This window comes from Roseovarius bejariae, assembly GCF_009669325.1.
Classification (GTDB): domain Bacteria; phylum Pseudomonadota; class Alphaproteobacteria; order Rhodobacterales; family Rhodobacteraceae; genus Roseovarius; species Roseovarius bejariae.
On sequence record NZ_SZWE01000001.1, the window covers coordinates 1241670 to 1297117 of the forward strand.

Genomic DNA, 55448 nt, shown 5'->3' on the forward strand with positions numbered 1-55448 from the left:
TAATGACCCTATTTCGCGAAAGCTTATGGCCGCGCTGGATTCGACGGAAACAAGACTAGCCTATTATGATGGTGGAGTGATAAATGCTCTTAGCAAACATCCGCTTGGTGCCGGTCGCGACTTGATCAAAGAGGTTCTTCGCGATTTGCGAAACCGTTAAACAGCGTCTCAGTGGTACATGATGGGCATAACCAATCGAGTTGACCTGCTCCCATTTTAGCCCGAGTTAATACGTTCGCCCTGTTTAAATTTTGGTCCTTTATAAAACATTGACGATACAGCCGCAGGGAGAGCACGTCGAGGCGCGAACGCGAGCGGTGGTGATTGTAGACGTCGCGACATGCCGTAATTATGCGGCAGGCAGGGCGCAGGGACTGGTGTTCTTTCCTGCAATCCGATCGCATCCGTCCTCTGGAGCTTTCGACCAAGCCATTCTGCACGGGTTTTCCTGGTGCGCCATAGTACCAGGCGGCTTTCCGGTCATTCTACCACTTGAGCATGCCAATTAAGGTCAATTCCGTGTCGTTTTCGCTAACCGCAATGCACGGATAACCACGCGATTCCGCGATGCGGTCCAACTCGGGGGAGCCTCGCGCGCCGCCGGTACATGTGTCTACGAGGGCGGTCAGGCATTCGCGGTTGAAGTCGTCGGTCACGTTCAGCGCCCAGAACCGACGCCTATTCTCAAGCGCATCATACATGAAGTCGAGCGAACAACTCTGGTTGCCCCTGTGGGGTCGCAACCAGCGTTCTGTTGGCCACTGCGCGCTTGCGTCCGCCACCTTTACGAACAGTTAATCCTTCTCTAACCAACATCTGAAACTGCGCACCAAGCACATCCGGCAAAGGTGCTAACATGATTCATTTTCCCGAAAAGGATGAACCAGAAGTCATGGGAACCCCTCTTGATTCAGATTTTCAGCCAGGCGATTTACTGCTTAAAAAGCAACGTTTACTTTCCGCTCCAAAGCGATAGAAGAACCTGATGGCACATTTCCCTCATGATACCCTTAACGTGAATACTCTTCCAGACGAAGATATTCGCTACAGCTTTTGCACACTCGTCACCAAGCCAGAGCAATATGCCGAAATGGTCGATAGCTTCCGTAGTCGAGGTTTTGACGGTGACTCCGTCGAGTTCCTTTACGCCGATAATACTCAGGGCAATAGTCACGACGGGTATTCGGGCCTCGGCAAGATGATCCACAAGTCGCGGGGAAAGTATGTTGTTCTAGTCCACCAAGATGTCCTTGCCATAGACAACCGCACGCAACTGGATACTGCGCTGGAGGAATTGACATCGCTCGACCCGACTTGGGCCTTAGCTGGTAATGCGGGTTCTACGATTGAGGGCAAGCCTGCCCGTCGATTAACCTCCGTTATTGGTTATAATGAATATATAGGAAAATTGCCCGCCAAGGTCGAAACTCTTGATGAGGATATTCTGATTCTGCGTCGCGATGCCACCTTGGCCCCTTCATGCGATCTTTCCGGATTCCATTTATACGGCACGGACCTTGTGCAACAGGCGATATTTCGTGGCAGGAGCGCCTATGTCATCGACTTCCATGTGGAGCATCTTGGACTTTCTGAAATCGATGAGGCTTTTATTACCGCGATAGACGCCTTTCGCGATAAATACCGTTGGGCTACACGGCCCAAACTTCTATCTACGCCCGTCACGCATGTAGGGTTTGGTCGCGAGTTTCTAAAATCTTTCCGACACCGCCGAAGGATAATGCATGAGGCTGCTGGTACAAAGCCAATCTTTGATCTCCCGGCGTTACGTCGAAAGTTGAGCGATGCGAAATACCTTATGCGGGATGATGCCCGCGGTGCGCGGTACGATCTGGACGGTACCACCTTTCAACTGCCAAAGCATTCTCCAGTCGCCGCAATCCGCGCCATCCTAGCCGGTAACTATGAAAAGCCCGAACGGGACCTCTCCCGCAAGTGGCTGCCCAAAGATCTGCCAGTGGTCGAACTGGGAGGGGCCTATGGGATCGTGAGCAATTTGCTCCGTAATCATTTAAACCCCGGAACACAACTGATCGTGGTTGAGGCTAACCCCGATCTGATCGACATCTGCAACCGCAATATTGGCGATGTAGACAACGAACACACCACAGTACTAAATGCCGCGCTAGCTTATGACTCAGACGTCGTGCGATTTACCATCACGAACGGGCTGCACACGTCACATGTCGCCACAGAGTGTCGTGCTGACGAGGGCCACGAGATCGAAGTGCCTGCCACATCACTTGTCGATTTATTGAAATCGCAAAAGATTGAAGAGCAATACTGCCTCGTATGCGATATCGAAGGAGAGGAATTCGAGCTTTTCCTGAAGGACAAAGAGGCACTAAAGCACTGCGCCGTCGCAATCGTAGAATTCCATCCTGACCCATTTGTGCGTCGTGGAGTCAGCACCTCAGCTTTCTTCGACCATGTGCGCTCTGTAGGGTTCGAAATCGTGGAAACGCGGGCCAACGTGCTTGTAGCCAAGCGAGCAAATTAAATTATTGACCAATGCGACGACGGCGAGGCGAAGGGACCATTGGCAGTTCAGAGTTTGAGGTCCAATAAAAGGTTCGAATTAGGGGCTTTGGACAATCGGGATCCCCATTGGCTATGCTTTCTGATTCAGACTTCCCAAATGAAGGTTTAAATGAACGGGCAGCGTTTTGTGATTACGGTTCATTTATGGCAGCAGCTTGAGCCGCATTTCCTGGAAAAGGCCAGCGACGCGGGGCCACGTCAAAGGATAATCGCCTGTTTCTGGAAGCAGTTTTCTGGGGATTCGGACCTGCTCACCATGGCGGAACCTGGCAACTGGAACAGCCAGTTTCGACGTTTCCGCAGATGGGTCAAGGCGGGCGTATTCGAGAGTCTTTTCAATGCCATGTGCAGTGACCCCGACCTCGAATACGCGCTTATTGACGCCACCATCGTTCGGGTTCACCAGAAGGCTCCTGGCCCAAAAGAGGACTCAAGCTCAGGCCATCGGGCGCTCGCGCGGCGGCTTGATGGCTAAGATCGTGGCACTGGTCGATGCGCTTGGAAATCTGGTCCGCTTTCTGCTTATGGCCGGCCAGGTTCATGAAATAAAATCTTCGCGCCGCTGATCCGGGATATTTCTTTCGGCGCGCTCATGGCGGGTAAAGCCTTCAATGCGAATTGGCTCCTGGAAGAGCTGGACGCGCGTTGCACAACCGCTGTGATCTCGCCGAGAACCAACCGCTGCATCAGCGTGACCATGACGCCGACGCCTATAAGCGGCGGCATCTGGTCCAGAACTACTCCGCTAAGATCAAGGGTTCATAGGCATAGCGAAACTTTAATACAAAACCGATTGCACCCATACAGCCAATTGGAACCTTGTCGCTGCCTTGATTGCATCAAGATGAATGTCCACACTCCCTAGTTATCAAATGAACCGATACCTATTCTCAGCCTCCAACAGCTTCCTTTTGGCTCGATCGGGGTCAGCCACAATCTCGGATTTGAGTACATGAGCCATTACATCAATTTCATTCCCCAATGCTTCTTGCGGAATGCCCCTTAGTGCCGCCAGTGTGATTGCGTTGCCCAATACTTGCGCTTGCAGAATGCGAATTTGCTCCTCACGATAGACGTCCTTTGCCGTTGGCGCGTCCATATAACTACGCAGTTCGGTCAGGTCGTCCAGTACCGCTTGATGCGCGAGCGCCCATATTGGCGCGACGGGCCAGCCGCTCCGGTTGGTATCAAAAACGTCTGGCTCTTTGTACTGCACCTTTTCAAAGGCTTCTGCCATTATATCGCCGAGCCGAGCATCGAAATCCGCCCATGTCCGAACCTGCCAACGATCTTTCAGCAGGGACTTTCCCGCCCGCACCTCTATACGCCACACACGGCTTTCAGCCGCGTCTGAGCGGTCCAACGGAGGCAACCCATCTCCTGCCAGATTAGCGGCCCAGATATCCCACCAGATTGGCTTGTCCTGAGCAATGATCTGCGCACGCTTATCGTAGATGATAACTTGCCGTCCGGGCATCTTGCCAACTGTTACGGAGGTATACCGACCGGATTTGCCATTGCTGCGCGTATCGGGTGTTCCAGCGTGGTGATCTGCTCGATTGGTTGGGCTTCGCATTGCAAAATTCTCAGGCTCCAGCTCGAAATCTGGAGCGAGGATGTCAACGCAGAAGTCGGCGCGTCCGATACTGACCTGGTCTGTCTTAAAGGGCATCCCCAAGGCGTCCATCGTATCTGCGATGTAAGCTCGCACTTCGCCCAGCCCCTGTGTCGCCAGAAATGTTGAACCGATAGCCACGCGAACGCCCCAAGGGTCTTTGGGGTTCGGCTTCTTGAAAGCCCATTGCGCCCCCAATGGGCCATCCTCAAGGAGGAAGCTGTACCCCTTGCCGCCATACGGTGCGAGGTTGAAATCCGTACCGTTAAAAGTCACTGCCACAGCCTCGCGTGTGCCTTCCGCTGCTTCCTTTTGTGCCGCCAGATATTCGAGCAAATCCGGCGGGATGCTTTTCTGGATGGATAGATGCAGGGTATCGAACCCGCGATGTACTACTCTCATTTCCGCTGTCCTACTGCCTCGTATTTCTGGAGGGGGGTGCTACTATCACCCCCCTCCTTGTGCCATTTCGCCCACTCCGAGCGCGCTTCGCGCGCGGGTCGGGCGCACAGCGCCCTCCCTGCCTCCGGCGGGGAAGCATTGGTTTTGGGGCCGGACGCGAGGCGTCCGGCGGGTAGGCTGGTAAACGTCACGCATCGCTCAACCGTGGGGGAATTGTGGTGACGTAAGGTTGATGACTGAGCACCGCAATTTGCCGTCCTCACCGTCGCGAAAAATGACCTGTAAATGCTGATTCTCATCCAATGCGAAGTGATGGAAAGTCTGCGCGGCGTGATAGACGGCGCATGTAGTCCGGTAATCGCTCTCGGGGTCCATTTGATGCAAATAGCAACCGCCATTGCGCAGTCGCGAACGTGTCTTTGTGCGCATGTGTTGGCGCGTGGTTTGCTCCAAGGGATCGATATTGCTTATCTGCATCGTCTTCGCCTCGACTGTTGCTAAATTTGACAAAGGGAGGGCGCGAGGTGACGACACCTCACGCCCCTTGTTGAAGCCATCCGGCCCCAAAATCCCGCACGGTGCTTCCAACCCCGCACAGGCAAAACTGGTTATCAAGATTACTCTGACGTGTGCGCTACGGTGCGCTCCTCAATCCAAGCCAGCAGGTCTTTGGATCGATAACGAACCGACCGCGCAGAGACCTTTACAAAGCGTGGCCCACCCCCGCGATGCCGCCAATTCTGGAGTGCCCGGACGGAATAGCAAAGCATGTCCGCCGCTTCGTGTTCAGTCATCAAACGGTCTGGCCGGCTCGAAAGGTTTTGGCTTGCCTGCTCATTCATCTGGTTTTGCCTCCCGCTGTTGCACGCCTTACAGCACTCAACATGCATCGGAACAAAACCCATAAAAACGACAATAAATCCCTTTGGAATTTATAGTTAATTGGACCTCTTCTTGGCGTCCTTGAACAGCGGTGAGATGGTCTTGCGAATGGCCTCGTCGCCGGGCATGCCCGGTTGAGTGATGACCTCCGGACGTACATTTTCAAGCCACTTTCGCACAAGCGGATAATGCGAGGTCATGGAGGTTGACAGGTCAATTTCTCCAGCCTTGAGCAATGCTCGAAACGCCTCCTCGATAAATGGCCCTATGGCTGGGCGACCGACTGGACGTGTCGGTTCTGAAGGCTCGGTTTCAGCTTGATTGGACGCTCGAACATCCGTGGCAGGAGGTACTACTGCACGGATTTCCTCTGCATACTGCGAAGGCAAAAAACGCAACTCGACCAGATGCAGCCCGGATACTTTTAAGGTGCCCGTTTCCCAATCCAGCGACTTGGCTGCGCAAATCACTTCCGCTGGGACTTCTGCGGGCAAGTCGGATAACTTGCGGGGTGCCTCGTAAGCCACGGCAACCACAGTCCCTTTACGCAGCCACGCCAGAATCCGAGCCTCGCCTTGCTTGTACAGTGCTTGGCGTGCTTCAACTACTATCGAGAGTTCCGATGCGGCCTCTTGAAAGGCTTCCACGCCCGAGCGAGCCTTGGATAATGACCTTTCAATGTCTGACATGAACGCTGATGCAGCATTCTGCGCAAGAAGGCGATCCAATTCCGTGCGCCCATCTTTGGACAAAGCCATGTAACGCGCCTGTCGCGCGGGAGTGGCCTGCTTCCAAATATTGTAGGCTGCCTCTTCGACCATCTCGGCGTTATCCTCTGTCCATTCGCAAACGCTCTATACAGAGCCGATCCTCTGTATGGCCAAATCCTACCCCCAATCCCTATATATAGCTATATAGAGAGGCAGCGGTTTGAGCTTTCCCTATATGGTATAGGTTAGCTGACCACACGAAGACCGGGTCGATCATCGCGTTTCTGCCGCCGCATCGCATCCGCCAAACGCGATGCCACCGACCCGGCGGCACGCTGTACGGCATCATCTGCCAGATGTGCGTAACGTAAGGTGGTCTGCAAATTCCGGTGCCCCATGATTTCTTTAAGCGTGAAGGGATCGATACCGTTCTGCATCGCAACCGATGCATAGGTGTGTCGCAGATCATGCAACCGCACGTCCGGCAACCCGGCGCGGCTTCGGATACGCCGCCAAGGCCGTTCCAAATCTGTAAGGTGTCCGTCTTCGGTCAGCCCTCGGATCACATAAGGGTTTCCATCCCCTCGCGGCAGGTTCATGAGAATTTCGTATGCCTCTCGCGGCAGGGGAATGCGCCTGCGGCCTGTCTTGCTGTCCGGCAGGTCCAAGTGCGTGTAATGCACATAGGTCCATTTCAGGGTGGTGATCTCATTGCGACGGCACCCGGTCAGCATCAAAAGCATGATGGCCGACACGGCAAAGACGGTTTCGCTTCCGTCTTCGAGACAATCATTCAAAACCCGGCCCAAGCGCATTTGTTCATCGTCGCTGAGATAGCGCTTCTTTTCTTCTTCGCGGTTCTTCTTGATCCGGCGCGCGGGGTTGGTGCCTTCGGCGCGCAACCCCCAGTCCTCCGCTGTATTGAACAGCTTAGACAGCAACGACAGAACCCGGTTGGCCTGATAGGGCGCGTCAGCACTCAGTTTCAGGTGCAAGGCCGCTACATCGGCGCGTGTGACGTCTTGGATCAGCATAGGGCCAAGCGCGGGCTTGATGTGCAGCCGGATCAGCATTTCGTAGGAACGATTTGTCGATGGCTTGCAATGGACCGCCGCGTAGTCTTGCAAGAACCGCTCACAGAGCGCCTTAACAGTCGGGGCCCGCCGTCGGTCCTGCCGGGTTGCCGAAGGGTCGTCTCCGCGCAGCACATCGCCCAGAAGGCGCTTTGCTTCGGCGCGGGCCTGATCGGCGGTCAGCACGCCATGCGATCCAATCGTGTAGCGCCGGGTGCGGCGTCCACTGCGGTATTGGACCAGATAGGCCTTCTTACCCGATGGATAGACCCGCACGCCGAACCCGGCCACGTCGCGGTCCCATTCGATGTAGTCTGTGCCCCGCAATTCGAGGGCTTCAACAGAGCGTTTTGTAAGCCGGAACATTTGTGAACATCTCCAAAGTCATGACTGCCTGCCGGAAGCAATACGGAAGCACCGTGCAGCAAAATCTGGAGTCGTTTGTGATAGATGGGCGCAACAAGCGTCAATCTAAATATCTGAAATCAAATGATTTTTCGCAGTGCGGCGAAATTTGGCGCGATACGGCGAAACCGCCTGACCGGGACTTCTAATCAGCAGGTTCGGGGTTCGAGTCCTCGCGGGATCGCCAAAATTTCAAACAGGTGGCTGACGTCTGGGAAAACCTCTGTTCCAACGCTGACCTGCGGCCAAAAAGCAGCTTGCCAATTCACGTTTTCGTGTAGACAACACCGGCCATGTGGTCACGACCGCTCATGATTGCCAGCCTAGACAGGTTTGTGGCCTTCGTCCTGTCCGTGTTGCTCGCGGTGCAGGTTGCGGTGGCGTTTCTGCCTGTTCCCAGCGCCGCGGTCGAGGATGATGGCGGTTTTAGCCTGATCCTGTGTACCGGCGATGGACCGCGCACGATCACTCTGCCCGCTGATAAGGCTGGCAATAGCCCACCTGCGTCCCCTTCCGATCTGAACGGGCATTGCCCGTTGTGCATCCTGTCTGCAGATATTCCCGCATGCGACTTTGATCCAGTCGTTGTGGCGCGCGTTGTCAAACGGCTAAATTACCGTGTTAACGCCACTTCTCAAACCCATGGACGTATCGCCGAGCGGCCCAATGCCATTCGCGCCCCACCTTTTGCCATCTGATTTCCTCTGACAATCGCGCTGACCGGCTTCGAGGGCATGACGCCCCGGGTTCTGGGTACGCGCAGTCTCAATTCCAAATATCAGACGGCAAAAACATGACTCTACAAAAACACGCGTGCCTTGGCACGACTGTCCTGCTGCTTTCCTCGACCTCTAATCTTGCCCTCGCGCAAGACGGTAACACAACCGCAATCGCCCTTGATCCTATTCTCGTTGAAAACGAGGTGATCGCCGATGGCCCCATGTCCACCGCTGTTGAGCCTGCCGACCTTGGCACGGCCCCGGCACAGGATGGCGCCGAAGCCTTGCGTTCGGTTCCCGGCGTGACCTCGGGGCGCATGGGTGGACATGGCCTTGAACTGGTCATTCGCGGTCAGCAGCAGAACCAGCTGAACGTGATCGACGCGGGCTCTTTCACCTATGGCGCCTGCCCCAACCGCATGGACCCGCCGACCGCCATGGCCTCGTTCAATCGCGCCGACCGGATCATCGTTGAAAAGGGATATGCCAGCGTGACACACGGGCCCGGTGGCTCGGGCGGCACTGTGATCCTTGAACGCGATGCGCCGACTCTCGATCCTGAATCGCCCTTCTCCGGGGAGTTCAGCACCGGACTGTCCAGCAACGGTGGCAATCTTGATCTGGGCGGTCGCTTTACCGTCGACCTCGGGCGCGGGTTCTACATGCAGGCCGCCGGGGAATTGAAATCGGCGGACAATTACAAGGACGGCTCGGGTCAGACCGTGCGCAGTTCCTTTGACCAGAAAAGCGCCGGGGTGACCCTTGGCTATGTGGGGCAAGGCGTGGACCTCGCCTTTGATGCCGAATACGACGTGGCCGAGGATTTGCTCTATCCCGGCGCGGGGATGGATAGCCCCTTTGACGAAACCATCACCTATCGTTTGCGGGGTGGCGTTGATGTTGACGCCGGTGCACTGACCCGGATCGAGGGCACGCTTTATCACACCGCTGTCGATCACGTGATGGATAACTACTCACTGCGGCCCCTGCCTCCAGGGATAACGCCAATGCGCACTCCCTCCACCTCGGACACCCTGGGTGGCAAGCTGGAAGCGCATCTGAGCTTTGGCGCGACCGAGGCGAAACTGGGTTTGGATTATCAGGCCAATACGCGTGATGCGACGGTATTCAGGGGGCCAATACCCAATATCGAGGCCGAAAACCCTGCAAATTCACTGTTTTTCATTTGGCCGGACGTGACGATTGCGCAGACCGGGCTTTATTTCGAAGCCGAAACCGAGATGAGCGAGGCGACGCGCCTGAAATACGGGTTGCGGTACGATTATGTCCGGGCCGATGCCGACAAGGCCGCCGTGACGCCCGCACTCGGGGCTGCGCCGAATACGCTATACAATGCGCAGTACGGCACCAACTTCAATGCCGCGCGGGAAGAGCATAACTTTGGCGGGTTGCTGCGCCTTGAGCATGAGCTGACCACCGATACGCTTCTTTTCGCCGGTCTGTCACGCTCGGTCCGGACAGCGGATGCGACAGAGCGGGCGATTGCGCGCATGGGCTGGGTCGGCAACCCCGACATCGACCCCGAAAAGCACCATCAACTTGACATCGGAATGCAGATGAACCGCGGTGCGTGGTACCTCAATGCCAATGCCTATGTGGACTACGTCGATGACTACATCCTGCGCGATCAATTCACCGTTGCAGGCACAACCACTTATCGCAACGTCAGCGCGCAACTGGCCGGGGTCGAAATCGCCGCCGGATGGGAGCGTGACGGTTGGGAAATCTGGGGTGATGCCACATATACATATGGCGAAAACACCACAGACGACCGGGCCTTGGCACAAATCCCGCCGCTTCAGGGACAGATCTCGATGGCCTATGGGCAAGACCTCTGGCGCGCAGGCGCACGGGTGAACTGGGCCACCGAGCAAGACAGGATCGACCCGTCACGCGACCCCGGCACCACCTCGGGCTTTGCCACGCTGGACCTTTTCGGCAGCTATGAGCTGAGCGAATATGCCACCCTGCGGGCAGGGGTGAACAACGTTACCGATGAAACCTATGCCAACCACCTGAGCCGCACGAACCTGTTCGATCCGGCACTGACACAGGTGAATGAACCGGGGAGGACGATCTATGTCTCGCTTGATGCGCGGTTCTGAGGCGGCTTTGGTCCGTATGATCCGGGTTCTGGCGATGTGTCTTGGCCTGACGGTTCTTCCGCTGGCCGGGGCCATGGCACAGGAGGAGGGCGCAATAGCGCCCTCCGACACCGCACAGGCCGGGTTCGCCGGAGCCGAGACTATCGTGGCCGAAACAGCCCCCGCACCTGTCCCTGCCACGGATGTCTCCCCCCTACAGCGCGGAATGCGTTTCGTGCGCTTGGGTGGTCCGGCGATCTGGGCGATTTCCGCGCTTTCGGTTGCCGCCCTTGCCCTGATCCTTTGGAAGGTCTGGCGGCTGGTCCTGCTGGGCGCCTGGAGCGGCGGGCGCCGTACGCGTGCTGCCGTGGACCTCTGGTGCGACGGGCAGGAGACCCCGGCGATCGCTCTACTTGAGGGACGGGGCAGTTGCCGGGCGCGCCTGATCCGGGCGGCGATGACGGCACGGCAAGACCCGACGCTGGATGACGCCGGGGCAGAGGCCGAGACCGAGCGCATGGCCCGCAACCTTCTGGCGCAGGCCCGTGGCGGGTTGCGCCCCTTGGAACTGATTGCGACGATTGCCCCCCTGCTGGGCCTTCTGGGTACGGTTCTGGGCATGATCGCCGCTTTTCAGGCACTTCAGCAGGCCGGCGCACGGGCCGATCCGGCCACCCTTGCCGGCGGCATCTGGGAGGCGCTTCTGACCACCGCGGCGGGCATGGGCGTAGCAATCCCGGCCTCAATGGCCCTGTCTTGGTTCGAAAGCGTCGTGGACCGCCTGCGCCTTGAAATGGAGGACGCCGCAACGCGAATTTTCCTGCGCCCCGTGGCCAGCCATGACACACCCGCACACCCCCAAGCTGCGGAATGACATGATCAGTTTCGGCACCCCACAACCCCGCAAACGGCCCAGCCTGACCCCGATGATCGACGTGGTGTTTTTGTTGCTGGTGTTCTTCATGCTGGCCTCGCGCTTTGGCGTCGAGGCGCATCTGCCTTTGCAGGTGGCGGGCACAGAGGGTGAGGCCCCCTATTCAGGGCCGCCGCGCCTTGTGGACATCCGGCCCGACACGCTCCACCTCAATGGGCAAGCGGTGGCGCAGGGTGCTTTGGCCGAGACCCTGACCGATTTGATGGACCACCCCGGCGATACCGTCATCTTGCGCGCACGGGACGGGGCCGTGCTGCAACGTGTGGTCGATGTCATGCAAAGCCTGCACGACGCCGGTTTCACCGCCCTTGTTCTGGTGGAGTGACCCATGCGCTTTACCGATCCCCCAAGACGCAAGCCCCCCGAAAGCATCGTGCCGATGATCAACGTGGTGTTCCTGTTGCTGGTCTTTTTCCTGATGACGGCACAGATCGCACCACCCGATCCTTTTGAGGTTTCGCCACCAAGAATGGCACAGGACGGCCCGCCGCCAGAGGGGGAATTCACCCTGCACCTCGGTCCGCAGGGCGAGTTGGCCTACAGCGGCGCAGTACTGGGCCAGAAGGCCGCTCTGGATGCGTTGCTCGCCGCCAAGGCCACGTATTGCGCGAAACAGGGATGTCACGAGGGCGCCACCCCGCCACCGCTTGTCCTGCGCGCTGACGCCTCTGTACCCGCGGCCCGTCTGGCGGCCCTCATGCCCCGGCTTGGCGCACTGGGCTTCACCGAGGTGCAACTGGTAACGGTGACGCGATGAGGCGGGCGCTTGAACTTATCCTGTTTCTGGCCATGGCGGGCGGGCTGCATCTGGCCGGGCTGGCCCAGCTTCCCACCCCCAAGGGCGCGGACTCTGCCGGGCAGGCGGGACAGGCCGTAGCCTCGGTGCAAGCGACCAGTCAAGCGGTCATTGAAATGGTCGAACGGTGGGAGCGCCCCCCCAAGGTCGCGCCACAGATCGACGCCCCCAAGGCGGTGCAGCCGCCCGATGCGCCGATGCAGCTGCCCGAACCCGTGATGTCGGAAACAGTCCGCCGCAGCCCTGCCCCGGGTCTTTCCATACCGCAGACCGATAGCGCGCCTGACGCCCGAGTGGCCAAGGCCCCGCCCCCGCCGCCCAAGCCCGAACCCAAGGTCCAACCAGCCAAGGAACGCCCCACACCTGCGCAGGCCAATCCAAAGCCCAAACCGAAACCGGCCCCCAAGGCTCCGCCACGCAAAGCCGCACAGGCCAGCGGCGCGGGCGGCGGGGCCGATGCCGGGAATGCCAAATCGTCCCGCGCCGCCACGCTCAGCAAGGGTCAAATTCAAAGCCTTGCGGCACAATGGGGCGCGCAAATACGGCGCAAGATCGAACGGCGCAAACGCTATCCTTCCGGGGCGCGCGGGGCCTCGGGGACGGTGACACTGCGTATCGCGGTCAGTCGCGCGGGTGCCCTGCGGGGTGTCTCCATCGCCCGTTCCTCGGGCAACAGCGCCCTGGACAAGGCCGCAATGCGCGCGGTCAGGGCCGCCCGTCGCTTTCCCACAGCCCCCAATGCCCTGACGAAATCGAGCTACAGCTTCACCCTCGCCATGCAGTTCAAACGGTAAGGGCCATCCTTACTCAGGTCCCCGAGATGTTGCGCCGCATCATGCGCTCATACAGTCCCGGCGAGACCCGCATCATTAGCGAGGCCAGCCACGCCACCCGCCCCACCGGGATAAAGTCGCGGCCCTTGTCAACGCCACGCAGGATGATCTTGGCCGCCTGTTCAGGGCTCATGTAGTCAATCCCATCCGTCGCTGCCCCCGGGCGGAGGATGCCATCCTCCCCGCAGTCCGCATTGTCGATATTCGTGGCGACAAAACTGGGCGCCGCGATCAGGCAACGCACCCCGAACGGGGCCTCTTCCCCGCGCAGCGAGGCGAAAAACCCCTGCAACGCATGTTTCGACGCGGCATAGGCCGTACGCCCATAGAGCGGCGCGAACCCCGCGACCGAGGAAATGGCCAGATGCGTGCCACCACTGTCGCGGACCGGCTGCTGGAAGGCCCGTGCCATCTCGATCGCCGCGAAATAGTTGATCTCGAAAACACGCCGATGACTCGCGGCATCGGCCTCTGCGAAGGGGGCGATCTGTGACACGCCCGCGTTATAGATAACCATATCGACCGAGGGGCGCGTGGCGATAATCTGCGCGGCGGCCTTTTCTAAAGCGGCAGTATCGGTCAGATCCACGCAAACCGGCGTGCGGGTCGGTGAAGGCTCCAACCCCGCGACATCAATATCCATCAAGACACAATGCCACCCTACGGCCTCAAGCCGCGCGGCCATCGCCCGGCCCAGCCCACCGTTTCCGCCCGATATGACCGCCGTTTTCATAAGCCCGCCTCGCGCTTCCACCGGTCGAACACCTCGGCCGAGGTCAACTCGGGCGTATAACCGAATTCGCGCTTCAACCGCTCATTGGACAAAACGGGCCGATATTGCAGGAACCGGACCTGCTCTGGCCCATATTGTGTCAGGCCAAGTGGATGCGCCAAGGCCAGCGCCCCCTTCAGCACCCAGGCCGGCAGGCGCAGCACCGGCTTGCCAAGGGTCTTGGCGATCTCATCCACCGAAAGCCAGCCATCCCCGGCCACGTTAAAAATTCCCGGTGGTCCATCGGTCGCCGCGCGTTTTACGATCCGGGCCAGATCATGGGTCCAGATGAAGACGAAAGGGCTGTCGCTGTTTCGGATGGCCAATAACCGCTTGCGATGGAACAGCGCCGTGATCTGGTTGTCGGTTCCCGCCCCCAGCACCGTACCGGCACGCAGGACCACCTGTTCGAGATGCGGAAAACCCTGCCGCGCCGCGGCCAGCATGTCTTCGACCTGCCTCTTGTGATCGGCATAGGCAAATTCGGCATTGCCCCGGCACGGGGCCTCCTCGGTCAAGGGGACCGGGGTATCGGGATGATAACCATAGGCGGCACCGGAACTGGTGACGACCAAGCGCCTGACCCCATGCGCCACACAAGCATCCAGCACCTTGCGCGTCCCAATCACATCCACTTCATAGGCCTGCTCTCGGCTCATGCCCGGCGGTGGCGTGACGATGGATGCAAGATGCACGACCACGTCGGGGCGTTCCTCGCCGATGACATCCTCGGGGTCATCGCCCGTTACATCCATACGCCGGAACCTTACATTCTCCGGCAGGTCTCCACGGGCAAGATCCGTCGTGATAACATCCTCGCGCGGCAAAGCCTCGGCCAAGGCCCGCCCGACCATGCCCGCGCCACCAGTGATCAGGATACGGGTCATTGCGCGGCCTCCGTCCGGGACATGATAGCGGCAAGGAACAGCCCGGAAATCGCGTGCCATATCCCCCAGAACGCGGCCACCACTGCCATACCGCCAAGTCCCCCGAAAAAGCCGAAGATCAGAACCAGACCAAGACCTGAATTCTGAATGCCGGTTTCGATCGTCACCGCCCGCCGGTCGAATGGCGACAGCTGCGCAAGGCTGGCCAGGGCGTACCCCCCGCCGAAGCCAAGCGCATTATGGACGATCACAAGCCCGGCAATACCCCCCGCAAAAGCAAGGAACAGGTCCCAGTTGGCGGCAAGAGCCAGAACGACGAAGCCCACGAAGATCGCCATCGACAGCCATTGCAGCGGCGCGCGCAAGCGAGCCGTCAGGCTTGGGCGCGTGGTGTTCAGCGTCACCCCCAAGACCAAGGGAAGAACCAACATGAACCCAACCGTGATCGCGATGCTGACCGGGTCTATCGCCGTGGCGCGCAGTATCGCGGCAGAAGGCTCATAAAGGCTTCCCCACAGGGCGATGTTTGCCGGGGTCAGCATGATGGCCCCGATGGTGGCGAACCCCGTCATCGACACCGAAAGCGCCGCATTGCCCCCCGCCCGGTGGGTGATGAAATTCGAAATGTTCCCCCCGGGACAGGCCGCCACAAGGATCAGCCCAAGCGCGACCGAGGCCTGCGGTCGGGTCACCATCACCAACAGGTAGGTCAGCACGGGCAACAACAGAAACTGCGACAGCAACCCGATCACCAAGGGCTTGGGCGCCTTCACCAGAACCCTGAAATCACTTGGCTTGAGATCGATGGCGATGGAAAACATCACCACCGCAAGGATCGCGTTGAGCAGCATCAACGATCCGGCAGAAAATTGGACAACCGCGTCGTCGATCATGGCTGGCCCCCGGCCAGTTTGCCGATCCACTGTGTCACCGCTTTACGATAGGTGGCCTTGTCCACGTAATAGGCCATGCGCGGCAGCTTGATGTAATTCATGCCGCCGGTCGCGCGCTCGAACCCTTGTGCCTTGGTTTTTTGCAAGGCGCGTGCTTCACCCGTGTCGTCCCGCAGCCCCTTGATATAGCGCACCACCATTTCGGCCTGTTCATGACGCCCCTGCCAACCAAGGCCAGAGGCCTCGACCATGCCCAGTACGAAAACATCGTCACGCTCGGGATGCATGCAATTGAGGTAGAGATGCGGCGCGTCGCCCTGCCAGTTGAGAAGCGTATCGTCAATGAAGGGATAGTCGAGCTTGTAGCCCGTCGCGGCAAGGATCATGTCGTACTCCGCACGGCTTCCATCCTTGAAATGCACGGTCTTGCCGTCGAACCGCTCGATATCGGGGCGAACGGTCAAATCCCCATGCCCCGCGTGGTACAGCACCAGCGAATTCACCACCGGATGACTTTCGTACAACTTGTAGTCCGGCTTGGGAAAACCATACTTCTGCGGATTGCCGACAAACCATTTCAGGATCATGCCATCGACCACCCGCTTGATCGCCATCGGCAATTTGATCGCCCCGCCCATCGTGTCGGCCGGTTTGCCAAAGACGTATTTCGGCACGAAGTAATACCCGCGCCGCATCGACAGGTCACACGAAACCCCGTGATGGATCGCATCCACGGCAATGTCACAGCCGGAGTTGCCCGCACCGATCACCAGAACACGCTTGCCGTCGAACTGGCTGGCATAACGGTACTGCGACGAATGGATCAACTCGCCACTGAAATGGCCCTTGAACTCGGGCATGTTGGGCGTGCTCAGCGTCCCGTTCGCGATCAGCACACCGGAAAACTCTTCGGTATGTTCGCCCTCGCCATCGCGCCACGTCACGCGCCAGCCTTCGCCCGGCCCGCCCAGCGGCTCGCATGACAGCACCTCCGCTCCAAACCGGAAGTGCCGGGCCAGATCAAAGTGTTCGGCGAACTCTTCGAAATACCGCTTCATTTCCCGATGCGACGGATATTCCGCAACCTCCTCGCACATCGGGAAATCGGTGAACTCGGTCATCGTTTTGGACGAAATCAGATGCGCGGTCTCGTACATGGTTGATCGTGGACCATCGATATCCCACAACCCACCGACCCCGGCGTTCAACTCGAACCCCTGAAACTCGATCTCCTGCTCGACCAAAAGCTTGGCCGTCGCCAAGCCCATCGGCCCCGCCCCGATCAGGGCGAGCCGTTCGCGCGCGTTATCCATCCTGTCCTCCCTTGTTCATTATTAGATTGAACAAATGTTCAAAATAAGACAAGATGAAAATATGACGGCCACACAACTGACTGAATCCAAACGAAAAAGGGCGCCCTCGAAACGCGCGCTTGCCACGAAAACCCGGGTACTGGATGCCGCGGAAAAGGTCTTCGCCGCCCGTGGATTCGATGGCGCAACGATCCGCGATATCGCCACCGAAGCGGGCGAACCCATCGGCACCATCCACCACCACGGCGGAGGCAAGGAGGCCCTGTTTCACCAAATCATCGCACGCCGCGCCGAAGCCCTGTCACAGGCCCGGCTGACCGCACTGTCCCAGATCCGCGCCCGGGGTGACCTGACGCTGGACACCGTGTTGTCGGCCTTCATCCGCCCGTTTTTCGACCTCACCCACGACGACCCCCGCTGGCGCCACTACGCCCGCCTTGTGGCCTTTGTTTCCGTCGATGACCGCTGGCAGGATATCTCGGCGCAGTTCTTCGATCCAACCGCAGCGGTTTTCATGGAAGAACTTCTTGCGCTTGTCCCCCACGCGTCCCGCCCGCAACTTGCCGAAGGCTTCGTCTTTTCTGTCTCGGCCATGCTGGCCCTGCTGACCTCCCAAGACCGTATTGGCACCCTGAGTGGCGGCCAATCCGAACAAGATGCCCAAATTGATCATCTCGTGCGATTTTGCGCTGCGGGAATTGCCGCGTAACACTCCCGGCCTGACGCTCAGAGGTTCGCGAAAACAAGCACCCAAATGGAAAGTATGCAGGCCGTGATCAGGGCATAGCTTCCGTTCCACTTCAGGCCGACGTGACTGGCGCTGACCTTGCCGAATGATCCGATGAACAAGGTGGTCGCCGTGAAAGGCGAGGTTACCCCGCTCAGCGCCCAACCCGCCGTGATGGCCACGACAACCGCCGTCGGTTCAACGCCAAGGCTTTCGGCGGAGGGCACAAGCGGCGCGATCAGCGTCACCACCAAGATCGGGTTCATCCCGATCTGCCCGGCCAATGGGATGATCCAGACCAGCGCCACCAGCACCACAGGCGTCGGCACAAGCGACAAATCCACCCCGAGGCCCAGAAGCAGTGGCAAAAGCAGCGGGGCGCCAACGGTCCCGATATACCCCGCCATCATCAACAACAAGATTTCCCCACGAAACCCCGGTAACTCGACAAAGGCATAGTCCCCGACCCGGCGCCAAAATCCCGGGTCATCCGTGGCACCCCATGCCTGCATAACGGTCCAGATCACCGCGATCACCGGCACGATCAACAGGACAAGCCCGACCGTTCGAACGTCCGTCATGAAATGCAGAATGACGAGGCTGCTGACAAGAATCGCCAGCAAAGCGACCAACGGCAACATCAGCGTCCAAGTCCCCTCGGGCGGCACCGGTGCGGGCCTCGCCCGCGACAATCGCGGTTTGAAAATACTGTCCAACGCCCAGCCGGTCCCGGCCATCAAAACAGAGGTCACGACCCCCGGAATGACCACATCCACCCATTGCGCCCCGGGGATGAGCGCAAGAGAAATGGCAACCGCAAAGGACAACGGGGACCACGGCAAGGTCGAGGTAAACGCCCTTTGGATCGCCAACAACATGCGCCGTGTGCGGTGCCGCCGAATTTCGGCATCCGGTTCCTCGTTGGCGCTGGCCGTCGCGAGACTGCCCAACAGGGCGATTGCACCGTAGTTCAACAAAAGCGCGAACATCTGGCCCCCGACGGTCAACGCGATATAGCGCATGCCCGGGGGCTGCTGCGCAAGGAAACGACCGCTGCGACTGATCGAAGGGGAGCTCGCCGCGGCGCTTCTCAATGTTGCCAGGGCCGAGAAAAACGCCGCGATGAATGCCGCCGTTTGCAAGCCCTTGTTCGTGATTGAAATCCAGTCCGGGTTCGTCACGGCAAGCGCCAAGGTCAGACCCACCGCGACGATCACGAAGACATACCGCCCGGGACCGACACGCACCGTCAGCAAAGCAATCAAGGGGATAATCAACCACGGCAAGGCCATATCAGGCCATGCGCCGCTCCCCCATTCGGTCACCACAACCAAGGCCGCCAGAACAACCAGCAACCCGCCTGTCATCTTGTCGAGGAAATTTGAAACCTGCATCGCACCGGCACGATACGCTCCTATCCACGGGAATTGAATAGCCTCTCAAATCAACATCAATTTAAAGCCAAATTTTGAACACATCCTCATGCTTTGATCTGATAAACAAACATGAAATTTCTCATTTCGGGGACGAGCACGATGAATTGCTTTTCGGGCGCACTGTCAGATCCTGTTTTCTTGGTGACGGCTAGCATCACGGCCTTGGCAATCTTCACAATGACCTGGACGTTGCGCAACCAAACATTCAACGGCAAACTTTTTTATGCCCTCACGCTGATTGGCGTAAGCTGGGTCCTTTTGACCGTCGGACTTGAGGCCGCATCGAACGATTACTCCTGTCAATTGCAATGGGCGACCGCGGCGTGGCTGGGCAACGCATTGATCCCGGTGGCCTGGTGTTATTTCGTTTTTTCCTACGTGGATAACGCGCCATGGGTTCACAAACCTGCGGCGCGGGCTGTCATGGTCATTGTACCGATCGCCGCCGTGGCATTCGCCGCAACAAATCCATGGCATCATCTCGTCTATGCCGAAGGCACCGTCATTCCTGATGGCGGCGGCCAGATAAACTATGTCCACGGTCCCGGGTTCTACCTGATCATCGCGGTCCTATACAGTTTCGTGGCCGCCACTCTTGTTTGCCTTGCACGGGCTTTCACCCGGGCAAAGCGGGATGCATGGCTGATGCTGACCATGCTGACCAAGATCACCATTACACCGCTGGTCATGAATGCCGCCTACGTTGGATTGGGCTTCACCATCTTCGGGCTGGATCCTACGTCCTTTATGTTTACACTCGGCGTGCTCGTGTTTTCCTGGCTTCTTGTGATCAACAAGACGATGGACATGGCGACCGTCGGCCAATCGGTTTTGTTCGACACGATGAGTGAACCGGTTGTTCTGATCGACAGACAGAAAAATGTCGTACTCGCGAACACCGCGGCAAAGTCCAGGGGACTTCAAAATGACACCTGCCCTGTACTCAAAGATCTTCGCACGACTATCGAATACTTCCACACATCCGATGAGGCCACTCACCTACGCATCGGGCAACGTGACTATGAACCGCGCATCCAGAAGGTTGAAAACCCCATAAATCCGTCTGGCGAGGGTCTTGGCTGGAGTGTCACCTTGGTGGATATCACGGATCGGATTGCCATAAACGCATCCTTGCAGGACGCACTCCAACAAGCCGACGAAGCCAACCGGGCAAAGGACGAATTCGTCTCGGTCATCAGCCACGAAATGCGTACGCCTCTGACCTCGCTGAAAGGCGGCCTCGCACTCGCCCTCAGTGGCCACCTCGGGGAATTGACCGATCACCTCAAGTCATCCCTCGAAATTGCGCATCGAAACGGGGCACGCCTGTCCCGGTTGATCGATCACATCCTGTTATCTCAAAAGATGGACATTGGCGCACTGTCGCTGGAACATGAACCTATCGTTCTTGGTCGCCTTCTCGAAGAAAGCCTCGAAGAAAACAGAAGCTTCGCCGCCGAACGTGGCGTGCAGCTCATTCAGTCAACGATTGATCATTCCGCAGTCGTCAACGGGGATGCCTTCGCAATTCGCCAGATTGTCGACAACCTCATGTCCAATGCCATCAAGTTTTCCAATGATGACGGCGTCGTCGAGGGTGCATTGCAGATCACGGGCGGCAAGGTAAGACTGTCGATCAAGGACTCGGGCCACGGCATTCCCGAGGGCATGGAAGATCATGTTTTCGGCCGTTTTGAACAGGTCGCGAATAGCGGCCAAGGCTCCACCCAAGGGTCGGGGCTGGGCCTGCACATCTCGAAACAACTGGCCAGGCAGATGTCCGGTGACATTACATATGAAAGTCAGGTCGGCGCAGGGACGACATTCCATGTCGAGTTCGACCTTGCCATGCAACTCGCTGAAGAAGAAACAAGAATTGCAGGATAAGCGAGCGGGACAAAACCTGCGCCCTTCCCGCAAGACACTCAGTTCAGATCCAAACCACTTCGCAAAAAGTTAGCCCCCAAAGCCATCAGGCGGCTCTGGTTTCCTGTTGCTTATGAATTTTGTTCGGCAAGGATGTGGTCGGACAGCGCGATCACGTTTTCCAATCGGCGGACAATCTCAATACTGAGCATGTCACCATCTGTCATTTCCCGGGTTGTCAGGTCATCCAGTTCCGCCGCGATCGCGCCAAGCTTTTCGAACCCGACCGTCGCGGCTGTCCCTGCGATTTTATGCGCGATGCGGCCAATCGACGTGACTTGCTCTTGTGCCCACTTCGTCTGTTCGCCCTCTTCGCGCAGCATTACCAACCTATCGCGCCGCGGCCCAAGTTCCTCGACAAAACGCCTGCGCACTCGGGCAAGCCCCTCGCTCAATATTGCATCCATCATGATCCTAGCATCGCTGGATTGTGTGCTTTTTTACAACCCGAAAAGGGTTCTTTTCGTCCACTTTTCGTCATTTTGAACGCGCCCTGAGAGTGCGACACTCTCCGCATTCGATGCCGCCTGCACCAAGGCATTCGGAAGGCTTTTCGCCGACTTCACCTTAAGCGAAACAGGGTCACCAACAGTCGCCTGAATGGACATGGGGCGCCCATCGCAAAAGTGCAGGTCCATCTCGTGGAGCGTTTCATTCAATGCTTTCTGGAACTCTTCGGCGTCAAAATTGCGCCCATCGGCCAGAACACAAACAAATTCTCCCTCGCCGGCATGGGCCGCGAAAAAGCTTTGCGGTTTCAACGTGTCGGACAGGGCTTCTGCAACATCCGCAACCGCGGATTCGTATTCATATACGGTACTCGCGGCAAAGAGGCGCTTGAAATCCCGAACGGCAACACCGACCGCATACATCCCCAAAAGTGAAACGCGGGACACCTGGAGCAAGTAGTTCTCCAATGCGAGGTAATCGATGAAACCATCGATCTCCTGTAGTTGCAGACGTTTCTGGAAAAGCTCATCGGACACCAGCGCAAGCGGCTCTTGCGGGGCGGTCACGGGGTTGCGGTCTTCTTTCCATTTGCGCTCGGTGACAAGGCTTTCGATCACGCGCAAGCGGGCATGCACCTCACCGATTTCAAATGGTTTGGTGATGTAGTCACTGGCCCCCGCCGCAAACGCATTATCGATATACGTACGGTCGGACATGGCCGTGATCATCAGGATCGGCGTTTCGGCATAGCCCGGCGTCCGCCGAACGGCCGCCGTAAGCTCGATACCGTCAACCTCCGGCATCTGGATGTCGAACAAGAAGCAGTCGAACGGAACGACAGCCTGTTCAATTTCATTGAGAGCATCACGCGCAGAACTACAAACGGTCAAATTGGTGAATCCGGCAGCGCGCAAAACCTCGGTGAGCAGGTCCAGGATGATTGGATCATCATCGACAGCCAAAATCTTCATTTCACGTTCCTTTTGTCAGGCCAAGCCTGCCGCCTACCGGCAGAACTGGCTCATGATGGTCTTATATTGGACCCAAAAGGCGGCGATATTTTGGCAACCCCAGAAAAAGCACGAGAAACCGGACGTCTAAAATTCACATGTAAATCAGTGTCTTACAATTCGATTGACCGTATGGATTTCAAGATTGGCCATCCGGCCCGCGAAACGTGTTAAAGTTATGACAGTGTCGCAGACTTGCTCACGCAGACTGGCGCATCCAGTGAACATTCGGTTCCGGAGTTGACGTCACAGGAACCTCAACACGCCTCAACTCGACAAAAAACGTCGTGCCCGGCCCGTCGTTTTTCGAATAGTCCAAAATACCTTCGTGCGCATCCATGATGCGCTTTGAAATGTTCATGCCCAATCCGGTTCCGCCCACCTTGCGGCGGTCCGATGAATCCAGCTGGCGAAACTCTTCGAACACGGCTTGCCGGGAGTCCTCGGAAAGGCCACAGCCACGATCGACAACGGAAATCCGAACATCATCATCCACCGCTTCGGCCGATATGGAAACTGTCTCCCCTGGGCTTGAAAACTTGGCCGCATTGGACAGGATATTCGAAAGAACTTGCTCCAGACGGTCTTCATCGGCGTGAACGAAAAGCGCGGGATCCACCGCCTTCAGGTCAAGCTTGATATCAAAGTTATTTGCATAAGGTTGATTGGCGGCGACGGCTTACGACAGGAATGTTCCGACATTGACGGTGTCAAAATGAAATTCCATGCGCCCTGCATCCATCTTTTGCAGGTCCAGCAAATCGTTCACCAGATCACTTAGCCGATCAGCATTTCGTTGCGCCATGGTGACCCCCTTCTCCATCGCCTCGGGCACCTCCCCCATGGCGCCATGACCGATAAGGTCAAGCGATCCCTTGATGCACGTAAGCGGTGTTCGCAACTCGTGGCTGACTGTCGATAGAAACTCGGACTTGGCGACGTAGGCCGCCTTGGTTTTCTCATGTTCGGCACGCAGCTCTTTCATCTGCTGAAGGGTCTTCATGTAAAGCCCGCGGGACACGCGCGAACTGTCCGCAATAAAGAACATGACAAAAAGGCTCGTGAAGAATTGAACCCAGAGCTCCGACAGGATTGGCGCGCCGGTGACGACAATGTCGTAAAGGGGAATGAACAGGAAGGCGGCAAAATAAATGCTCAGCCTCATCACAAGAATGGATTGTATCTGGTGATTGTTCATGGCCGCGAAGACGGCCGCCGCGAACAGTAGGAACATTGGCATGAAATGCGTCGTATGGCCCTGGAGCAGGGCAATCGTGATCGCAAATGCCGCGATATTGAGGGAACTCAGTATCGTGCCCGCATAAAGCAGTCGAAGGCAGAAAACGGCCTCAGCCCGATTGCGTTTTCTCATCCTAAGGACACGCCTGAAAACATAGGCGTCAAAGACTTCGGTTAACGCCACAATAGCAAACGCGACCAATGCCGCGATCCAACTGTAATAGACCGCTTCGAGGATCAGCGCCGCCGCATAAAGCCCTTGCCGCTGCCAGAAAAGGTTCTGGCCCACCCGCGCATAATCGGTCATCTGCGCGGTAAGCAGAAAAAGGTTGCGCGGTGTTTGCAATTCTATGTTGTAGAACGATGCTAGGCCCATGTTTCACCAATCGCGTTTTGCTCAGGTTGCTTCTGCAATAACAGCCACAACACTTACTGTATTGGCAGGCGATACAGGTCAACCAAGCCTACTATCCTCCTATTAAATAGAAGGAATTATTAATTTTCCACCATAAAAAGGTGGCAAAACTATGGCTAAAAAATACAACCTCTGGTAAGCATGTGAAAAAGACCACGAATTGAGGTAAATCGAGGACATCCCATGGGGTTAGAGGAAAGACACTCGTACCGGGCAGCGGAGATATTCCCCGAGCTTGTGGCCCAGCCCAAGATCATGCCATCATCGGGCCGCAAACTCAAACTTGCGGAAAATCAGTTTCAACAAAAACTCCCGGAACTGACTGGTGAGGTGCAGGCAACGACCCTCTCGTTCGAGAACATGCATGCCTATGGGCAACTTTTCCCCAACTACCTTCGGGCGCGACGCGAGGTGTTCATCGACCACAAAGGCTGGGACCTTCCACAGACCGAAGGGATGGAGTTCGACCAGTACGACACCCCGCAAAGCAAATGGGTGATCGTTCACGAATATGGCCGCGTCATCGCGGGGATGCGCCTCACGCCGACAATCGCCAGATGTGGCCACTATTCCTACATGCTGCGCGATGCCCAGCTCGGGCTGTTGGAGAACATTCCCCAAGACATCCTGTTCTTCGAAGCCCCGGTACGCCCCGAGATCTGGGAGGCCACGCGCCTGTTTGTGGCAAACTCCGTTTCCTCCAAGCGCCGCCTTGCCATACAAACCATTCTTCTAGAACACATGGCAGCATCCGCGCGCGAAATGGGCGTCAGCGGGATCATCGGCATTGTACCGGCCGTGTTCAGCCGATGGATGAAGCGGATCGGCATGAACGCAACCCCTGTCGGCCCCGCAATGGAGATCGACGGCGACCGCACACAGGCCGCCCTCATGAATGTCATCGATCCACGTTCCGTACGAAACTGAAGCGTTTCGCCTTTTGCTGATGTCTCAGGTTAAAGGCGAAACACTTTAGCGACTGCGAGACTGCTTGACCTCTTCTTTCTCGACCTGCGAAAAGATCTCCTTTTCGATCACGTCGATTTCGGGCAGGGCCTTTCTCTTTGGCGTCTGGGCCGAAGCCAGTTCTTTTGACAGCAACTTCAACGCGGCTTGCGGCGACTGAATTCTATGTGCTGTCAAGGCCGTGACATCCAAGAAGGTCTCGTCCGGTTTTCCCCCGGGCAATTCCTTCAAGGTCTGGCGGATATTTTCGCACAGCCGCGTCTGCAACAGTTGCGGGACAATATCCGTGTGCTCGATCACGCACAGGATGAACTTTCCATGTCCGATATAGGACATCTGAAACCGCCGCGCATTGACCGTCTGGGAAAGGATATGGCTGATCGCATGCAAGTGTTGAAAAACATTGCTGCGTTCCAAACTTGAGAAAAGTGCGGAAAAATTGCGAATCTCCACCCGGAACAGGCTGATCGGGTAAAATCCTTTCTGCATTCTCAGGAATTTGTTCTCGATTTGATAGTAATCGACCATGCCATCCACATCTGGAAAGCTCACCCGCTCACCAAGATCAATCAAATCGAAATCGGACGCGAATGAAAGCAGGGCCCGCAATGCCGAGCGGCTCTGCTGTTCCACGCGGGTCGTCTGAACCAGCAGCATTGCCGTGTTGATCCGGCCTGCCATTTCCACAGGATCAAGCGGTTTACGCATGAAATCCGTTGCTCCGGCTTCAAAGGCCCGGTCCATGTATTTTTCGGCTTCACCCGCTGTAATCATGATCATCGGAGCAGACCGGCAGTCTGCACGTTGACGCAAATGGGCGCAAAGCTCGATCCCGTCCATTTTTTCCATCATGATATCGATCAGGAAACAGTCGAACGCGATCCGCTGGCTCTCGACCATATCGATCGCCGCATAGGCGGAGTCGGCCACGGATATATCGTCGAACCCCCGCTCTTTCAGGTTCTCACAAAGAAGGTCGGTGAAAACCGGGTCGTCATCAACAAGAAGAATGCGCACGTGACTATACCCCCATATAGCTCGAAGTCAGTTTCGCCTACTGATTGAATATTTTCCAATACTGGCGATTTTGAGGCGTGCACCACAAGAATTCGCACCTAAATGTGAAACTCTAACACATTGATTTTATTTTATTATTTATCAAATCTGAACGCTTACTGACGTAAATGCGCCCAAAATTTGAATCACCTCGCCCGAACGGCCTTCCGTTTCGACAGAAAAAAAGGGGGACGAGCACGGAATGAGCGACTTTCGGCTTAGCGCCGGACTCCTCTGCATCTCTCCATAATTTGGACATTTTTGCCCCATAGCTACAATTCCAAGTGACCCAAGCGCGCGCCGGCGCGGACAAGGTAAAGAGCGGCCAAGAGCCAGCCGGCAAACATGCGAAAGAATGCAGTACAGGAGGCATGCCAATGAAAATACTAGCTGTTGACGACGATACGGTATCCTTGGACTTGCTCCGTGAGTGCCTGACCGAGGGCGGATACGATCAGATCAAGCTCGAGACTTCGCCACTCAAGGCATTGGACACCCTTGCTGCGGCCTCGCATTGCTACGATTGCATCTTGCTCGACATCGACATGCCGGAAATGGATGGCATCAGCCTCTGTGCGGAAATTCGCAAATCCGATCAGTACAAGAACACCCCCATTTTGATGATCACACGCTACAAGAATCGCGACTCGGTTCAGAAGGCGTTTGAAAAGGGGGCCACGGATTACATCACCAAGCCCTTTGAATTCCTTGAGGTTCTGACTCGTGTCAGGGTCGCAGAGCGGCTCGTAAAGGAACGTCAGGCGGCTATCGATAGCTACATGGCGCTGCAAAGCATGGAAATGGGGCGGCAAAAAACGGCCCCTGCCCCCGAAACCCGCCGCTCAGAGCCCGCGATCGACATCGACGAAATAGAAACAGCTGACGATCCTGTGTTGTCGCCGGTTGTCTTTCAGAACTATCTTGAGCAAGTCACGAAATCCAGCAGCTGTGACCTGAACCTCGTGGCAATCCAGATCCAACGGATCGACCGCATTTTCCGGCGCACAAGCGCGGCCGACTTCACGGCCATGATGCAAGCCGTCGCACATGCAATCGCAAATCACTTCCGGCCACATTCCGTTTTCATCAGCCAGGCAGGAAACGGGGTTTTCCTTGCCACGATTGATGGCTCCGTCACAGTCAACCCGCAAGACGCCGAAGCCGGCATCGCCCGTGCGTTGAACTCGATGAACATTCCAAAGGGGGCCGGAAACGACATTCGCCTGGATCTCATCGTTGGCGTTCCGCTGAACCTGCCAACCTCGCCAAAGCTCAATTTCCGCCGGGCGGTGAAAGCCGCCATCGCGAGGATGAAACAGCGTGAGGAAGAACAGGATGAATTCGGCCTGTCATCTCTTGCAAGCTAACACCGATTGACCTCAAGTAAAGTTCCCCCATTGCCCGAAGGGACAACTCGTTGTAAGAGATGCGCATTCGTAAAGTTGCGCAAGTGTCCCGGTCGATGTTCAAAATATTACATGTCGAAGATGATCCTGACATCCAAGAGATAACCTATCTCGCACTTCAGCTTTCGGAACGTTTTGAAGTGCGGCAATGCAGCTGTGCGAGTGAGGCTATTCTCTTGGCCAAGGAATACGTCGCCGACCTTCTCTTGCTCGACATGATGATGCCGGGGATGAACGGGGACAGCCTGCTTTCCGAATTGCGTATGCTTCCACAATATGAAGACACCCCCGTCATATTCATGACGGCGCGCGCAAACAGCGAAGAGGTGGCCGCGCTGAAACAGGCCGGCGGGATTGCCGTCATCACAAAGCCATTCGAACCCCTGACACTGGCCGGTCAAATCATGAAAGTTCTAAACGACGGGCCGGTAAAAACCCGCGTTTGACCCGGCCTTTGCCACAAAGCCAGCACCGTCTATCGGCGCCCCCGAACACTCTTTCCCAGACAGATACGGCGCGACCGCCACCGATGCAGAACACGGATTTTGCCAACGCAAAATGAAGGGGCCTCACCCCTTTAGCTCCCAACCGCAGTCGCATGATTTGAATGGCGGAGACGAAGGGATTCGAACCCTCGAGACGGTTTCCCGCCTACTCCCTTAGCAGGGGAGCGCCTTCGACCACTCGGCCACGTCTCCACCGACGCGTTTATCGAAAGCGGCACGGGGGGGCAAGTCGGAATTGCCTTCGATGTCATTCATTTCGAATTCAATCAGAACACCCCTGCCCCGGGGCCTCATACCCCCCCACGACAAAACGTACGAAACGCACGTACGAAACGTACAACCCGTCCCCGCACGCCCTGTTCATCCGCAGGCCCTCAGCCGCCCATACCGACGCGATACCGACAAAATACCGAGGTGTTACAGCACGGCCAAAATCACCCCATCCCCCTGTTAACCAAGGGAATGGGCCATGATTCGACGAAACGGTTAACCCCGCCCCGGCTCAGGTGTTGAACAGGAAGTGCAAAACGTCGCCATCCTTGACGACATACCCCTTGCCCTCGGCGCGCATCTTGCCCGCTTCCTTGGCGCCTTGCTCTCCGTTACAGGCGACGAAATCGTCGAAGGCAATGGTCTCCGCCCGGATGAAGCCCTTCTCGAAATCACCGTGGATCACGCCTGCCGCCTTGGGGGCCGAGGTGCCGGTCTTGATGGTCCATGCGCGGGCCTCTTTCGGGCCAACGGTGAAATAGGTCTCAAGATGCAGCAACTCGTACCCGGCCCGGATCAACCGCGCCAAACCGGCCTCGGCAAGCCCCAATTCCTCAAGGAATTCAACGGCTTCCTCGGCGTCCAACTGGCTGATCTCTTCTTCGATCTGGGCCGAAATCACCACGCTGGCCGCGCCCTGTTCGGTGGCCATCGCCTCGACCTTTGCGGAAAACGCGTTGCCCTCTGCCGCGCTGCCCTCATCCACGTTGCAGACGTACAAGATCGGCTTGGTGGTCAGAAGTTGCAGACCTTTCCACGCCTTGGCGTCGTCCTCGCTCACCTCGACCAGGCGGGCGGGCTTGCCCTCTTCCAGCATCGCCTGCGCCTCGGCCAGCAGGCGGTCCTGCTGGACCGCCTCCTTGTCATTGCCCTTCAGCTTGCGCACCAGGCCGGCGCGGCGCTTCTCGATGCTTTCCAGATCGGCCAGCATCAATTCGGTCTCGATCACCTCGGCGTCGGCCACCGGATCAACGCGCCCCTCCACGTGGGTCACATCGCCATCCTCGAAACAGCGCAGCACATGGGCGATGGCGTCCACCTCGCGGATATTGGCCAGGAACTGGTTGCCCAGCCCCTCGCCCTGGCTGGCGCCTTTCACCAGACCGGCGATATCGACAAAGGTCATCCGCGTCGGGATGATCTGCTTGGAGCCCGCGATTTGTGCAAGCGTATCAAGACGTTGGTCCGGCACGTTGACCTCGCCCACATTGGGCTCGATCGTGCAGAACGGGAAGTTCGCCGCCTGCGCCGCGGCGGTTTTCGTCAGCGCGTTGAACAGCGTCGACTTACCCACATTGGGCAGCCCCACGATCCCCATCTTGAAGCCCATAACCGGCCCTCCTGCATTGCATATCGCGCGCATCTACGGCGCGGGGGCAGGCAAGGTCAAGCAGGGCATTGATTTTCGCCCCTCTTTCGGCCAAACCCATTTCGATCAACCAACAGGATTCCCGCATGACCCGTATCGACGCCAAATTCGCCGCGCTGAAAGCCGAAGGTAACAAGGCCTTTGTCGCCTATGTCATGGCCGGGGACCCAGATTACGATACCTCGCTCGATGTCATCAAGGGCCTGCCCGGCGCGGGCGTCGACATCATCGAACTGGGCGTTCCCTTCACCGATCCCATGGCCGACGGCCCGACCATTCAACTCGCCGGTCAGCGCGCGCTCGAAGGCGGCATGACGCTGGAACGCACCCTGCAAATGGCCCGTGAATTCCGCAAAACCGATGACACGACGCCAATCGTCATGATGGGCTATTACAACCCGATCTACAGCCGCGGGGTCGATAAATTCCTCGTGGATGCAAAAGAGGCCGGGATCGACGGGTTGATCGTGGTCGACCTGCCCCCCGAAGAGGACGAAGAGCTTTGCATTCCCGCCCAAAAGGCCGGGCTCAACTTCATTCGCCTTGCCACGCCCACCACCGATGACAAACGCCTGCCCAAGGTTCTGACGAACACTTCAGGATTTGTTTACTATGTGTCGATAACAGGGATCACCGGCGCCGCGGCCGCACAAGCCACCGATGTCGGCCCCGAGGTTGCGCGCATCAAATCGCACACCGATCTGCCGGTGATCGTCGGCTTCGGCATCCGCACGCCCGACACCAGCCGCGAGATCGCCAGCGTCGCGGACGGCGCCGTTGTCGGTTCCGCCATCGTCGGCAAACTGGCCGAAGGCCACACCCCGGCGCAGGTGCTGGAGTTCGTCAAGGGCCTCGCCGACGGCGCTCATTCCGCTTGAGCCGCCAGTCTTAACAAATGGTTAATCATCGCGTCCCTTGCCACCATGGCAAGGCTCCGGCGGCCTGATCCTTGCGCACGGCTCTGCGCATTGGTAATGAAATCTTACCATTTTGCCGATTGGATAGCTCATGCCCGTGATCACCTGCGTCGATGACCTCAAGCGCATCTATAAACGCCGCGCCCCCAAGATGTTCTATGACTACGCCGAATCCGGCAGTTGGACGGAACAGACCTTCCGCGAAAACACCAGTGATTTCAGTGACATCTACCTGCGACAGCGGGTGGCCGTCGACATGGACGGGCGCAGCACCCAAACCCGGATGATCGGGCAGGATGTGTCGATGCCCGTGGGCCTTGCCCCCGTGGGCCTCACCGGCATGCAATGCGCCGACGGTGAAATCAAGGCCGCCCGTGCCGCCGAGAAATTCGGCGTGCCCTTCACGCTGTCCACCATGTCGATCTGTTCGATCGAAGACGTGGCCGAGAACACCAACAAACCCTTCTGGTTTCAGGTCTACACCCTGAAAGACGACGATTTCATGCAGCGGCTTTTCGACCGCGCCAAGGCCGCCAACTGCTCGGCGGCGATGATCACCGTGGATTTGCAAGTGCTCGGCCAACGGCACAAGGATCTCAAGAACGGCCTTTCCGCCCCGCCCAAGCTCACCCCCGCATCTGTCGCCAACATGATGACCAAGGTGCAATGGGGCCTTGGGATGCTGGGCACGAAACGCCGCTCCTTCGGCAATATCGTGGGGCACGCCAAGGGCGTCACCGACCCTTCCTCGCTCAGCACCTGGACCTCCGAGGCCTTCGATCCCTCGCTCAACTGGGACCGTATCCGCGAGTTTCGCAAGATGTGGGACGGCCCCCTTATTATCAAGGGCATCATGGATCCGCGCGACGCCAAGGAGGCCCTGAACGTGGGTGCCGATGCGATCATCGTCTCCAACCACGGCGGGCGGCAACTCGATGGCGCACTCAGCGCCATTCGCGCCTTGCCCGCCATCCTCGATGCGGTAGGCGACAAGATCGAGGTGCATATCGACAGTGGCATTCGCACCGGGCAGGACGTTTTGAAGGCCGTGGCCATGGGGGCGACCGGCACCTACATCGGCCGCGCCTTTGTCTATGGCCTCGGCGCCATGGGCGAACAGGGTGTAACCAAAGCCCTCGAATGCATCCACAAGGAACTGGATGTCTCAATGGCGCTCTGCGGACGCACCGATGTCAAAACGCTCGACCGCGATATTCTCATGGTGCCCGAGGATTTCACCGGTCGCTGGGCCTGATTACCCCTCAACGCGGCTTGGCGCGCCGGTGGCCATGTTCGTCCCGATATAGGGCTTCTTGGCCGCCTTCCACGCGCCGAACCCACCCTCCATATGGGCAATCTGTGTCAAACCGCCCTCGATTGCGGCCCGCGCAATCTTGTCCGAGCGCACACCCGAGCCACAATGGAACACGATCCGTTTGTCGCTCTGACCGGGGAGCTTGTCGGCGTTGAAAAACGGCATCGGCAGCAAAAGCGCACCCTCGATATGCTCGAACATGTACTCCTGCGGGGTACGCACGTCGATCAGGACGATCTCGTTCTTCGCCCAGGCTTCGGCCACCTCCTCGACGGTCCAGGTTTCCAAGGTGGCGTTACCGATGGTTTCACTTTGCATAAGGCATTCCTTTCAGGCTGTTCAATGATATACGGCCTTCCAGAGGACAGGCCGTTTCGCTTGATCAGGGACATATGGGTTTCCCCCGAACGATCCAAGACGCCACCCGATGAAAACACACGGCGTCACTGGCAGAATCGGGGTGACCCATGCTAGATATGGTCAAATGAACCACCCCGACCCCAATATAAGCGCCACACGCCCCGTTATCCGGCAACTCGACGATGCCGCGATCAACCGCATCGCGGCGGGTGAGGTGGTCGAACGCCCCGCCTCGGCGGTCAAGGAACTGGTGGAAAACGCCCTCGATGCCGGGGCACGGCGGATCGAGGTCAGCTATGCCGACGGCGGCAAGACCCTGATCCGCGTCAGTGACGATGGCTGTGGCATCACCCCCGCCGACCTGCCGCTGGCCCTCTCGCGCCATGCCACCTCGAAAATCGACGGCTCGGACCTTCTGAACATTCACACCTTTGGCTTTCGCGGTGAAGCCCTGCCAAGCCTCGGCGCGGTCGGACGGCTCACCATCACCTCCCGCGCCGACGGCCACGACGCCGCCGAGGTGACGGTCAGCGGCGGCGAGATGAGCGGCGTCAAACCCGCCGCGCTCAACGGCGGCACCATCGTCACCCTGCGCGACCTATTCTATGCCACGCCCGCCCGTCTGAAATTCATGCGCACCGACCGGGCCGAGGCACAGGCAATCACCGATGTGGTCAAGCGCCTCGCCATGGCCGAACCCTTCGTCGGCTTCACCCTGCGCGATATCTCGGGCGGCGGCGAAGGGCGCGTGACCTTCCGTGCCGATCCCGAAACGGGCGATCTCTTCGACGCGCTGCATGGCCGCTTGGCCCGTATCCTTGGGGCCGAGTTCGCCGAGAACGCCCTGCGTATCGACGCCACGCGCGAGGGGCTGCAGATGCGCGGCTACGCCGCCCTGCCCACCTATTCGCGCGGCAGTTCCGTGGCGCAATACCTCTTCGTCAATGCCCGCCCGGTGCGCGACAAGATGCTCTACGGCGCCCTGCGTGCCGCCTACCACGATTTCCTCAGCCGCGACCGTCACCCGGCAGCGGCGCTCTTTATCGAATGCGACCCGACGCTCGTCGATGTCAACGTGCACCCCGCCAAATCCGAGGTCCGGTTTCGCGACCCCGGCCTTGCCCGCGGCCTCATCGTTTCGGGCCTGCGCCATGCGCTGGCCGAGGCCGGGCACCGCGCCTCCACCACCGTTGCCGGGGCCACGCTCGGGGCCATGCGCCCCGAACCCGCAGGCGCCCCGCCCCGCGTCTACCAGATGGATCGCCCCTCCGCCCCGGCCCGTGCCGCCAGCTATCAGGCGCAATCCCCCGGTTTCGCCGATATGCAAACCGAATGGTCCGCGCGGGTCGAGCCAACCGTCGTGGAAGACCCCACCCCCGAGGCCCCGCCCCGCGAAGACCTGCCGCTTGGCGCAGCCCGTGCACAGGTGCATGAAAACTACATCGTCGCCCAGACGGCCGATGGTATGGTCATCGTCGATCAACATGCCGCCCACGAACGCCTGGTCTATGAAAAACTCAAACGCCAGATGGACGAGAACGGCGTCACCTCGCAGGCCCTTTTGATCCCCGAAATCATTGAACTATCAGACGGCGACGCATCCCGCCTGCTGGACATGGCCGATGACCTCGCCCGCCTTGGCCTGCATCTCGAATCCTTCGGACCCGGCACAGTGGCCGTGCGCGAAACCCCGGCGATCCTCGGGCAATGCGATGCCCGCGCGCTTGTTCTCGACATCCTCGACGAACTGGCCGACCAAGGCGACAGCCTCACCCTACGCGCCCGTATCGAAGCAATCCTCAGCCGCGTCGCCTGTCATGGCTCCATCCGTTCGGGCCGCCGCATGCAGGCCGACGAGATGAACGCCCTCCTGCGCGAGATGGAGGCCACCCCCCATTCCGGCCAGTGCAACCACGGCCGTCCCACCTATGTCGAGCTCAAGCTCGCCGATATCGAAAGGCTCTTCGGGCGCACATGATCCAGATTGGCGAGACCACTTATTCCCTCAGCGATCCACTCGCTCTGGCGGCATTGGCGGGCGCGGGCCTTCTGCTTTTGATCGTCATTCTGCTGATCATGGCCGTCCGCGCCGCCGGGCGCAGCGCCCGCATGACCGCCCCCCTTGCCCGGCAGGTGGGTGATCTGGGCCTGCGTGTGCAAGGTCTGAGCGACGGACAACAGCAACTGGCGGGCGGCCTCAACCACGTCTCCGAGGCACAGGCGGCGGCACAATCCAACATGCTACAACTGATGGAAAAACGGCTGGCGCAGGTCTCGGGCCAGATGAACGAGAACCTGCAAGGCTCCGCCCGGCGCACCGCACAAAGCCTTGGCGAGTTGCAACAACGCCTGACAGCCATCGACAAGGCGCAAGAGAATATCACCAAGCTCTCAGGCGATGTTCTGACCCTTCAGGACATCCTCAGCAATAAGCAGACCCGCGGCGCCTTCGGCGAAATCCAACTGCACGACATCGTGCAAAAGGCCCTGCCCTCGGACAGTTTCACGCTGCAACATACACTCTCGAATGGCCGGCGCGCCGATTGCCTGATCCACTTGCCCAATCCGCCCGGCCCCATCTGCATCGACAGCAAGTTTCCCCTTGAGGCCTACGAGGCCCTGCGCAACGCCACCACCGATTGGGAGGTAAACGAGGCCGCCAAATTCCTGCGCAGCTCCGTGAAAAAGCACATCAAGGATATCTCCGAGAAATACATCCTCGATGGCGAAACCGCCGATGGCGCGCTGATGTTCCTGCCGTCCGAAGCGGTCTATGCCGAGTTGCACGCCAACTTCCCCGAACTGGTGCGCGATGGCTTTGCCGCGCGGGTCTGGATCGTCTCGCCCACCACCTGCATGGCGACCCTGAACACCATGCGCGCCATCCTCAAAGATGCCCGCATGCGCGAACAGGCCGGGGCCATCCGGCGCGAATTGGGACTGCTTTTCGCCGATGTGGACCGCCTCGGCACCCGCGTCGAAAACCTCGACCGGCACTTCAACCAGGCCGCCAAGGACATCTCCGACATCAAGATTTCCGCCGACAAGGCCGGTCGCCGCGCCAAGCGCCTGGATAACTTCGATTTCGAAGAACTCGCCCCCGAGACCGAACCAACCATCGTGAAACTGCCGAAGGGCAGTTAACATATCAGTGCTGGTAAAACCCATCGGGCCTGAAACGCACCTTGGCCTCGGCCCCCTTCGGATCGAGGTCATATAAAGCGGGGCGTTTTGACAGATACCTGCGCCATGTCTTTTCAGGATATTCGCTGATTTTCGTGCCGTGCTTCTGGCGCATCAATGTCGCGAGTTGAACGATACTTACACCGGATCCATTTTGACTGTTCGTAGCAATCACTTTCCGAATCTCGCAATCAAATGCACTCGCGCCCCCATTCAGATTTGCAACACATTTCGCAGGTGGCTCATTTGTCAAAAGTTTGAATGATGAACATGCCGCCCGGAACATGACAGGAGCCTTCTCTTCACCAAGCCCCAGTACGTACAAACCGCGCTCTCTTAGCCTTTGGGCCAGATGAGTAAAATCGTTGTCGGAAGAGGATACAACGAAACACTCGATGCCCTGCTCCAAAGCCAGTTCCATGGCATCAATGCTTAGTAACAGATCAGCGGCATTTTTGCCGACCCCGGCCCCCATACAACGAAACCCCGGCATTGTTTGCCACTCGCTTGGCTTATCCACAGCCGCATAGACACGCGCCACGTCAACGCGCCCCAAACTATCCGCAGCCTCATGAATCGACTCTGCGAATTTTGCACTGACGTTGTCCCCATCTACCAATACTGCAACGCGCGGCGTAGCCATCTATGGCTCCTTCGAAATACCTTTTCGACATGCACGATAAAATTGTGTTTAGGCAGCAGTTTGCCCGCTGAATGGCAAAAATCTGGCGTGTAGCGTGCCTATGGTCGGATGGTGCCTCGCGATCCCGGTATATCCGTTCTACATCGTCTCCAGACAATGCCGCCGGAACGCGCGTTTGAGCATGTCCAGCTCTTCGCGCAAAAGGTTCATTTCGGCGCGGATATCATGGCTCAGGGCCTCACCCGCCAGCAGGGCAAAACTGTTCAGGGTCTCGCCGCTTTTCGCATCGTTGATCAGGAACGTCTGCACCCCGTCGGCGATCATCTCCGCCGGGACGGGCACCCGCACGACCCAAAGATCCTCCTCGGGTTTCTCGGTCACTTCCACGCCCGGCAGGGGTTTCTCAAGATGCGTCACCTCGACCTGCGGCTGCGTATTGCCCTCGCCCGCGCGGGTCATGACACCCTCCCAGACCCCTTCGAACAGCCGGGTTTTGGTCAATGTGAACTCACTCATTGCTCATGCTCCGTCAAAATTCGGCTCTGGGGCGGCGACTGAAGGTCAGGTCGCGCAGGACAACCTGGCTCATCTGCGGGTTCTCGAAAATCAGGTCGATCCACGCCCGTTCGATCCGCTTTTCGTTGAGGTTCGAATAGGCAAGGTCGAATTCCACCATGATCTCGTCGGAATGCAGCGGCAATTCGCGCACGATCTGTTCGGTGTTCGGCCCATGCTTGATGTTCAGCCGGGCAAAGATTTCAAGCGGCTTTTCCATCTCCACGATGGTATCCATCCGCAAAAGATGCCGCCGTGTCAGGCCCTGCACCGCCTCGGGCGGCAGGTTCAGCACCAGCGACAGGAACGAGCCATCGAAACTGAACACATCCATCCGCAGGCCAAAGGGGGCAAGGTCGGCCTCCCGCTGGTTGCGAAGCTGTCTCAGGGTCAATTCCGAATGTTGACAGTCGTGAAACAATGTCACTTCCCGGCCCAGCGTGGACTTGCTTTGAACCGATGACATGCCGGGGACCGGAAGGGGCTCCCGCCACAGGGCGGGCCGCCAGGCCCAATCGGTGCCATGTGGCTTGGAAAAGGTGTTGGAGCCGATCATCGGCAGGGCCAGGCGATTGTCCGCGACCGAGATCAGTTCATTCAACCAGTAGCGCAACTTGCGGGCGCGCGCCCGCTCGGACCGCAACTGGCTGATCCGCATACCGTGAACGGCTTGGGCGGCCCGTTTCCAGCGGCGCACACCCCGCCGGTCCGAGGCCCATTGCAGTAGCGATTTGCGCGACTGTGCCATGCAAGATTCCTGTATTCGGGTCTTACCCGTAGCGGATAAAAGTTAACGCCTCCATAGCATTAACCGGAATCCGGAAACAATCCACCCAAGAAACCGAACAGCGGCTTCATGGGGCCGTGGTTTATTCGTCCCCGGTTTCAGAGGACGCCACCTGCGCCCGTGCCGGTTTCATACTCGCCTCGCGCAGCGCCTCGGCCAGATCAAGGATCAGGCGCCGCCCGGATCGGCCCGACAGGTCGCTGTCGCGACGGCCATAAACCGCCAGCCCGACAAGATGGCCATTCACCTCCATCGCCCCACGCCAATAGCGCGGATCGCCATCGGGCAATCGCGTCTGCCCGCCATCGGCCACCCGTACAAGCGCCACGCCGTCCCCGTCCTCGACCGCGGTCACCTCTGCCGGGGCCAGCGAGGCCGCCAAGTCATCGGCGCTCGGCTGTTCCGCGCCCTCTCGCCTCGGCAAGATCGAGACCGTCATCAACGCCGGCTCAACGGGGGAATAGCCCTCCCCCGTCAGGCTGCTGCATGTCGCCAGTGGCACCACGGTGGCCGCAGGCCGCCGCGTGACATTCACCGCATCCACACAATAGCCTTCCGGCGCCCGGACGACGACCGCGCCACGATAGAGCGGCAACTCGCGCACCGCCTTGGTACGGTCTTCACCGCCGCCCAGAAAACCGAAACCCCCGGCATCGCCCATGCAGGCAGACAAAAAAACAGTGGCGGCCAGGCAGGCCGCCACACGCACCCGCCTTGGGGTGTCAGAGGTCCATATAGACATGACGCTCGGCCTTGCCGCCCGGATGGGTCACCGCGCCCTTGTAGGTCTCGCCAACAAGCTGGGCATATTTGTAAAGCGCACCACTGGCATAGATGGTTTCCCGCGGTCCGGCCCAATCTTTCTTGCGTTCGGCAAGTTCCTCGTCAGACAGGTCAACGCTCAACTCGCCCGAGACCGCGTCGATGGTGATCATGTCGCCATTACGCAGCAAGGCGATCGGCCCGCCATGGGCCGCCTCGGGCCCAACGTGCCCCACGCAGAACCCCCGCGTCGCACCCGAAAAGCGGCCATCGGTGATCAAGGCCACCTTCTTGCCCATGCCCTGGCCCGAAAGCGCGGCGGTGGTGGCCAGCATCTCGCGCATCCCCGGCCCACCGGCGGGGCCTTCGTTGCGGATGACAATCACTTCGCCTTCTTCGTATTCACGCGCCTTCACGGCGGCAAAGGCCTCTTCCTCGCATTCGAACACGCGCGCAGGGCCAGTGAACCGCTGATGCTGCGTCGGGATACCGGCGACCTTCACGATAGCGCCATCGGGGGCCAGATTGCCTTTCAGGCCGACAACACCGCCGGTCTTGGTCAACGGCTGTTCGATCGGGTAAATCACCTTGCCATCGGCCTCGCGGTCGATCCGCTCCAACTCTTCGCCGATGCTGCGGCCCGAAGCCGTGACGCAATCCTCATGGATCAGGCCCGCTTTGCGCAACTCCTTCATCACCACCGGGATGCCACCCGCCTCGTAAAGGTCCTTGGCCACATAGGTGCCACCGGGCTTGAGATCGACGAAATACGGCGTGTCGCGGAAAATCTCGCAGACATCGTCCAGATAGAACTCGATCCCCGCCTCATGGGCAATCGCCGGCAAGTGCAGACCGGCATTGGTCGATCCGCCGGTGCAGGCCACGACGCGCGCGGCGTTCTCAAGGCTCTTGCGGGTGACAACGTCACGCGCGCGAATATTCTGATCCAACAGGTCCATCACGGCCCGGCCACTCGCCTCGCCATATTGGTCGCGGCTTTCATAGGGGGCGGGCATCCCGCTGGAATTCATCAGGGCAAGGCCAATCGCCTCGCTCACACAGGCCATGGTATTGGCGGTGAACTGCCCGCCACAGGCCCCGGCCGAGGGACAGGCCACGCGCTCAAGCACGTCCAGGGCCTTGTCCGACATCTCGCCATTCTGGTGGCGACCGACGGCCTCGAACATATCCTGAACCGTCAGGTCACGGGTGCGGAAATCTTCGGGAATCTCGTCGATCTGCGGGGCTTTGCCGGGAAGGATCGAGCCACCGTAAACAAAGACCGACGGCACGTTCAGGCGCACCATGGCCATCATCATGCCGGGCAGGGATTTATCGCAACCGGCCAAACCCACAAGCGCGTCATAGCAATGGCCGCGCATGGTCAGTTCCACGGTATCGGCAATCGCCTCGCGGCTGGCAAGCGAGCTGCGCATGCCTTCGTGGCCCATGGCGATCCCGTCGGTCACGGTGATGGTGGTGAACTCGCGCGGGGTGCCGTGGGCCTCTTTCACGCCGCCCTTCACCGCCTGCGCCTGACGGCTGAGCGCGATGTTACAGGGCGCGGCCTCGTTCCAGCAGGTCGCGACCCCCACCAAGGGCTGGTGAATCTCGTCCTCGGTCATACCCATAGCATAGTAATAGGACCGATGCGGCGCGCGCGCCGCGCCTTCGGTGACATACCGGCTGGGTAGCTTGGATTTGTCGAATTTGGTCATGAAGGGCCTCCCCGAAATCATTCCCCCTTGGAATAGGCGAGCGGCGGGGCGGACACAAGACGCCCGCGGGCCGCCCCATACGGTTTTTCAAATATGCCGCAGGTTCGGATTGCAGCCCCCGCGCCATGACCCTAGCTATGGGGAATGCGATACGACGCCCATGAACGCCTCGTGGCTCCGGCCCGCGCCAGCAGCCAACCGCTTCTCCTGCTGGGGGGCGTGGTGCTGATGGGGCTGATCTTCCTGGCGCTCAACCTTGGTTACTCCATTCTTCACAGCGCCCTGATCGGGCGCGATGCGTGGGAAACCCTGGCCATGGAGCTCGCCACAGGCAATACGCCGCGCGCGGTCCTGATCAATCTCTTTCTCTTCGCCTTCCTGATCGTGGCCCTCGCGGCGGCGCTGCACGCCCTGCACAATCGCGGCCTTCTCTCTGTTATAGGTCCCCTGCCACCGGCCCTGCGCCAGTTCCGAACGACGGGCCTTGCCGTGCTCACCCTCTACGTGGTGGTCAGCCTCTTGCCCGCAGGCGACGTGATGGACACCTCCGCAAACCTTGGGTTCGGAACATGGCTGATGCTCCTGCCCCTCACGCTTCTGGCCCTGCTGATCCAGACCGGGGCCGAGGAACTGGTGTTTCGCGGCTACCTGCAATCGCAACTGGCGGCGCGGTTTCCCCATCCGACGGTCTGGTTGCTCGGGCCTTCCCTGCTGTTCGCCCTCCTGCATTATGACCCCGCGATACACGGCCAGAACACCTGGCTGGTCGTCACTTGGGCCGCCCTCTTCGGGCTGGCGACAGCGGATCTGACGGCCCGGGCGGGCACCCTTGGCCCGGCGATCGCACTCCACATGATCAACAACCTCAGCGCCATCGCCATCGCCGCGCCCGAAGGCAATTTCGACGGCCTCGCCCTCTATACCTACCCGTTTTCACTTGATGATACCGCCGCCCTTTCGGCATGGGCCCCGGTCGATTTCATGACGCTGTTTTGCAGTTGGCTTGCCGCGCGTGTTGCCTTGCGTCGCTGATTGCAATTCCCGTCGCGTCACCTTATCTCGGGGCAGGCAACAATCAGGGACCGAAGCGGCATGAACTGGATCACCAACTATGTGCGCCCACGCATCAACTCGATCTTCTCGCGTCGCGAGATGCCCGAGAACCTATGGTCCAAATGCGATGACTGCGGCACCATGCTGTTTCACCGCGAACTCAGCAACAACCTGAACGTCTGCACCAACTGCGGCCACCACATGGCGATCACCCCGCGGGATCGTTTCACCGCGCTGTTCGATGGTGGCATCTTTTCCGAGGTCAAGGTGCCCGCGCCCACGCCCGACCCCCTGCATTTTCGCGATCAAAAGAAATACCCTGATCGCATGAAGGCCGCTCAACGGTCCACCGGCGAGAAAGAGGCGATGCTTGTCGCCACTGGCGAGATAGGGCGCACGCCCATTGTCGCCGCCGCACAGGATTTCTCGTTCATGGCCGGCTCCATGGGCATGTACGTGGGCAACGCCATCATCGCCGCCGCCGAAGAGGCGGTGAAGCTCAAGCGCCCGCTGGTCCTGTTTTCCGCCGCCGGGGGCGCGCGGATGCAGGAAGGCATCCTCAGCCTGATGCAAATGCCCCGCACCACTGTAGCCGTGCAGATGCTCAAGGAAGCAGGGCTGCCTTATATCGTCGTGCTCACCCACCCCACCACCGGCGGGGTTACGGCCTCCTATGCCATGCTGGGCGACGTGCATATTTCCGAACCCAACGCCCTGATCTGCTTTGCCGGGCCGCGGGTGATCGAACAAACGATCCGCGAAAAACTGCCCGAAGGGTTCCAACGCGCCGAATACCTGCTGGATCACGGTATGCTGGATCGGGTGACGCCGCGCACCGAAATGCGAGATGAACTGGTCACCATCACCCGGATGCTCATGGGGCTGCCCCCCGCCGTGCGCGGCGATCTTCCGCCCCCCGCCGCGACCGAGGAAACCACCCCCGTCAAAGACAGCACAGCGGAATGAACGGGCCAACATCGGACATCATCCTTGACCGGATGATGTCGCTCCACCCGAAAATCATCGACCTCACGCTTGATCGCGTCTGGCGGCTGCTGGACGCTTTGGGCAACCCGCAAGACGCCCTGCCGTCGGTGATCCACCTCGCCGGGACCAACGGCAAAGGCAGCACACAGGCCATGATCCGCGCCGGGCTTGAGGCGGCGGGCAAGCGCGTCCACGCCTATACCTCACCGCATCTGGCGCGGTTCCACGAACGTATCCGGCTGGCCGGTGAGCTGATCTCGGAACCCGACCTGACCGCCGTTCTCGATGAATGCTATGCCGCCAATAATGGCGAAAACATCACCTATTTCGAAATCACCACCTGTGCCGCCCTTCTGGCAATGAGCCGGGTCAAGGCTGATTACACCCTGCTCGAAGTGGGCCTCGGCGGTCGCCTTGATGCCACCAATGTCGTGGCCAACCCCGCGCTCAGCATCATCACGCCCATTTCCATCGACCACGAACAATTCCTTGGCGACACGCTTGCCAAAATCGCGGGCGAAAAGGCCGGGATCATCAAGCGCGGCGTGCCCTGCATCGTCGGCCCGCAAGAGGACGAGGCGATGCAGGTGATCGAAGATACCGCCCGCCGCCTCGGCGCACCGCTCTTTGCGCACGGCCAGCATTGGCACGTCACCCGCGAAAACGACCGCCTGATCTATCAGGACGAAACCGGCCTGCGCGACCTGCCGCTGCCCAACCTGCCCGGCGACCACCAGATCCAGAACGCCGGCGCCGCAATCGCCGCCCTGCGCTATCTTGAATTGGGCGATGCCGCCGTCGAAGGCGCCATCACCTCCGCCCAATGGCCCGCCCGGATGCAGCGCCTCAAGACCGGCCCCTTGGTCGAGGCCGCCCCACAGGCCGAGCTTTGGCTGGATGGCGGTCACAACGCCGCCGCCGGGCAGGCGCTTGGCCGCCTGCTGGCCTCCTTGCCCGCGCGGCCTACGCATCTCATCTGCGGGATGCTCAACACCAAGGACATCTCGGGCTACCTTGCGCCTCTTGCAGAGCAAGCCGAAAGCCTCACCGCAATTTCCATCCCCGGCGAGGCCAACACCCTCCCCGCCGAGGACACCGCGCAGGCCGCCCGTGCCGTGGGTCTGACCGCTCAGACCGCCGACAGTGCCCTTGCCGCGCTCAAGGCGATTACATCGGAAACACCCGTCGCGCGTGTATTGATCTGCGGGTCGCTCTACCTAGCCGGGGCAATCCTGCGGGAAAATGGATAAACCCGACCCGGCCAAGCCTTTGAAGTGATTCGAAAATGTCCCGCAGCCCTGCAAAACAAGGGGCGAAGGCCAGTTTTGCGAATCACTTTATATTGACGCTCGGGCATTGATTCGCCTATATCTTGCGTAGGTTTTCACGGTTTATTGTCACATCGGGCAGTCAAACAAGTGGGTCTGGCGGGGGTGCCAAGACGAAAACAGGCAAAGGCCAGTGCGATATGATGCAAGGCCAATCGCGGATCATCCCCGGGCCTCCTGTCCCAAGGTCTAAGGATTATCGAATGATCCGTATCGTTTTGATTTTCGCAGGGTTCCTCAGCGTCACTATCGCATTGATCATGCTGCAACCAAGCGGCCCCCGGCAAACCGCCGCACTAGGCGCTGACATCCCGGACACCGACCCCACGGTCACCCGACAGGACACCGCTCTTGAAACGCTGACCGACGTTGCCCCGACACCTGACATCGACACGAACAAAACGGCGGCACAACCAACCCCGGAAACCACGACACGGCCCAAGACAGAGACCCTTGAAACCATGGTTCTCAGCGCCCTGAAACAAGGCCAGTCCGAGGATTACATCACCGCATTGGTCAATGACGCTGCCGACAAGGGCAAGGTCCAGGTCCCCGACAACCTGATCACCTCAGAAGGCCGGGTCGATACCTCCGCCCTTCTGGCAACCCTGACGCAATCGGCCAAGCCCACCACTTACACGCACACCGTTTCGCCCGGCGATACGCTGGCGTCGATTTCCTATCGCTACTACGGCCGCACCGAACACGGGCCCGCGATCATGGCCGCCAACCCCGATCTGCTTCCCTCCGAGGCGCATCTGACCACCGGGCAGGACATCGTGATCCCCAAGCTCCAATAGGTTTATACCAGTCAACATGGCAGGAGTGATTGAGGGGCCGGTTCAACGGCCCCCTTTCATTTGCAGGGGGCAATGCCACGCACACCCACCCCGGGACCTCCCGCAAAAGGCCCCGACATAACAAAAGGCCCGGATCACATGATCCGGGCCTCTTTCATTCCATTGCAAACGCCGTGCCTTAGTGCAGCTTGGCGTCCACCTGACCGATCGCTTCGTCGATCAGCTTGTTACCCTCGGTCGCGGTCATCTGCTTGGCCACAACATCCTTTGCGGCCCCCACGGCGATGGCAATCGCCTTGTCGCGGACTTCCTTGACGGCATTCGCCTCGGCCGATGCGATCTGGTCTTCGGCGGCCTGAATACGGCGCGCGATCGAGGTTTTCAGATCTTCCTTGGCCTGTTCCGCCGCCTCGGCGGCTTCTTCCTTGGCATGGGCCACGATGCGGTCGGCCTGCGCCTGCACTTCCTTCTGCTTGCGCTCGTAGCTGGCCAGCAGGGTCTGTGCCTCTTCACGCAGGGCGCGGGCCTCGTCCAGTTCGGCCTTGATACCCTCGGCGCGTTCATCCAGCTTCTGCCCCAGCAGGCTGGGCACCTTGAAGTAGAAGACCACGCCCACGAAGACGATAAACGCCATCAGGACGATGAAGTTGGTATTACCCAGCGAAAAGAACGGGCCGCTCGCGGCCAGTGCGGGGCTTGCCATGGTCATGGCGGCGAACATTGCGATGTATCGTGCCATATCGGTTACCCCTTCATCCGTGAATTGATCGCCGCGGTGATGGATTTCGCGTCGGCCTTGCCACCCATGGCGCCCACCAGTTCCTTGGCGGTGTCCTTGGCAACGTCCTTGACGCTGTCCATGGCATTGGCGCGAATCTCGGCGATTTTCTTTTCGCCTTCCGCTGCCTTGGCCGCGATTTCGGCATCGGCCTTGGCCGTTGCGTCGTCCAGTTCGGCTTTGATCTCGGCCTTGGTCTGGTTGACGATGTCCTGCGCCTGCGCGCGGGCATCGGCCAGTGCCTTGTTATAGGCTTCCTCGGCCTCGACGGCTTTCGCCTTGAGGTCCTCGGCCGCGGCCAGATCGTTGGTGATGGTCCCCTGACGCTCGGCCAGCACGGCAGTAATCCGCGGCAGCGCGATGCGCGACAGGAAGAAGAAGATCACGACGAGCGTGACAATGAGCCAGAAAATCTGGTTGGGCCACCAGTCAAAGCAAAGCTGCGGCATGCCGACGGCAGAGCCGTCAACGACACAGGTGCTTGTGCTTGCGGTGCCCGCTGTTGTTTCGGTCGCCATCGCGTCCTCCGTCGGAACTGTGTCTCACTATCGGGCGGCCCGTGAAACAGGCCGCCCGCGCGTAAGGATAAGGTTCCGTAGGCTTAGACGGCGAACATCAGCAGCAGAGCGACGAGGAACGAGAAGATCCCCAAGGCTTCTGCGAACGCGATGCCGATGAACAGGGTGGCGGTTTGACCGGCAGCCGCCGAGGGGTTGCGCAGGGCGCCCGACAGGAAGTTGCCTGCCACGTTGCCCACACCGATGGCAGCAGCGCCAGAACCGATTGCAGCCAGACCAGCGCCGATATGTGCGAGTTCGCCTTCCATGATGTATCTCCTTACGATTGGAAGTTAGTAAATCAGGTGTTGAGGGGGTCGGACCTTAGTGCGACGGATGCAGTGCATCCTTCAGGTACACACAGGTCAGAATGGTAAAGACATAGGCCTGGATGAAGGCGACAAGCACCTCAAGGCCATACATTGCGGTGATCGCCAGAACCGACACCGGGCTGACCACGGCAATCGCGGCGAAGCCTGCGAAAACCTTGATCACGGCGTGACCGGCCATCAGGTTGCCCGCCAGACGAATGGAGTGGCTCACCGGACGCACGAAGTAGGAAATGATTTCGATCACGGCCAAGATCGGGCGCAGCGCAAGCGGCGCGCTCGACACCCAGAACAGACCAAGGAACCCGGCCCCGTTCTTGACGAAGCCCACGACGGTCACGGTCACGAAAACCAGCAGCGCCAGAAGCACGGTCACCGCGAAATGCGAGGTGGTGGTGAAAGACATCGGGATGAGGCCAAGAAAGTTGGCGAACACGATGAACATGAACAGGGTCATGATGTAGGGGAAGAAGCCCACGGCATCCTTGCCGGCCACGTCTTCGACCATCTTGTAGATGAACCCATAGGCCAGCTCACCCACCGACTGCATGCGCCCGGGGATGGTCGAGCGTTTCGAAGTGCCCAGAACCATCAGCAGGACAACCGCAACCACGGTCAGTGCCATCCAGAGCGTCACGTTGGTGATCGTGAACAGGCCCACCGGGCCGTCGCCGAACAACGGCTTCACGATGAACTGATCCATCGGGTGGAATACCAGACCGCCTTCTTCGCCGTGCGCTTCAGTCGCCATCTTTCGTCCTCTCCTCGTCGCCCGCGTCGGGCGCTGTAGTGTCGTTGGCCTCTTCGGCCATGTTCGTCTTCTGCATCTCGGCGGCGCTGCGCATCATCGTCTGCACACCGGCCGCGAGGCCCAGAAATGTAAACAGCACCAGGAAAATCGGGATCGTCCCGAACAGGCTGTCCAGCCCGTACCCAATGCCGAACCCGATCATCAGACCGGTCACAAGTTCGATCACCATTCGCCATGCCTGCTGTGCCTGGCTATAGTGCTCTTCCTGGTGGGGTTTGGGTTGCTCCTTGGTCTTGAGCTTTTCGATCCTGTTCTCAAGCTCCTCAAGGCGCTTGCGCTGGTCAGGATCGGTCACCTTTTGCCCCTCCGAAACGGTTGGGCATGTGCTATGCTGCGGGGGGCGCTGAGTCAAGCACGCCTGCCGCGTCGCGGAAAATACTCCAAGCCACTGAATATAAATGATTTTTATCAACCCCCGGAGTCCACGGATATTCTGCCGCAGGCTACGAAACCCCGTATTCCGGCCACCTACCCATATTCAACCAAACGGTTGAGAATGAAAAACCGGGGGGCCCCCATCCCCCTCCCAATCGCGCCAAAGCAGTTGACGCCGCCGCAAACGCGCGGCTTAACAAGACCCATGGCCAATGACCTCGATACCGTCTTCCACGCGCTCGCCGATCCCACCCGGCGCACGATCCTGGCCATGCTCCTCGAAGACGACATGGCCGTCACCGATGTCGCCGCCCCCTTCGACAAAAGCCTTGCCGCCATTTCCAAGCATCTCGGCATCCTCACCCGCGCGGGCCTGATCAGCCAGGAACAACGCGGCCGCGTGAAATGGTGCAAGCTGGAGCCCGACGCCCTGCGCGATGCCAGCATCTGGATGCAGGGGTTCGGGCAATTCGAAGCCGTGAACCTCGACGCTTTCGAACGCTTCCTCGCCAAGGAACTGCCCGAGGATGGCTGACCCCCAAGGCCCCCCGCCCGACGCACAAGTCGAAACCCTGCGCGATGCCACCGTGGTGCCCATGGCCGAAGGCCGGGATCAGGCCTGCGGCGTCCTGCGCGCCGATGGCAGCTTCTGCGACATCTCCGCAACCCGCCTCTCGGCGGGCCGGATCACCGGCACGCCCGCCGCGCCGGATAGCACCACGCCCTTACCGGGCCGCCACCTCTATGCCGGGCTTGGGCGGCACCACTTCGGTCATTTCCTCGTGGAAACCATCACCCGCCTCTGGGCACTCGACGCACAAGCCAAGGATTGCGACGGCATCGTCGTGATCCCCAAGCACGGCATCGATTTCAACGCCGTCATGCGCCGCCGCCTCGGGGCCTTCCTGGATCTGCTGTCGGGCGGCCTGCCCGTGCATATCGCCACAACGCCTCTCACGGTCGAAACCCTGCATGTCCCGACACAGGGCATCGGGCATATGTCATGGCTCACCGCCACACCCGAGTTCCGCCACTATGTCCGCCAACGGCTGACCGCACAGATCACGCCGAAAGGTCCCGAGAAACTTTATATCTCGCGTACGGGCCTCAAGGATGCGGCACAGGCCATGGATCAGGAGGCCCGCGTCGAAACAGTGATGAAAAACGCTGGCTACACCATTTTCCACCCGCAAAATCACTCGCTCCCTGTGCAATGCAGCCGCTACATGGCCGCCAAACAGATCGTCGGCCCCGACGGCTCGGCCTTCCATCTCGCGCCTTTCGTATTGCAAAAGGGCACCCGCGTCGGCCTGATCCAACGCCGCCACCGGCAGGATGTCTTCGACGCCCTCACCGCGCAAATCCGCGCCTTCTGCGAGGCCGAGCTTGTCACCTTCAACCCGCTCTTGCCACCGGACAACCCCGCGCGCCCCGATACACCACAGATGTTTTTCCCATGGCTCAAACGGGGGCTGAGGCGCTCAGGCTTCCTTTGATCCGTGCTCGTCCTTGAGCAACAGCGCCAGGGCCACAAGGATCAAGGCCACCCCCGGCAACAGCTTCAGCGGCGGCAACCCCTCGCCCAGCGCCACCAGCCAGCAGATCACCCAAACCGGCGTAAGATAGGTATAGGCCATGACCTTCGCACTCGGCAGACGCAACGTGGCATATTGCAACAGAACAAATGTCAACGCCGTCGCCATCGCCGCCGTGTAGACAACGGTGATCCAGACGATCGGCGGCAATGCCGCCCAATCGGTCGCCCGGATCTCGCCCCAGCCGGCCACGAGGATCATCCCCGTCGCCGCCACCAGCGCCCCGAAGGAAAAGGCAATCGGGCTTTCGCCACGGTTGAGGCGCGGTACCAGGGGCGCATATAGCGCATGTGCGACACAGCCCATGAAATAAATCGCCACCCCGCGGCCCACCTCGAAGGCCACCAGCGCGTTCAGGTCCGCACGAAAGATCACCCAAAGCGCCCCCAACCCGCCGAAACTCAGGGCCAGCGCCATGCGCCGGGTCATCACCTGCCGCATCAGGATATACCCAAAGCCTCCGGCCACCACGGGCATGAGGGTAAAGACCGCCGAAAGGCTGACGGGGGGCGCGGTCTTCAACCCTTCGAACATCGTGACGAAATAGAATCCCATCAGCCCGCCAAGGATCACGAAGCGCCACGGCGCGCGAAACTGCGCCCCCGTCAATCCGACACGCGCCTGCGCCACGATGCCCAAAAGCACGGCGGCCAGCGCGAAACGCACCGCGTTCATCGCGGTCGAGCCGATATAGGGGCTGGCCAACGATCCCAGCGCGAAAGACCCCGCGATCAACCCCGAAAAACACAGCATGGCCAAATGGCCCCGTGCCGCGGCATTCATACCTCGGCCCAGCCCGCCGCATGCGTCTTCAGGAACGACAGGAAGGCCTGCACCTTGCTGGTGCGGTGCAAATCCATATGGGTGACAAGCCACAGGCGCGACGACCATTCCTCGCGCGGCGGCACAACCTCGGTCAGCCCGCCAATCTCCCGTGCATGCAGGCGCGACATGAACCCAAGGCCCGCACCCTCCTGAATGGCGCGGCGCTGCGCGTGAATATCCCCGCTGCGAAAGGTGATTTGCCCAAGCGGGATGGTCTCGTGCATCCACCGGAAAAACGGTGCCCTCGAGGCAATATCGTCGGCCCCCACGAACCAATGGTCCTTCAGGTCCTCTTCGCCCTTGGGCAGGCCATACCGCTCGATATAGGCATCGCTGGCGTAAAGGGTGAAATCCTGCGTCATGAAGGGCTGTACCACGTTGTCGGGCTGATCCGGGGCCGAGCCCGCCCGCACCGCCACATGCGCCTCGCCGTACTCAAGACGGAACAGCCTGTCCCCCGTCAGGTAACGCACCACGATCTCCGGGTGGGCCTGCTGAAACTCGGTCAGCACCGGCACAAGAAGGTGGCTCACACTTCCCAGCGAGGTGACCACCAATTCCCCCGACACGTCGTTCCCCCGCCCCTTGATCCGGCCGGAAAGCTGCGCGAACTGATCATCGGTGGCCTGCGCCACGCGCATCAGGTCCTCGCCCGCCTCTGTCGGGGTGTAGCCCCGCGCGTGCCGCTGAAACAGCTTCACGCCAAGCCGCTCTTCCAAGGCGTCGATATGACGGATCACCGTGGCATGGTGGACGCCCAGAACCTCCGCCGCGCCGCTGACCGTGCCCACCCGCGCCACGTTATAGGCCGTGCGGATTTCATCCCAATTGTCCATTTCATGCCATCCAGCTTTGTGCGCTTACAAACAATAAATGTTGAATACATCGTATTGAGTTTATTTAAGCACAATGTAACTTCTACCTCAACAACCTAACCCGCATCCAAGAGGTAAAACATGACAACCCTGCTCCGCATTGACAGCTCCGCCCGTACCCAAGGCTCCGTTACCCGTGACCTGACCGCCCGCATCGCCAAGGCGCATGACGGCGCGCAGGTCATTCACCGCGACCTGGCCGAAACCCCGGTTCCGCAAATCACCGAAAACTGGGTCACCGCCAATTTCACCCCCGCCGATGACCGCACCGATGCACAGGTCGAAATCCTCGCTTTGTCCGATGACCTGCTGGCCGAGCTTGAAGCCGCCGACACCATCGTCATCGGGCTGCCGGTCTATAATTTCGCACCACCCGCCGCACTCAAGGCCTGGGTGGATAACGTGGCGCGTGTCGGCCGCAGCTTCCGCTACACCGCCGAAGGCCCCGAGGGCCTGCTGACCGGCAAACGCGCGATCCTCGCCATGGCCTCGGGCGGCACCGCCGAAGGTTCCGAGATCGACTTCGCCTCGACCTACATGCGCCATATCCTCGGCTTTATCGGCATCACCGATGTCACCGTTGTCGCCGCCGACCAGATGGCCCTCGACGCCGACGCCAGCCTTGAGAAGGCCTCGAAACAAATCGAAAGCCTGCAAGCCGCCGCTTGATCATTCTCAAGACGCGACCGGGCCTCGGATGATACGCTTCATGTCAACCGAGGCCCGATCCAATGCTACGCTCCATCCTTCGCATCACTCTTCTGGCCCTAGTGGCCGTCCTGCCCCGCCCGCTCACGGCGCAATCCGCCGAGGCCATTGATTTTCACAAGCGGTTCGAAAAGCGGTGCTTTTCCTGCCACGGCCATTCCGGCCCCTTCATGCGCGAACACCTGACGATTGACGCATCCGGCACCCTCGTCACCGGCACGGGCCAACCTCTTGAAACCTTCCTGCTGCGTCATGCAGGCGGCCTCGACGCAACCGAAAGCCCCCTGTTCCTGTCGGTCTTTCGCAAACAGGTCGAAACCGGCGGGTTGTTCCGCGAAAAATGCATCGTTTGCCACGACCGCGCCTATGAAATGGCCCGGCTCGATCTGATCCTGCGCGACGGGCAGGTCACGGGCCGCTACAGCAACCGCAATATCGGCGAATTCCTCCTGACGCATGGCCGCCTCACCCCTGCCGAGGCTGAAAGGATGACCGATGTGTTCTTTGCGCTGCTGCATGGCCGCCGCTGAACGCGCCCACCATCAGCGATATTGACTCCCCCCCGCCTGCACAGTAAAGCCAACTCAACTTTCCGGAAGTCCCGATGCTTCCGGTCCCATGGGCACAGGCCCGGGATCGCCCCCCACCAGCGAGTTTCGCCCGTGGGGGCCTTTGTGATTTGGATCGTCCCTACCTACCTTGGGGGCAGAACTTGAAACCGGCGAAGGAGGCCGCGACATGTTTGAAAATCTGTCCGAACGCCTGTCCGGTGTCTTCGACCGGCTGACGAAACAGGGCTCGCTCTCCGAGGAAGACGTCAAAACCGCCCTGCGCGAGGTGCGCGTCGCCCTGCTCGAGGCCGACGTGTCGCTGCCCGTCGCGCGCGACTTCATCAAGACGGTACAGGATCAGGCCACCGGGCAAGCGGTCACCAAATCCGTCACCCCCGGCCAGCAGGTCGTCAAGATCGTCCACGACGCCCTTGTCGACACTCTCACCGGCGCCGAAGACCCCGGCGCGCTGAAAATCGACAATCCCCCCGCCCCGATCCTCATGGTCGGCCTTCAGGGGGGCGGCAAGACCACAACCACCGCCAAGCTGGCCAAGCGCCTCAAGGAAAGTGACGGCAAGCGCGTGCTGATGGCCTCGCTCGACGTCAACCGCCCGGCGGCCATGGAACAGCTTGCGATCCTCGGCACCCAGATCGGCGTCGATACCCTGCCCATCGTCAAGGGCGAAGATCCGGTCGCCATCGCCAAGCGCGCCAAGACCCAGGCCAGCCTCGGCGGCTATGACGTCTACATGCTCGACACCGCCGGTCGCCTTTCGATCGACGAGGAACTGATGGCGCAGGTCGAAGCGGTGCGCGACGTGGCCAACCCGCGCGAAACCCTGCTGGTGGTCGATGGCCTGACAGGTCAGGACGCGGTCAACACCGCCCAGAACTTCGATGATCGCATCGGCATCTCCGGCGTGGTCCTCACCCGGATGGATGGCGACGGGCGCGGCGGCGCGGCCCTGTCGATGCGCGCCGTCACCGGCAAGCCCATCCGCTTCGTCGGCCTCGGCGAAAAGATGGACGCGCTTGAGACGTTTGAGCCCGAGCGTATCGCCGGCCGCATCTTGGGCATGGGCGACATCGTCTCCCTCGTCGAAAAAGCACAGGAAACCATCGAGGCCGAACAGGCCGAACGCATGATGAAGCGCTTCCAGAAGGGTCAGTTCAACATGAACGACCTCAAGATGCAGCTTGAACAGATGCAGAAGATGGGCGGCATGGAAGGTGTCATGGGCATGATGCCCGGCATGGGCAAGATGGCCAAGCAAATGGAAGGCGCCGGAATCGACGACAAGATCATCACGCGCCAGATCGCGCTGATCCAGTCGATGACCAAGAAGGAACGCGCCAACCCCAAGCTCCTGCAAGCCTCGCGCAAGAAACGCATCGCCAAGGGCGCGGGCCTCGAAGTGTCCGAACTCAACAAGTTGCTCAAGATGCAGCGGCAGATGGGCGACATGATGAAGAAGATGGGCAAGGGCGGTATGCTGAAACAGGCCATGAAAGGCATGTTCGGCAAAGGCGGCCCCTCCCCCGAAGACATGCAGGGCATGGACCCAAAAGCCCTGGAACAAGCCGCCAAGCAGATGGGCGGCGGCCTGCCCGGCGGCGGGGGCCTCCCCGGTCTGGGCGGCGGCAAGGGCCTGCCCCCCGGTCTCTCGGGCTTCGGGAAAAAGAAATAAGGGCCCGGTACGCACAGATGCTTTCATCTTTCCCCAAATACTCCCGCCGGAGGCTCCCCCGGTCGACGCCCGCACAGGCGGCGGGATGTGGGGTGCGCGCATGACAGCCCCTTTCACCATCCCCACACTTGAGACCGAGCGCCTGATCCTCCGCGCCCCCCGCGAGAGCGACTTCGGGCAGGAGCGCGATTTTTTCGCCTCCGAGGACTCGCGCTTTGTTGGTGGCCCGCTGCCCGAACAACAGGTCTGGCGCAACCTTGCCATGCTGATGGGGCATTGGGCTTTCCGCGGCTATGGGTTCTGGGGTCTGGAAGACAAGGAAACCGGCACCTATCTGGGTCGCGTCGGCCTCTGGTTCCCGCATGGCTGGCTCGAACGCGAAATCGGCTGGACGCTGATGCCCCACGCCACGGGCAAGGGCTATGCCACCGAAGCCGCCGAAGCGGCGCGCGCCCATGCCTATGACATCTTGGGCTGGGAGACCGCGATCAGTCAGATCGACCCGACAAACGAACCCTCCAAGGCTGTCGCCCGCCGTCTCGGGGCCAGCTTTGAAAAGATGTACGACGATCCCCTCTATGGGCCGGTCGAAATCTGGCGTCACCTCGCGCCGGCCGATCTGGAAAACGGTGGTATGGAGGCCTACGCCTGATGGCCGCGTCGATTATCCCCACGCTGGAAACCCGGCGGCTCGTCTTGCGTGGGCCGGAACCGGATGATTATCCCAACTTCAAGGCGACGTTTTCGTCCTACCGCGCGCGCTTCATGGGCGGGCCGCTCAATGCCTATGAAACATGGATGCTCTACGCCGCCGAGATCGGCCATTGGAACATCCGCGGCTACGGCATGTGGATGATCCACGACAAGGACACCGATGAAACCTACGGCATGGCCGGCGGCTGGTTCCCCGCCATGTGGCCAGAACGCGAAATCGCCTGGATCATCTGGCCCGACAAGGCCGGGCATGGCTACGCGCTTGAGGCGACCAATGCCGCGCGCCGGTATTTCTATGACACCCTCGGCTGGGAGGGCGCGGTCAGCTACATCGACCCCAAGAACCTCGATTCCATCCGCTTGGCCGAACGCCTCGGTGCGGTGAAGGATAAAGAGGCCGCGACGATTGACGGCAACGATGCCGTCTATCGCCACCCCTCGCCCGAGACCCTCAAGTCGGGGCAGATCGCCGACGGGATCGAGCTTGAGATCAGTCACTATTGCGACCCCCTGTTCAAGCCAAAGGGGTTCGCCATTGACTGAGTTTCGCCGCCATATCGCGCCGCGTTTCGTACGACTCGTACGATCGTCTTTGGAAACGGCCCGATTTTCGTACGAAACTCGGGGGGTTTCCGTACGACTCGTACGATCCGTTCCAGCCTTCGGAGGGGCCCATGTCTGATGACGCAACCGCCCGCGCCGCGGCCCTGCTCAAGGGGCACCGCGAAAGCATCGACCGCCTTGATGCGATCCTCGTCTATACCCTGGGCGAGCGCTTCAAGCACACCCAGGCCGTGGGGAAACTCAAGGCCGAACACGACCTTCCCCCGTCCGATCCGGCCCGCGAAGAGGCCCAGATCGCACGGCTCGAAGACCTGGCAACCCGGGCCGATCTTGACCCGGAATTCGCCAAGAAGTTCCTGAACTTCATCATCGCCGAGGTGATCCGGCATCACCGCCAACAGCAATCGTAAAGCTGGATTGAAACCCAGCTAACCCACGCCATTCAAAGGAGAAATCACAATGGCCATGAAAATCCGCCTTGCCCGTGGTGGCAGCAAGAAACGCCCCTTCTACCGCATCGTCGCCGCCGACAGCCGCATGCCCCGCGACGGTCGCTTCATCGAGAAGCTGGGCACCTACAACCCGCTTCTGCCGAAAGACAGCGAAGAGCGCGTGAAGATGGACATGGAACGCGTTCAGTACTGGCTCGACCAGGGCGCACAGCCGTCGGATCGTATCTCGCGCATGCTGGAAGCCGCCGGTGTCATCGCCAAGAAAGAGCGTAACAACCCCAACAAAGGCACCCCGGGCAAGAAAGCCCAGGAACGCGCCGAAGAGAAAGCCGCCAAAGCAGCAGAAGCCGCCGAAGCCGCTGCCGCCCCGGCTGAAGAGGCCCCTGCCGAAGAGGCCGCCAGCGAAGAATAAGCTGGTTAAGGTACTGGAATGTCTGAATTTTCCCCCGACTTCCAGAACCGCCTTCGGGATCTGATGCGGTGGCGGCGCGACGTGCGCCGCTTCCGTTCGGACCCGGTGGACGAGGACGTGCTTACCGCCT

Annotated in this window: 59 protein-coding genes, 1 tRNA gene and 2 pseudogenes (2 of these 62 cut by a window edge); 32 read left to right on the plus strand and 30 right to left on the minus strand. The window is 59.7% G+C overall.

Features of this window, described 5'->3' with window-relative positions:
* Positions 1–160, plus strand: partial view of a glycosyltransferase gene (locus FDP25_RS05890; protein ID WP_172982756.1) — the 3' portion only. Its footprint begins 806 nt before the window's first position; only the last 160 of its 966 coding nucleotides appear in the window; its start codon lies off the left edge, out of view; its stop codon occupies positions 158–160.
* 70 nt (positions 161–230) lie between these two features.
* Here FDP25_RS05890 and FDP25_RS17200 read toward each other — a convergent pair.
* Positions 231–804, minus strand: a pseudogene (locus tag FDP25_RS17200) (integrase core domain-containing protein); the annotation flags it as partial.
* A gap of 181 nt (positions 805–985) precedes the next feature.
* Between FDP25_RS17200 and FDP25_RS05900 the strand changes: the two are divergent.
* A complete protein-coding gene (locus FDP25_RS05900) occupies positions 986–2518 on the plus strand; it encodes an FkbM family methyltransferase (RefSeq protein WP_154149836.1) in 1533 nt (510 codons plus the stop codon).
* Between the two features lie 200 nt (positions 2519–2718).
* Positions 2719–3407: pseudogene (locus FDP25_RS17445) on the plus strand (IS5 family transposase); the annotation flags it as partial.
* A gap of 20 nt (positions 3408–3427) precedes the next feature.
* Here the strand turns inward: FDP25_RS17445 and FDP25_RS05915 are convergent.
* From FDP25_RS05915 to FDP25_RS05930, 4 genes are all read right to left on the minus strand, one after another.
* On the minus strand, positions 3428–4576 hold the full coding sequence (locus tag FDP25_RS05915; protein WP_154149842.1) for a hypothetical protein: 1149 nt from the start codon (positions 4574–4576) through the stop codon (positions 3428–3430).
* A gap of 617 nt (positions 4577–5193) precedes the next feature.
* Positions 5194–5481: a helix-turn-helix transcriptional regulator gene (locus tag FDP25_RS17385; protein WP_343031967.1), complete on the minus strand. Its 288-nt coding sequence runs from the start codon at positions 5479–5481 to the stop codon at positions 5194–5196.
* A gap of 33 nt (positions 5482–5514) precedes the next feature.
* Complete coding sequence (locus tag FDP25_RS05925; protein ID WP_154149844.1) at positions 5515–6279, minus strand: hypothetical protein; 765 nt, start codon at positions 6277–6279, stop codon at positions 5515–5517.
* Positions 6280–6413: 134 nt separating this feature from the next.
* Complete coding sequence (locus tag FDP25_RS05930) at positions 6414–7607, minus strand: site-specific integrase (protein WP_154149846.1); 1194 nt, start codon at positions 7605–7607, stop codon at positions 6414–6416.
* A 350-nt stretch (positions 7608–7957) separates the two neighbouring features.
* Between FDP25_RS05930 and FDP25_RS05935 the strand changes: the two genes are divergently transcribed.
* The 6 genes from FDP25_RS05935 (at position 7958) to FDP25_RS05960 (ending at position 12994) form a co-directional block, all read left to right on the plus strand.
* Positions 7958–8344: a DUF2946 family protein gene (locus FDP25_RS05935; protein ID WP_172982758.1), complete on the plus strand. Its 387-nt coding sequence runs from the start codon at positions 7958–7960 to the stop codon at positions 8342–8344.
* A gap of 95 nt (positions 8345–8439) precedes the next feature.
* Positions 8440–10491 carry a TonB-dependent receptor domain-containing protein gene (locus tag FDP25_RS05940; RefSeq protein WP_154149850.1) on the plus strand — a complete coding sequence of 684 codons (2052 nt, stop codon included), beginning with the start codon at positions 8440–8442 and terminating at the stop codon, positions 10489–10491.
* A complete protein-coding gene (locus FDP25_RS05945; RefSeq protein ID WP_246175777.1) occupies positions 10466–11344 on the plus strand; it encodes a MotA/TolQ/ExbB proton channel family protein in 879 nt (292 codons plus the stop codon). Before FDP25_RS05940 ends, FDP25_RS05945 begins: the two co-directional genes overlap by 26 nt.
* Positions 11310–11729, plus strand: a complete 420-nt coding sequence (locus FDP25_RS05950) for an ExbD/TolR family protein (protein WP_246175778.1) — start codon at positions 11310–11312, stop codon at positions 11727–11729. Before FDP25_RS05945 ends, FDP25_RS05950 begins: the two co-directional genes overlap by 35 nt.
* 3 nt (positions 11730–11732) lie before the next feature.
* Positions 11733–12161, plus strand: coding sequence for a biopolymer transporter ExbD (locus FDP25_RS05955; RefSeq protein ID WP_154149854.1), 429 nt, complete (start codon positions 11733–11735; stop codon positions 12159–12161).
* A complete protein-coding gene (locus FDP25_RS05960; RefSeq protein WP_154149856.1) occupies positions 12158–12994 on the plus strand; it encodes an energy transducer TonB family protein in 837 nt (278 codons plus the stop codon). Before FDP25_RS05955 ends, FDP25_RS05960 begins: the two co-directional genes overlap by 4 nt.
* 13 nt (positions 12995–13007) lie before the next feature.
* Here FDP25_RS05960 and FDP25_RS05965 read toward each other — a convergent pair whose 3' ends face one another.
* From FDP25_RS05965 to FDP25_RS05980, 4 genes are read right to left on the minus strand one after another with little or no spacing between them, the layout of a single operon-like run.
* On the minus strand, positions 13008–13766 hold the full coding sequence (locus tag FDP25_RS05965) for an SDR family NAD(P)-dependent oxidoreductase (protein ID WP_154149858.1): 759 nt from the start codon (positions 13764–13766) through the stop codon (positions 13008–13010).
* The gene (locus FDP25_RS05970; RefSeq protein WP_154149860.1) at positions 13763–14692 is read right to left on the minus strand and encodes an SDR family oxidoreductase; all 930 of its coding nucleotides are present in this window, start codon (positions 14690–14692) and stop codon (positions 13763–13765) included. The genes FDP25_RS05965 and FDP25_RS05970 overlap by 4 nt, the downstream gene beginning before the upstream one ends.
* Complete coding sequence (locus FDP25_RS05975; RefSeq protein WP_154149862.1) at positions 14689–15585, minus strand: bile acid:sodium symporter family protein; 897 nt, start codon at positions 15583–15585, stop codon at positions 14689–14691. The genes FDP25_RS05970 and FDP25_RS05975 overlap by 4 nt, the downstream gene beginning before the upstream one ends.
* Complete coding sequence (locus tag FDP25_RS05980) at positions 15582–16898, minus strand: flavin-containing monooxygenase (protein ID WP_154149864.1); 1317 nt, start codon at positions 16896–16898, stop codon at positions 15582–15584. Before FDP25_RS05980 ends, FDP25_RS05975 begins: the two co-directional genes overlap by 4 nt.
* 61 nt (positions 16899–16959) lie before the next feature.
* Between FDP25_RS05980 and FDP25_RS05985 the strand changes: the two genes are divergently transcribed.
* Entirely contained in the window at positions 16960–17607 is a 648-nt protein-coding gene (locus FDP25_RS05985; RefSeq protein ID WP_154149866.1) for a TetR/AcrR family transcriptional regulator, read from the plus strand.
* A 17-nt stretch (positions 17608–17624) separates the two neighbouring features.
* Here the strand turns inward: FDP25_RS05985 and FDP25_RS05990 are convergent, their stop codons facing one another.
* Complete coding sequence (locus tag FDP25_RS05990; RefSeq protein ID WP_154149868.1) at positions 17625–19019, minus strand: hypothetical protein; 1395 nt, start codon at positions 19017–19019, stop codon at positions 17625–17627.
* Positions 19020–19130: 111 nt separating this feature from the next.
* Between FDP25_RS05990 and FDP25_RS05995 the strand changes: the two genes are divergently transcribed.
* Positions 19131–20948: a sensor histidine kinase gene (locus FDP25_RS05995; protein WP_246175779.1), complete on the plus strand. Its 1818-nt coding sequence runs from the start codon at positions 19131–19133 to the stop codon at positions 20946–20948.
* Positions 20949–21058: 110 nt separating this feature from the next.
* Here the strand turns inward: FDP25_RS05995 and FDP25_RS06000 are convergent, their stop codons facing one another.
* The 4 genes from FDP25_RS06000 to FDP25_RS06015 all read right to left on the minus strand — a co-directional run bounded on the left by FDP25_RS06000 (position 21059) and on the right by FDP25_RS06015 (position 24062).
* Positions 21059–21397 (minus strand): Hpt domain-containing protein, encoded by a 339-nt coding sequence (locus FDP25_RS06000; RefSeq protein ID WP_154149870.1) that lies wholly within the window; start codon positions 21395–21397, stop codon positions 21059–21061.
* Positions 21398–21427: 30 nt separating this feature from the next.
* Positions 21428–22408, minus strand: a complete 981-nt coding sequence (locus FDP25_RS06005) for a response regulator (protein WP_154149872.1) — start codon at positions 22406–22408, stop codon at positions 21428–21430.
* 238 nt (positions 22409–22646) lie between these two features.
* The gene (locus tag FDP25_RS06010) at positions 22647–23066 is read right to left on the minus strand and encodes an ATP-binding protein (RefSeq protein WP_172982759.1); all 420 of its coding nucleotides are present in this window, start codon (positions 23064–23066) and stop codon (positions 22647–22649) included.
* Between the two features lie 60 nt (positions 23067–23126).
* Positions 23127–24062 carry a histidine kinase dimerization/phospho-acceptor domain-containing protein gene (locus tag FDP25_RS06015; protein WP_154149877.1) on the minus strand — a complete coding sequence of 312 codons (936 nt, stop codon included), beginning with the start codon at positions 24060–24062 and terminating at the stop codon, positions 23127–23129.
* 222 nt (positions 24063–24284) lie between these two features.
* Here FDP25_RS06015 and FDP25_RS06020 point away from each other — a divergent pair, with 222 nt between their 5' ends.
* Complete coding sequence (locus tag FDP25_RS06020; RefSeq protein ID WP_154149879.1) at positions 24285–25028, plus strand: acyl-homoserine-lactone synthase; 744 nt, start codon at positions 24285–24287, stop codon at positions 25026–25028.
* Between the two features lie 45 nt (positions 25029–25073).
* Here the strand turns inward: FDP25_RS06020 and FDP25_RS06025 are convergent, their stop codons facing one another.
* Positions 25074–26084 carry a response regulator gene (locus FDP25_RS06025; protein ID WP_154149881.1) on the minus strand — a complete coding sequence of 337 codons (1011 nt, stop codon included), beginning with the start codon at positions 26082–26084 and terminating at the stop codon, positions 25074–25076.
* 323 nt (positions 26085–26407) lie between these two features.
* Between FDP25_RS06025 and FDP25_RS06030 the strand changes: the two genes are divergently transcribed.
* A complete protein-coding gene (locus FDP25_RS06030) occupies positions 26408–27490 on the plus strand; it encodes a response regulator (RefSeq protein WP_154149883.1) in 1083 nt (360 codons plus the stop codon).
* Positions 27491–27549: 59 nt separating this feature from the next.
* Positions 27550–27975 carry a response regulator gene (locus tag FDP25_RS06035; protein ID WP_246175781.1) on the plus strand — a complete coding sequence of 142 codons (426 nt, stop codon included), beginning with the start codon at positions 27550–27552 and terminating at the stop codon, positions 27973–27975.
* Between the two features lie 162 nt (positions 27976–28137).
* Here the strand turns inward: FDP25_RS06035 and FDP25_RS06040 are convergent.
* Positions 28138–28227, minus strand: a tRNA-Ser gene (locus FDP25_RS06040).
* A gap of 310 nt (positions 28228–28537) precedes the next feature.
* Positions 28538–29635, minus strand: coding sequence for a redox-regulated ATPase YchF (ychF, locus tag FDP25_RS06045; RefSeq protein ID WP_154149885.1), 1098 nt, complete (start codon positions 29633–29635; stop codon positions 28538–28540).
* Between the two features lie 125 nt (positions 29636–29760).
* Between ychF and trpA the strand changes: the two genes are divergently transcribed.
* Positions 29761–30552, plus strand: a complete 792-nt coding sequence (gene trpA, locus FDP25_RS06050) for a tryptophan synthase subunit alpha (protein WP_154149887.1) — start codon at positions 29761–29763, stop codon at positions 30550–30552.
* 130 nt (positions 30553–30682) lie between these two features.
* Positions 30683–31846 carry an alpha-hydroxy acid oxidase gene (locus tag FDP25_RS06055; protein ID WP_154149889.1) on the plus strand — a complete coding sequence of 388 codons (1164 nt, stop codon included), beginning with the start codon at positions 30683–30685 and terminating at the stop codon, positions 31844–31846.
* Here the strand turns inward: FDP25_RS06055 and FDP25_RS06060 are convergent, their stop codons facing one another.
* Entirely contained in the window at positions 31847–32224 is a 378-nt protein-coding gene (locus FDP25_RS06060) for a rhodanese-like domain-containing protein (RefSeq protein WP_154149891.1), read from the minus strand.
* A 166-nt stretch (positions 32225–32390) separates the two neighbouring features.
* Between FDP25_RS06060 and mutL the strand changes: the two genes are divergently transcribed.
* Positions 32391–34244, plus strand: a complete 1854-nt coding sequence (mutL, locus tag FDP25_RS06065) for a DNA mismatch repair endonuclease MutL (RefSeq protein ID WP_154149893.1) — start codon at positions 32391–32393, stop codon at positions 34242–34244.
* Positions 34241–35410, plus strand: coding sequence for a DNA recombination protein RmuC (locus FDP25_RS06070; RefSeq protein ID WP_154149895.1), 1170 nt, complete (start codon positions 34241–34243; stop codon positions 35408–35410). The genes mutL and FDP25_RS06070 overlap by 4 nt, the downstream gene beginning before the upstream one ends.
* Positions 35411–35414: 4 nt before the next feature.
* Here the strand turns inward: FDP25_RS06070 and FDP25_RS06075 are convergent, their stop codons facing one another.
* From FDP25_RS06075 to ilvD, 5 genes are all read right to left on the minus strand, one after another.
* A complete protein-coding gene (locus tag FDP25_RS06075) occupies positions 35415–36092 on the minus strand; it encodes an NYN domain-containing protein (protein WP_154149897.1) in 678 nt (225 codons plus the stop codon).
* A 138-nt stretch (positions 36093–36230) separates the two neighbouring features.
* Positions 36231–36608, minus strand: a complete 378-nt coding sequence (locus tag FDP25_RS06080; RefSeq protein ID WP_154149899.1) for a hypothetical protein — start codon at positions 36606–36608, stop codon at positions 36231–36233.
* A gap of 13 nt (positions 36609–36621) precedes the next feature.
* Positions 36622–37395 carry a DUF6478 family protein gene (locus FDP25_RS06085; RefSeq protein ID WP_154149901.1) on the minus strand — a complete coding sequence of 258 codons (774 nt, stop codon included), beginning with the start codon at positions 37393–37395 and terminating at the stop codon, positions 36622–36624.
* Positions 37396–37516: 121 nt separating this feature from the next.
* Positions 37517–38176 (minus strand): hypothetical protein, encoded by a 660-nt coding sequence (locus tag FDP25_RS06090; RefSeq protein ID WP_154149903.1) that lies wholly within the window; start codon positions 38174–38176, stop codon positions 37517–37519.
* On the minus strand, positions 38157–39914 hold the full coding sequence (gene ilvD, locus FDP25_RS06095; protein WP_154149905.1) for a dihydroxy-acid dehydratase: 1758 nt from the start codon (positions 39912–39914) through the stop codon (positions 38157–38159). The genes FDP25_RS06090 and ilvD overlap by 20 nt, the downstream gene beginning before the upstream one ends.
* Before the next feature lie 144 nt (positions 39915–40058).
* Here ilvD and FDP25_RS06100 point away from each other — a divergent pair, with 144 nt between their 5' ends.
* The 4 genes from FDP25_RS06100 to FDP25_RS06115 all read left to right on the plus strand — a co-directional run bounded on the left by FDP25_RS06100 (position 40059) and on the right by FDP25_RS06115 (position 44082).
* Complete coding sequence (locus FDP25_RS06100) at positions 40059–40946, plus strand: CPBP family intramembrane glutamic endopeptidase (protein ID WP_154149907.1); 888 nt, start codon at positions 40059–40061, stop codon at positions 40944–40946.
* A gap of 60 nt (positions 40947–41006) precedes the next feature.
* Positions 41007–41933 carry an acetyl-CoA carboxylase, carboxyltransferase subunit beta gene (gene accD / locus FDP25_RS06105; protein WP_154149909.1) on the plus strand — a complete coding sequence of 309 codons (927 nt, stop codon included), beginning with the start codon at positions 41007–41009 and terminating at the stop codon, positions 41931–41933.
* The gene (locus FDP25_RS06110; protein WP_154149911.1) at positions 41930–43204 is read left to right on the plus strand and encodes a bifunctional folylpolyglutamate synthase/dihydrofolate synthase; all 1275 of its coding nucleotides are present in this window, start codon (positions 41930–41932) and stop codon (positions 43202–43204) included. The genes accD and FDP25_RS06110 overlap by 4 nt, the downstream gene beginning before the upstream one ends.
* Positions 43205–43485: 281 nt before the next feature.
* A complete protein-coding gene (locus FDP25_RS06115; RefSeq protein WP_172982760.1) occupies positions 43486–44082 on the plus strand; it encodes a LysM peptidoglycan-binding domain-containing protein in 597 nt (198 codons plus the stop codon).
* A 178-nt stretch (positions 44083–44260) separates the two neighbouring features.
* On the opposite strand, the gene FDP25_RS06120 is transcribed toward FDP25_RS06115, so the two are convergent.
* From FDP25_RS06120 to FDP25_RS06140, 5 genes are all read right to left on the minus strand, one after another.
* Entirely contained in the window at positions 44261–44821 is a 561-nt protein-coding gene (locus FDP25_RS06120; RefSeq protein ID WP_154149915.1) for a F0F1 ATP synthase subunit B, read from the minus strand.
* 5 nt (positions 44822–44826) lie between these two features.
* Positions 44827–45378 (minus strand): F0F1 ATP synthase subunit B', encoded by a 552-nt coding sequence (locus FDP25_RS06125; RefSeq protein ID WP_154149917.1) that lies wholly within the window; start codon positions 45376–45378, stop codon positions 44827–44829.
* 83 nt (positions 45379–45461) lie between these two features.
* Positions 45462–45686, minus strand: a complete 225-nt coding sequence (locus FDP25_RS06130; protein ID WP_007816449.1) for a F0F1 ATP synthase subunit C — start codon at positions 45684–45686, stop codon at positions 45462–45464.
* A gap of 55 nt (positions 45687–45741) precedes the next feature.
* Entirely contained in the window at positions 45742–46497 is a 756-nt protein-coding gene (locus FDP25_RS06135; protein ID WP_154149919.1) for a F0F1 ATP synthase subunit A, read from the minus strand.
* A complete protein-coding gene (locus FDP25_RS06140) occupies positions 46487–46852 on the minus strand; it encodes an AtpZ/AtpI family protein (RefSeq protein WP_343031969.1) in 366 nt (121 codons plus the stop codon). The genes FDP25_RS06135 and FDP25_RS06140 overlap by 11 nt, the downstream gene beginning before the upstream one ends.
* 285 nt (positions 46853–47137) lie before the next feature.
* Here FDP25_RS06140 and FDP25_RS06145 point away from each other — a divergent pair, with 285 nt between their 5' ends.
* Complete coding sequence (locus FDP25_RS06145) at positions 47138–47467, plus strand: ArsR/SmtB family transcription factor (RefSeq protein ID WP_154149922.1); 330 nt, start codon at positions 47138–47140, stop codon at positions 47465–47467.
* Positions 47460–48428 carry a glycosyltransferase family 61 protein gene (locus FDP25_RS06150; RefSeq protein ID WP_154149924.1) on the plus strand — a complete coding sequence of 323 codons (969 nt, stop codon included), beginning with the start codon at positions 47460–47462 and terminating at the stop codon, positions 48426–48428. The genes FDP25_RS06145 and FDP25_RS06150 overlap by 8 nt, the downstream gene beginning before the upstream one ends.
* Here FDP25_RS06150 and FDP25_RS06155 read toward each other — a convergent pair.
* A complete protein-coding gene (locus tag FDP25_RS06155) occupies positions 48414–49310 on the minus strand; it encodes a DMT family transporter (RefSeq protein WP_154149926.1) in 897 nt (298 codons plus the stop codon). The two genes, FDP25_RS06150 and FDP25_RS06155, sit on opposite strands and share 15 nt — an antisense overlap.
* On the minus strand, positions 49307–50188 hold the full coding sequence (locus FDP25_RS06160; RefSeq protein ID WP_154149928.1) for a LysR family transcriptional regulator: 882 nt from the start codon (positions 50186–50188) through the stop codon (positions 49307–49309). The genes FDP25_RS06155 and FDP25_RS06160 overlap by 4 nt, the downstream gene beginning before the upstream one ends.
* Positions 50189–50308: 120 nt before the next feature.
* Here FDP25_RS06160 and FDP25_RS06165 point away from each other — a divergent pair, with 120 nt between their 5' ends.
* From FDP25_RS06165 to bluB, 8 genes are all read left to right on the plus strand, one after another.
* Positions 50309–50896, plus strand: coding sequence for an FMN-dependent NADH-azoreductase (locus tag FDP25_RS06165; protein WP_154149930.1), 588 nt, complete (start codon positions 50309–50311; stop codon positions 50894–50896).
* Positions 50897–50958: 62 nt separating this feature from the next.
* Positions 50959–51465, plus strand: a complete 507-nt coding sequence (locus tag FDP25_RS06170) for a hypothetical protein (protein WP_154149932.1) — start codon at positions 50959–50961, stop codon at positions 51463–51465.
* A 208-nt stretch (positions 51466–51673) separates the two neighbouring features.
* Positions 51674–53176 (plus strand): signal recognition particle protein, encoded by a 1503-nt coding sequence (gene ffh / locus FDP25_RS06175; RefSeq protein ID WP_154149934.1) that lies wholly within the window; start codon positions 51674–51676, stop codon positions 53174–53176.
* Positions 53177–53276: 100 nt separating this feature from the next.
* Positions 53277–53828: a GNAT family N-acetyltransferase gene (locus FDP25_RS06180; RefSeq protein ID WP_154149936.1), complete on the plus strand. Its 552-nt coding sequence runs from the start codon at positions 53277–53279 to the stop codon at positions 53826–53828.
* Complete coding sequence (locus tag FDP25_RS06185) at positions 53828–54433, plus strand: GNAT family N-acetyltransferase (protein ID WP_154149938.1); 606 nt, start codon at positions 53828–53830, stop codon at positions 54431–54433. The genes FDP25_RS06180 and FDP25_RS06185 overlap by 1 nt, the downstream gene beginning before the upstream one ends.
* A gap of 131 nt (positions 54434–54564) precedes the next feature.
* Positions 54565–54864 (plus strand): chorismate mutase, encoded by a 300-nt coding sequence (locus FDP25_RS06190; RefSeq protein WP_154149940.1) that lies wholly within the window; start codon positions 54565–54567, stop codon positions 54862–54864.
* A gap of 49 nt (positions 54865–54913) precedes the next feature.
* Positions 54914–55318 (plus strand): 30S ribosomal protein S16, encoded by a 405-nt coding sequence (gene rpsP / locus FDP25_RS06195; protein WP_154149941.1) that lies wholly within the window; start codon positions 54914–54916, stop codon positions 55316–55318.
* An 18-nt stretch (positions 55319–55336) separates the two neighbouring features.
* Positions 55337–55448 carry the beginning of a 5,6-dimethylbenzimidazole synthase gene (gene bluB / locus FDP25_RS06200; protein WP_154149943.1) on the plus strand. 518 nt of this gene lie beyond the right edge of the window, so only the first 112 of its 630 coding nucleotides appear in the window; it begins with the start codon at positions 55337–55339; its stop codon lies off the right edge, out of view.

Coding starts and splice junctions, on each gene's coding strand:
- FDP25_RS05900 (WP_154149836.1), top strand. CDS start 986: ATGGCACATTTCCCTCATGATACCCTTAACGTGAATACTCTTCCAGAC.
- FDP25_RS05915 (WP_154149842.1), bottom strand. CDS start 4,576: ATGAGAGTAGTACATCGCGGGTTCGATACCCTGCATCTATCCATCCAG.
- FDP25_RS17385 (WP_343031967.1), bottom strand. CDS start 5,481: ATGGGTTTTGTTCCGATGCATGTTGAGTGCTGTAAGGCGTGCAACAGC.
- FDP25_RS05925 (WP_154149844.1), bottom strand. CDS start 6,279: ATGGTCGAAGAGGCAGCCTACAATATTTGGAAGCAGGCCACTCCCGCG.
- FDP25_RS05930 (WP_154149846.1), bottom strand. CDS start 7,607: ATGTTCCGGCTTACAAAACGCTCTGTTGAAGCCCTCGAATTGCGGGGC.
- FDP25_RS05935 (WP_172982758.1), top strand. CDS start 7,958: ATGATTGCCAGCCTAGACAGGTTTGTGGCCTTCGTCCTGTCCGTGTTG.
- FDP25_RS05940 (WP_154149850.1), top strand. CDS start 8,440: ATGACTCTACAAAAACACGCGTGCCTTGGCACGACTGTCCTGCTGCTT.
- FDP25_RS05945 (WP_246175777.1), top strand. CDS start 10,466: ATGTCTCGCTTGATGCGCGGTTCTGAGGCGGCTTTGGTCCGTATGATC.
- FDP25_RS05950 (WP_246175778.1), top strand. CDS start 11,310: ATGACACACCCGCACACCCCCAAGCTGCGGAATGACATGATCAGTTTC.
- FDP25_RS05955 (WP_154149854.1), top strand. CDS start 11,733: ATGCGCTTTACCGATCCCCCAAGACGCAAGCCCCCCGAAAGCATCGTG.
- FDP25_RS05960 (WP_154149856.1), top strand. CDS start 12,158: ATGAGGCGGGCGCTTGAACTTATCCTGTTTCTGGCCATGGCGGGCGGG.
- FDP25_RS05965 (WP_154149858.1), bottom strand. CDS start 13,766: ATGAAAACGGCGGTCATATCGGGCGGAAACGGTGGGCTGGGCCGGGCG.
- FDP25_RS05970 (WP_154149860.1), bottom strand. CDS start 14,692: ATGACCCGTATCCTGATCACTGGTGGCGCGGGCATGGTCGGGCGGGCC.
- FDP25_RS05975 (WP_154149862.1), bottom strand. CDS start 15,585: ATGATCGACGACGCGGTTGTCCAATTTTCTGCCGGATCGTTGATGCTG.
- FDP25_RS05980 (WP_154149864.1), bottom strand. CDS start 16,898: ATGGATAACGCGCGCGAACGGCTCGCCCTGATCGGGGCGGGGCCGATG.
- FDP25_RS05985 (WP_154149866.1), top strand. CDS start 16,960: ATGACGGCCACACAACTGACTGAATCCAAACGAAAAAGGGCGCCCTCG.
- FDP25_RS05990 (WP_154149868.1), bottom strand. CDS start 19,019: ATGCAGGTTTCAAATTTCCTCGACAAGATGACAGGCGGGTTGCTGGTT.
- FDP25_RS05995 (WP_246175779.1), top strand. CDS start 19,131: ATGAAATTTCTCATTTCGGGGACGAGCACGATGAATTGCTTTTCGGGC.
- FDP25_RS06000 (WP_154149870.1), bottom strand. CDS start 21,397: ATGATGGATGCAATATTGAGCGAGGGGCTTGCCCGAGTGCGCAGGCGT.
- FDP25_RS06005 (WP_154149872.1), bottom strand. CDS start 22,408: ATGAAGATTTTGGCTGTCGATGATGATCCAATCATCCTGGACCTGCTC.
- FDP25_RS06015 (WP_154149877.1), bottom strand. CDS start 24,062: ATGGGCCTAGCATCGTTCTACAACATAGAATTGCAAACACCGCGCAAC.
- FDP25_RS06020 (WP_154149879.1), top strand. CDS start 24,285: ATGGGGTTAGAGGAAAGACACTCGTACCGGGCAGCGGAGATATTCCCC.
- FDP25_RS06035 (WP_246175781.1), top strand. CDS start 27,550: ATGCGCATTCGTAAAGTTGCGCAAGTGTCCCGGTCGATGTTCAAAATA.
- ychF (WP_154149885.1), bottom strand. CDS start 29,635: ATGGGCTTCAAGATGGGGATCGTGGGGCTGCCCAATGTGGGTAAGTCG.
- trpA (WP_154149887.1), top strand. CDS start 29,761: ATGACCCGTATCGACGCCAAATTCGCCGCGCTGAAAGCCGAAGGTAAC.
- FDP25_RS06055 (WP_154149889.1), top strand. CDS start 30,683: ATGCCCGTGATCACCTGCGTCGATGACCTCAAGCGCATCTATAAACGC.
- FDP25_RS06060 (WP_154149891.1), bottom strand. CDS start 32,224: ATGCAAAGTGAAACCATCGGTAACGCCACCTTGGAAACCTGGACCGTC.
- mutL (WP_154149893.1), top strand. CDS start 32,391: ATGAACCACCCCGACCCCAATATAAGCGCCACACGCCCCGTTATCCGG.
- FDP25_RS06070 (WP_154149895.1), top strand. CDS start 34,241: ATGATCCAGATTGGCGAGACCACTTATTCCCTCAGCGATCCACTCGCT.
- FDP25_RS06075 (WP_154149897.1), bottom strand. CDS start 36,092: ATGGCTACGCCGCGCGTTGCAGTATTGGTAGATGGGGACAACGTCAGT.
- FDP25_RS06080 (WP_154149899.1), bottom strand. CDS start 36,608: ATGAGTGAGTTCACATTGACCAAAACCCGGCTGTTCGAAGGGGTCTGG.
- FDP25_RS06085 (WP_154149901.1), bottom strand. CDS start 37,395: ATGGCACAGTCGCGCAAATCGCTACTGCAATGGGCCTCGGACCGGCGG.
- FDP25_RS06090 (WP_154149903.1), bottom strand. CDS start 38,176: ATGTCTATATGGACCTCTGACACCCCAAGGCGGGTGCGTGTGGCGGCC.
- ilvD (WP_154149905.1), bottom strand. CDS start 39,914: ATGACCAAATTCGACAAATCCAAGCTACCCAGCCGGTATGTCACCGAA.
- FDP25_RS06100 (WP_154149907.1), top strand. CDS start 40,059: ATGCGATACGACGCCCATGAACGCCTCGTGGCTCCGGCCCGCGCCAGC.
- accD (WP_154149909.1), top strand. CDS start 41,007: ATGAACTGGATCACCAACTATGTGCGCCCACGCATCAACTCGATCTTC.
- FDP25_RS06110 (WP_154149911.1), top strand. CDS start 41,930: ATGAACGGGCCAACATCGGACATCATCCTTGACCGGATGATGTCGCTC.
- FDP25_RS06115 (WP_172982760.1), top strand. CDS start 43,486: ATGATCCGTATCGTTTTGATTTTCGCAGGGTTCCTCAGCGTCACTATC.
- FDP25_RS06120 (WP_154149915.1), bottom strand. CDS start 44,821: ATGGCACGATACATCGCAATGTTCGCCGCCATGACCATGGCAAGCCCC.
- FDP25_RS06125 (WP_154149917.1), bottom strand. CDS start 45,378: ATGGCGACCGAAACAACAGCGGGCACCGCAAGCACAAGCACCTGTGTC.
- FDP25_RS06130 (WP_007816449.1), bottom strand. CDS start 45,686: ATGGAAGGCGAACTCGCACATATCGGCGCTGGTCTGGCTGCAATCGGT.
- FDP25_RS06135 (WP_154149919.1), bottom strand. CDS start 46,497: ATGGCGACTGAAGCGCACGGCGAAGAAGGCGGTCTGGTATTCCACCCG.
- FDP25_RS06145 (WP_154149922.1), top strand. CDS start 47,138: ATGGCCAATGACCTCGATACCGTCTTCCACGCGCTCGCCGATCCCACC.
- FDP25_RS06150 (WP_154149924.1), top strand. CDS start 47,460: ATGGCTGACCCCCAAGGCCCCCCGCCCGACGCACAAGTCGAAACCCTG.
- FDP25_RS06155 (WP_154149926.1), bottom strand. CDS start 49,310: ATGAATGCCGCGGCACGGGGCCATTTGGCCATGCTGTGTTTTTCGGGG.
- FDP25_RS06160 (WP_154149928.1), bottom strand. CDS start 50,188: ATGGACAATTGGGATGAAATCCGCACGGCCTATAACGTGGCGCGGGTG.
- FDP25_RS06165 (WP_154149930.1), top strand. CDS start 50,309: ATGACAACCCTGCTCCGCATTGACAGCTCCGCCCGTACCCAAGGCTCC.
- FDP25_RS06170 (WP_154149932.1), top strand. CDS start 50,959: ATGCTACGCTCCATCCTTCGCATCACTCTTCTGGCCCTAGTGGCCGTC.
- ffh (WP_154149934.1), top strand. CDS start 51,674: ATGTTTGAAAATCTGTCCGAACGCCTGTCCGGTGTCTTCGACCGGCTG.
- FDP25_RS06180 (WP_154149936.1), top strand. CDS start 53,277: ATGACAGCCCCTTTCACCATCCCCACACTTGAGACCGAGCGCCTGATC.
- FDP25_RS06185 (WP_154149938.1), top strand. CDS start 53,828: ATGGCCGCGTCGATTATCCCCACGCTGGAAACCCGGCGGCTCGTCTTG.
- FDP25_RS06190 (WP_154149940.1), top strand. CDS start 54,565: ATGTCTGATGACGCAACCGCCCGCGCCGCGGCCCTGCTCAAGGGGCAC.
- rpsP (WP_154149941.1), top strand. CDS start 54,914: ATGGCCATGAAAATCCGCCTTGCCCGTGGTGGCAGCAAGAAACGCCCC.